The 56,737-nt window shown below is 63.5% G+C and carries 54 protein-coding genes (2 of these 54 cut by a window edge); 16 read left to right on the plus strand and 38 right to left on the minus strand.

The genetic code is table 11. The annotated features are described in order from the left end of the window. Positions 1-545, minus strand: partial view of a D-alanyl-D-alanine carboxypeptidase/D-alanyl-D-alanine-endopeptidase gene (gene dacB / locus NOX35_RS25570; RefSeq protein ID WP_182284964.1) — the 5' end (the start) only. Its footprint begins 904 nt before the window's first position; only the first 545 of its 1,449 coding nucleotides appear in the window; the start codon lies at positions 543-545; its stop codon lies beyond the left edge, outside the window. Positions 546-718: 173 nt separating this feature from the next. Here dacB and tsaB point away from each other — a divergent pair, with 173 nt between their 5' ends. The 4 genes from tsaB (at position 719) to corA (ending at position 4,029) form a co-directional block, all read left to right on the plus strand. Next, positions 719-1,426, plus strand: a complete 708-nt coding sequence (gene tsaB / locus NOX35_RS25575) for a tRNA (adenosine(37)-N6)-threonylcarbamoyltransferase complex dimerization subunit type 1 TsaB (RefSeq protein ID WP_182284965.1) — start codon at positions 719-721, stop codon at positions 1,424-1,426. 7 nt (positions 1,427-1,433) lie between these two features. Beyond that, a complete protein-coding gene (gene rimI, locus NOX35_RS25580) occupies positions 1,434-1,946 on the plus strand; it encodes a ribosomal protein S18-alanine N-acetyltransferase (protein ID WP_003060455.1) in 513 nt (170 codons plus the stop codon). Further along, entirely contained in the window at positions 1,937-2,830 is an 894-nt protein-coding gene (locus NOX35_RS25585; protein WP_182284966.1) for a uracil-DNA glycosylase family protein, read from the plus strand. The genes rimI and NOX35_RS25585 overlap by 10 nt, the downstream gene beginning before the upstream one ends. Positions 2,831-3,042: 212 nt before the next feature. Beyond that, positions 3,043-4,029, plus strand: coding sequence for a magnesium/cobalt transporter CorA (corA, locus tag NOX35_RS25590; protein ID WP_034350790.1), 987 nt, complete (start codon positions 3,043-3,045; stop codon positions 4,027-4,029). A gap of 257 nt (positions 4,030-4,286) precedes the next feature. Here the strand turns inward: corA and NOX35_RS25595 are convergent, their stop codons facing one another. From NOX35_RS25595 to NOX35_RS25700, 22 genes are all read right to left on the minus strand, one after another. Further along, a complete protein-coding gene (locus NOX35_RS25595; protein ID WP_182284967.1) occupies positions 4,287-5,558 on the minus strand; it encodes an MFS transporter in 1,272 nt (423 codons plus the stop codon). A 151-nt stretch (positions 5,559-5,709) separates the two neighbouring features. Then, a complete protein-coding gene (locus tag NOX35_RS25600; protein ID WP_182284968.1) occupies positions 5,710-6,774 on the minus strand; it encodes a porin in 1,065 nt (354 codons plus the stop codon). A 195-nt stretch (positions 6,775-6,969) separates the two neighbouring features. Further along, entirely contained in the window at positions 6,970-7,929 is a 960-nt protein-coding gene (locus NOX35_RS25605; RefSeq protein ID WP_182284969.1) for a PDR/VanB family oxidoreductase, read from the minus strand. Further along, on the minus strand, positions 7,926-8,951 hold the full coding sequence (locus NOX35_RS25610) for an aromatic ring-hydroxylating dioxygenase subunit alpha (RefSeq protein WP_182284970.1): 1,026 nt from the start codon (positions 8,949-8,951) through the stop codon (positions 7,926-7,928). The genes NOX35_RS25605 and NOX35_RS25610 overlap by 4 nt, the downstream gene beginning before the upstream one ends. Positions 8,952-8,975: 24 nt before the next feature. Continuing rightward, positions 8,976-9,197 (minus strand): recombinase-like helix-turn-helix domain-containing protein, encoded by a 222-nt coding sequence (locus NOX35_RS25615; protein ID WP_003060438.1) that lies wholly within the window; start codon positions 9,195-9,197, stop codon positions 8,976-8,978. A 199-nt stretch (positions 9,198-9,396) separates the two neighbouring features. Then, on the minus strand, positions 9,397-10,374 hold the full coding sequence (locus NOX35_RS25620) for a tripartite tricarboxylate transporter substrate binding protein (RefSeq protein ID WP_019044147.1): 978 nt from the start codon (positions 10,372-10,374) through the stop codon (positions 9,397-9,399). 193 nt (positions 10,375-10,567) lie between these two features. Beyond that, a complete protein-coding gene (locus tag NOX35_RS25625; protein ID WP_182284971.1) occupies positions 10,568-11,539 on the minus strand; it encodes a VOC family protein in 972 nt (323 codons plus the stop codon). Between the two features lie 11 nt (positions 11,540-11,550). Beyond that, positions 11,551-13,026, minus strand: a complete 1,476-nt coding sequence (locus tag NOX35_RS25630; protein WP_182284972.1) for an aldehyde dehydrogenase — start codon at positions 13,024-13,026, stop codon at positions 11,551-11,553. 35 nt (positions 13,027-13,061) lie between these two features. Further along, positions 13,062-14,759 (minus strand): thiamine pyrophosphate-binding protein, encoded by a 1,698-nt coding sequence (locus NOX35_RS25635; RefSeq protein ID WP_182284973.1) that lies wholly within the window; start codon positions 14,757-14,759, stop codon positions 13,062-13,064. 171 nt (positions 14,760-14,930) lie between these two features. Continuing rightward, positions 14,931-15,731, minus strand: a complete 801-nt coding sequence (locus NOX35_RS25640; RefSeq protein WP_256495173.1) for an SDR family oxidoreductase — start codon at positions 15,729-15,731, stop codon at positions 14,931-14,933. After that, on the minus strand, positions 15,724-16,596 hold the full coding sequence (locus NOX35_RS25645) for an IclR family transcriptional regulator (protein WP_256495174.1): 873 nt from the start codon (positions 16,594-16,596) through the stop codon (positions 15,724-15,726). The genes NOX35_RS25640 and NOX35_RS25645 overlap by 8 nt, the downstream gene beginning before the upstream one ends. 161 nt (positions 16,597-16,757) lie before the next feature. After that, positions 16,758-17,534, minus strand: coding sequence for an SDR family oxidoreductase (locus tag NOX35_RS25650; RefSeq protein WP_256495176.1), 777 nt, complete (start codon positions 17,532-17,534; stop codon positions 16,758-16,760). Positions 17,535-17,850: 316 nt separating this feature from the next. Continuing rightward, positions 17,851-18,609 carry a 5'-methylthioadenosine/adenosylhomocysteine nucleosidase gene (locus tag NOX35_RS25655; protein WP_182284977.1) on the minus strand — a complete coding sequence of 253 codons (759 nt, stop codon included), beginning with the start codon at positions 18,607-18,609 and terminating at the stop codon, positions 17,851-17,853. Positions 18,610-18,740: 131 nt separating this feature from the next. Next, a complete protein-coding gene (locus tag NOX35_RS25660; RefSeq protein ID WP_256495179.1) occupies positions 18,741-19,727 on the minus strand; it encodes a tripartite tricarboxylate transporter substrate binding protein in 987 nt (328 codons plus the stop codon). 192 nt (positions 19,728-19,919) lie between these two features. After that, positions 19,920-20,720 (minus strand): aspartate dehydrogenase, encoded by an 801-nt coding sequence (locus NOX35_RS25665; RefSeq protein ID WP_003072481.1) that lies wholly within the window; start codon positions 20,718-20,720, stop codon positions 19,920-19,922. Positions 20,721-20,762: 42 nt separating this feature from the next. Further along, the gene (locus NOX35_RS25670) at positions 20,763-21,569 is read right to left on the minus strand and encodes an IclR family transcriptional regulator (RefSeq protein ID WP_256495180.1); all 807 of its coding nucleotides are present in this window, start codon (positions 21,567-21,569) and stop codon (positions 20,763-20,765) included. Positions 21,570-21,574: 5 nt separating this feature from the next. Next, the gene (locus NOX35_RS25675; protein ID WP_256495181.1) at positions 21,575-22,453 is read right to left on the minus strand and encodes an alpha/beta fold hydrolase; all 879 of its coding nucleotides are present in this window, start codon (positions 22,451-22,453) and stop codon (positions 21,575-21,577) included. 8 nt (positions 22,454-22,461) lie between these two features. After that, entirely contained in the window at positions 22,462-22,995 is a 534-nt protein-coding gene (locus tag NOX35_RS25680; RefSeq protein WP_003072476.1) for a cupin domain-containing protein, read from the minus strand. Positions 22,996-23,254: 259 nt separating this feature from the next. Continuing rightward, positions 23,255-24,931: a long-chain-fatty-acid--CoA ligase gene (locus NOX35_RS25685; protein WP_256495184.1), complete on the minus strand. Its 1,677-nt coding sequence runs from the start codon at positions 24,929-24,931 to the stop codon at positions 23,255-23,257. Between the two features lie 213 nt (positions 24,932-25,144). Continuing rightward, positions 25,145-26,209, minus strand: a complete 1,065-nt coding sequence (gene fba, locus NOX35_RS25690; protein ID WP_182284983.1) for a class II fructose-bisphosphate aldolase — start codon at positions 26,207-26,209, stop codon at positions 25,145-25,147. A gap of 130 nt (positions 26,210-26,339) precedes the next feature. Then, the gene (locus NOX35_RS25695; RefSeq protein ID WP_182284984.1) at positions 26,340-27,689 is read right to left on the minus strand and encodes a histidine kinase dimerization/phospho-acceptor domain-containing protein; all 1,350 of its coding nucleotides are present in this window, start codon (positions 27,687-27,689) and stop codon (positions 26,340-26,342) included. A gap of 5 nt (positions 27,690-27,694) precedes the next feature. Then, entirely contained in the window at positions 27,695-28,390 is a 696-nt protein-coding gene (locus NOX35_RS25700) for a response regulator transcription factor (RefSeq protein WP_182284985.1), read from the minus strand. Between the two features lie 155 nt (positions 28,391-28,545). Between NOX35_RS25700 and NOX35_RS25705 the strand changes: the two genes are divergently transcribed. The 3 genes from NOX35_RS25705 to NOX35_RS25715 are packed head-to-tail and all read left to right on the plus strand — an operon-like array spanning position 28,546 to position 30,541. Next, the gene (locus tag NOX35_RS25705) at positions 28,546-29,136 is read left to right on the plus strand and encodes a phosphatase PAP2 family protein (RefSeq protein WP_256495187.1); all 591 of its coding nucleotides are present in this window, start codon (positions 28,546-28,548) and stop codon (positions 29,134-29,136) included. A gap of 47 nt (positions 29,137-29,183) precedes the next feature. Next, complete coding sequence (locus NOX35_RS25710; protein WP_256495188.1) at positions 29,184-29,939, plus strand: phosphatase PAP2 family protein; 756 nt, start codon at positions 29,184-29,186, stop codon at positions 29,937-29,939. Positions 29,940-29,965: 26 nt separating this feature from the next. After that, positions 29,966-30,541, plus strand: coding sequence for a phosphatase PAP2 family protein (locus tag NOX35_RS25715; protein WP_182284988.1), 576 nt, complete (start codon positions 29,966-29,968; stop codon positions 30,539-30,541). Between the two features lie 157 nt (positions 30,542-30,698). Here the strand turns inward: NOX35_RS25715 and pyk are convergent, their stop codons facing one another. From pyk to NOX35_RS25745, 6 genes are all read right to left on the minus strand, one after another. Then, on the minus strand, positions 30,699-32,135 hold the full coding sequence (gene pyk / locus NOX35_RS25720) for a pyruvate kinase (protein WP_182284989.1): 1,437 nt from the start codon (positions 32,133-32,135) through the stop codon (positions 30,699-30,701). Between the two features lie 310 nt (positions 32,136-32,445). Further along, positions 32,446-33,225, minus strand: coding sequence for an abortive infection protein (locus NOX35_RS25725; RefSeq protein ID WP_182284990.1), 780 nt, complete (start codon positions 33,223-33,225; stop codon positions 32,446-32,448). 22 nt (positions 33,226-33,247) lie between these two features. Further along, positions 33,248-34,657: an aminopeptidase P N-terminal domain-containing protein gene (locus NOX35_RS25730; protein ID WP_256495189.1), complete on the minus strand. Its 1,410-nt coding sequence runs from the start codon at positions 34,655-34,657 to the stop codon at positions 33,248-33,250. Between the two features lie 27 nt (positions 34,658-34,684). Beyond that, positions 34,685-35,515, minus strand: a complete 831-nt coding sequence (locus NOX35_RS25735) for a sulfite exporter TauE/SafE family protein (RefSeq protein WP_182284992.1) — start codon at positions 35,513-35,515, stop codon at positions 34,685-34,687. Between the two features lie 172 nt (positions 35,516-35,687). Next, a complete protein-coding gene (locus tag NOX35_RS25740) occupies positions 35,688-36,716 on the minus strand; it encodes a hypothetical protein (RefSeq protein ID WP_256495190.1) in 1,029 nt (342 codons plus the stop codon). Between the two features lie 3 nt (positions 36,717-36,719). Continuing rightward, positions 36,720-37,487 (minus strand): nucleotidyltransferase family protein, encoded by a 768-nt coding sequence (locus NOX35_RS25745; RefSeq protein WP_256495191.1) that lies wholly within the window; start codon positions 37,485-37,487, stop codon positions 36,720-36,722. Between the two features lie 153 nt (positions 37,488-37,640). Between NOX35_RS25745 and tkt the strand changes: the two genes are divergently transcribed. The 3 genes from tkt to NOX35_RS25760 all read left to right on the plus strand — a co-directional run bounded on the left by tkt (position 37,641) and on the right by NOX35_RS25760 (position 42,544). Next, on the plus strand, positions 37,641-39,689 hold the full coding sequence (gene tkt / locus NOX35_RS25750) for a transketolase (protein WP_182284995.1): 2,049 nt from the start codon (positions 37,641-37,643) through the stop codon (positions 39,687-39,689). Positions 39,690-39,831: 142 nt separating this feature from the next. After that, a complete protein-coding gene (gene gap / locus NOX35_RS25755; protein ID WP_003060372.1) occupies positions 39,832-40,830 on the plus strand; it encodes a type I glyceraldehyde-3-phosphate dehydrogenase in 999 nt (332 codons plus the stop codon). A 211-nt stretch (positions 40,831-41,041) separates the two neighbouring features. Beyond that, positions 41,042-42,544 (plus strand): rhomboid family intramembrane serine protease, encoded by a 1,503-nt coding sequence (locus NOX35_RS25760; RefSeq protein ID WP_182284996.1) that lies wholly within the window; start codon positions 41,042-41,044, stop codon positions 42,542-42,544. A gap of 17 nt (positions 42,545-42,561) precedes the next feature. Here the strand turns inward: NOX35_RS25760 and NOX35_RS25765 are convergent, their stop codons facing one another. Then, on the minus strand, positions 42,562-43,728 hold the full coding sequence (locus tag NOX35_RS25765; RefSeq protein WP_256495192.1) for a hypothetical protein: 1,167 nt from the start codon (positions 43,726-43,728) through the stop codon (positions 42,562-42,564). A gap of 469 nt (positions 43,729-44,197) precedes the next feature. Between NOX35_RS25765 and NOX35_RS25770 the strand changes: the two genes are divergently transcribed. Next, entirely contained in the window at positions 44,198-44,614 is a 417-nt protein-coding gene (locus NOX35_RS25770; protein WP_043004694.1) for an OsmC family protein, read from the plus strand. A gap of 88 nt (positions 44,615-44,702) precedes the next feature. Here NOX35_RS25770 and NOX35_RS25775 read toward each other — a convergent pair whose 3' ends face one another. Then, positions 44,703-45,923 carry an ISL3 family transposase gene (locus NOX35_RS25775; protein ID WP_182286442.1) on the minus strand — a complete coding sequence of 407 codons (1,221 nt, stop codon included), beginning with the start codon at positions 45,921-45,923 and terminating at the stop codon, positions 44,703-44,705. Positions 45,924-46,063: 140 nt separating this feature from the next. Then, complete coding sequence (locus NOX35_RS25780; RefSeq protein ID WP_003072434.1) at positions 46,064-46,345, minus strand: hypothetical protein; 282 nt, start codon at positions 46,343-46,345, stop codon at positions 46,064-46,066. 233 nt (positions 46,346-46,578) lie between these two features. Between NOX35_RS25780 and NOX35_RS25785 the strand changes: the two genes are divergently transcribed. Together NOX35_RS25785 and NOX35_RS25790 are read left to right on the plus strand one after the other, a co-directional pair. Next, on the plus strand, positions 46,579-47,511 hold the full coding sequence (locus NOX35_RS25785) for a pirin family protein (RefSeq protein ID WP_256495195.1): 933 nt from the start codon (positions 46,579-46,581) through the stop codon (positions 47,509-47,511). Positions 47,512-47,798: 287 nt separating this feature from the next. Continuing rightward, the gene (locus NOX35_RS25790) at positions 47,799-49,199 is read left to right on the plus strand and encodes an aspartate ammonia-lyase (protein WP_256495197.1); all 1,401 of its coding nucleotides are present in this window, start codon (positions 47,799-47,801) and stop codon (positions 49,197-49,199) included. A gap of 124 nt (positions 49,200-49,323) precedes the next feature. Here the strand turns inward: NOX35_RS25790 and NOX35_RS25795 are convergent, their stop codons facing one another. From NOX35_RS25795 to NOX35_RS25815, 5 genes are all read right to left on the minus strand, one after another. Further along, positions 49,324-49,701: an HPF/RaiA family ribosome-associated protein gene (locus tag NOX35_RS25795; protein ID WP_003060358.1), complete on the minus strand. Its 378-nt coding sequence runs from the start codon at positions 49,699-49,701 to the stop codon at positions 49,324-49,326. 279 nt (positions 49,702-49,980) lie between these two features. Next, the gene (locus tag NOX35_RS25800; protein WP_182285000.1) at positions 49,981-50,424 is read right to left on the minus strand and encodes a biopolymer transporter ExbD; all 444 of its coding nucleotides are present in this window, start codon (positions 50,422-50,424) and stop codon (positions 49,981-49,983) included. A gap of 11 nt (positions 50,425-50,435) precedes the next feature. After that, positions 50,436-51,095 (minus strand): MotA/TolQ/ExbB proton channel family protein, encoded by a 660-nt coding sequence (locus NOX35_RS25805; protein ID WP_182285001.1) that lies wholly within the window; start codon positions 51,093-51,095, stop codon positions 50,436-50,438. Between the two features lie 60 nt (positions 51,096-51,155). Further along, positions 51,156-51,989, minus strand: a complete 834-nt coding sequence (gene dapB / locus NOX35_RS25810; RefSeq protein WP_256495201.1) for a 4-hydroxy-tetrahydrodipicolinate reductase — start codon at positions 51,987-51,989, stop codon at positions 51,156-51,158. Positions 51,990-52,095: 106 nt separating this feature from the next. Continuing rightward, a complete protein-coding gene (locus NOX35_RS25815) occupies positions 52,096-52,641 on the minus strand; it encodes an outer membrane protein assembly factor BamE (RefSeq protein ID WP_182285003.1) in 546 nt (181 codons plus the stop codon). Positions 52,642-52,787: 146 nt separating this feature from the next. Here NOX35_RS25815 and fur point away from each other — a divergent pair, with 146 nt between their 5' ends. From fur to NOX35_RS25830, 3 genes are all read left to right on the plus strand, one after another. After that, positions 52,788-53,213 (plus strand): ferric iron uptake transcriptional regulator, encoded by a 426-nt coding sequence (gene fur / locus NOX35_RS25820; protein WP_003060349.1) that lies wholly within the window; start codon positions 52,788-52,790, stop codon positions 53,211-53,213. Positions 53,214-53,375: 162 nt separating this feature from the next. Then, entirely contained in the window at positions 53,376-54,971 is a 1,596-nt protein-coding gene (locus NOX35_RS25825) for a DUF1800 domain-containing protein (protein WP_256495202.1), read from the plus strand. A gap of 11 nt (positions 54,972-54,982) precedes the next feature. Beyond that, positions 54,983-56,203 (plus strand): DUF1501 domain-containing protein, encoded by a 1,221-nt coding sequence (locus NOX35_RS25830; RefSeq protein ID WP_256495204.1) that lies wholly within the window; start codon positions 54,983-54,985, stop codon positions 56,201-56,203. Here the strand turns inward: NOX35_RS25830 and hprK are convergent. Continuing rightward, on the minus strand, positions 56,200-56,737 hold the 3' portion of the coding sequence (gene hprK, locus NOX35_RS25835; RefSeq protein ID WP_003060345.1) for an HPr(Ser) kinase/phosphatase. The gene runs 422 nt beyond the window's last position; 538 of the gene's 960 nt are visible here — the last part of the coding sequence; its start codon lies beyond the right edge, outside the window; the stop codon is at positions 56,200-56,202. The genes NOX35_RS25830 and hprK overlap by 4 nt on opposite strands.

Here is a 56,737-nt window from a genome sequence, read left to right on the forward strand (position 1 = left end):
TTGTAGGGCCGCCAGGGCTCGTTGTCGAAGACCGCCGCATCATGCGCGGGCAGCTGAAAGGCACTGCGGTCCAGCACGATATCGCCCACGATGACCTTGATGCCCATGCCTTGCAGGCGGCGCAGCATCAGCCACAGGCGCTCCAGCACCAGCTTGGGGTCGCCCTGGCCCTGGATGTAGAGGTTGCCGCGCAGGGCGCCATCGACCACCGGGCCGCCCAGGTAGACGGGCGTGCGCCAGACATAGGCCGGACCCAGCTGGTCGAGCGCCGCATAGGTGGTGACCAGCTTCATGACCGAGGCCGGATTCATGGCCTGGTGCGTGCGCCAGGCCAGGCTCGGTGGCGATCTGCCATCCACATTCATCACCAGCAGCGATACGGCCTCGCGCGGAATCTTGGCGCGTTGCAGCGCCGCGTCCACGGCGGCGGGAATGCGGGTGTCGGCAGGCAGGGACTGCGCCAGCGCGGGCTGGGCCAGCAGCGCCAGCAACGATGCGCCCAGCGCACTCAGGGTCTTGCGAAGAAAGAAGGGGGTCTGCAGCATGGGGCCAGAGTCTACGCCGGGCTTCGCCCATGCCGGGCATTGGCAGCGCCCGCGGCAAGCTGGCGGCGGGCGTCCGATAATGCAGGGCTACGCTGCCCTCTTCTGCAGCCCAGTGCAGTCCAGTGCAGCCCTTATTGCGCTCCAGCCCGCCCGCGGCTGACGCCCCGCCGAACATGAATCTTCTCGCCATCGACACCAGTACCGATACCTTGTTTGTTGCCGTCCAGCGTGGCGATGCCATCTGGCAGCACAGCGGGCCGGGTGCGCAGCAGTCGTCGGCCCAGTTGCTGCCAGCCATCCGCCAGCTCATGAAGGAGGCAGGGCTGAGCTTTGCGCAGCTGGACGCCATTGCCTTCGGGCGCGGTCCCGGCTCCTTCACGGGCCTGCGCACGGCCTGCGCCATCACCCAGGGTCTGGCGTTTGCCGCCAAGGTTCCCGTGCTGCCCGTGGACTCGCTGCTCACCGTGGCCGAAGAGGCCCGTCATCTGCATGACTGCACCGAGGTCGAGGCCGTGCTCGATGCGCGCATGCACGAGGTCTATCACGCCGCGTTCCGCTATGTGGACGGCCAGTGGATCGAGCCCGAGGACTTCGGCCTGTGCGCCCCCGAGGCGCTGCAGGCCGCAGCCGGCCATGCCGTGGCGGGCAATGCCCAGCCCGTCTACCCCGAGCTGCTGGCACCCGCCGCCCGCCATGTGCACGCCATGCCCACGGCCACGGCCATGCTGCGCCTGGCACCGGCACTGTTGGCAAAAGGCTGCGCGGTGCCGGCCGAAGAGGCGCTGCCGCGCTATATCCGCGATAAAGTGGCAAAAACCACGGCCGAACGCGAAGCCGAGAAGGCCGCCGCTGCCACTGCCTCCGACGCCGCCTCCCGATAAGCACCTCATGACCTTGCCCAGCAGCTCCACACTCGCCACCGACGCCAGCACCCAGGATGCGGCATCCCTGGTGCATTTCGAGCCGCTGTCCGCGCTCTGGCTGGACACCCTGCTCCCAATCGAGGAGCAGGCCTATGTCCATCCATGGACGCGCGGCAACTTCCAGGATGCCATGGTGGCCGGCTACCAGATACAGCTGCTGGTCGATGCCGATCACCAGTTGCTGGGCTACTTTGTCGCCATGCAGGCGCTGGACGAGGTGCATCTGCTCAATATCACCGTCAACCCGGCATGCCAGCGCCAGGGCTGGGCGCGCGTGCTGCTCGATGCGCTGGCGCTGTGGTCGCGCCAGCAGAATGCCCAATGGATCTGGCTGGAAGTGCGCGAAAGCAATGCCCGCGCCCGCGAGGTCTATCTCAGGCACGGCTTTGCCGAAGTCGGCCTGCGCAAGAACTACTACCCCAACCCCAACGGCCCGCGCGAACATGCGGTGCTCATGAGTCTGAAACTATGGCCCTGAACCTGGACGCCCGCCAGCGGGCCATGCTGGAAGCCATGGGCATCACCGTCTGGTTGCCCGAGCCCGTGGAACCCGTGGCAGTGGCTGCTGTCACTGCAGTCGCCGCCGCACCGTCACCGGTCGTCGAGCCCCTGCCCGTCGCGGCACCGGCAATGCGCGTGGCGTCGCCCGCCCCCGTGAGCCCACCCGTGGTGCAGGCCGCCGCGCCCGCAGCCGAGGCAGCACCGGCCCAGCCGACCAGACCTGCCAGTCCGCCGCCCCAGAATCTGTCCGGCCACCGGGCGCACGAACCGCGTCAGTTTGTGCAGCAACCCGCCGCAGGCCCGGCAGGCGAGCCCGGCCTGGGCTGGACCATTAGTCCCGCCCAGCTGGTCTACCCCCATGCGCCTCAGCATGTGCACAGCGCCGGGCAAGGCGGCTGGCTGATCCTGCTGGAGCCTGCCGCCAACCCGCCCCTGCTGAGCCCGGCGCAAAGGCCTGCGGCCGACTGCGCCCAGACGGCTCTGCAGGGCGATGCCGCCAGGCTGCTGGACAATATGCTGCGCGCCCTCGGACTGCAGGAAAAACCGCGCGTCTTCAGCGCTGCGCTGCACCGCGCGCCGCCCGATGCCGATCTCAGCCATGCCCAGGCACTGCAACCCGCGCTGGAAACGCTGCTGCGCGAGCTGCGCCCCGACTGCGTGCTGGTCCTGGGCCTGGCCAGTGCACGCGCCGTGCTGGGCCGTCATGATGCGCTGGGACGGCTGCGGGCCGAACCGCACCACATAGCGGGCGTGCCCACGGTGGTGACCTACGACCCCAACTATCTGCTGCGTGCGCCGCAGGCCAAGGCCGGAGCCTGGGCCGACCTGGTGCAGGCCGACGCGTTTACCAAGGGGCTGTGACAGGCGGGCGACAAGCCCCGCTTACCCACTCTCCCAACTATGACGCACGCGACATGCTGCAGTGCAACGTAGCATAATCACTCGCTTCGAATTATTGAAAGACATCCGTGGAAACCTACCCTAGTTGGTAGCTTTCAGCTCCCGGTGAAGACTGTGGGGGTTGAAAGCGCCCTGATCCCTGCAGAACCTCAAGAACAACCGGGAGTGAGCTGATGCTCAACATCTTTACGCTAGCCAATGGTCGACTCGTTCAGGAAGAAATCGAGTCCCTGGCAGACCTTGAACGCTTTCGCCCCGTCTGGGTCGACCTGGAATCGCCAACCCTCGAAGAAAAGCGCTGGATCAAGCAGCACTACGAGCTGTCCATCCCCGAAGATGCGATGGACGACGATATCGAGGAGTCGGCGCGTTTTTACGAAGAAGACAATGGCGAGCTGCATATCCGCAGCGACTTTCTGATCGACGACGACGAAGACCCCCGCTCGGTGCGCGTGGCCTTCATCGTCAACCAGCACAACGCAGCGCTGCGCAGCCATGGCGTGCTGTTCTCCATCCATGACGAGGATGTGCCTGTCTTTCGCCTGCTGCGCATGCGGGCGCGCCGTGCGCCCGGCTTGATCGACGATGCCAAGGATGTGCTGCTCAAGCTGTTTGACGCCGACGCCGAATACTCGGCCGATACGCTGGAGCGCATTTACGACGACCTGGAAAAAGCCAGCAAGATGGTGCTGTCCGGCGATGTGACCGACGAGATGGCCAAGGAAGTGCTGGGCGCGATCGCCCGCCAGGAAGACTTGAACGGCCGCATCCGCCGCAACGTCATGGACACGCGCCGCGCCGTGAGCTTTCTGATGCGCTCCAAGATGCTCAATGCCGAGCAGTTCGAGGAGGCGCGCCAGATCCTGCGCGACATCGAGTCGCTGGACAGTCACACCGCCTTTCTGTTCGACAAGATCAACTTCCTGATGGACGCCACGGTCGGCTTCATCAACATCAATCAGAACAAGATCATCAAGATCTTCTCGGTGGCCAGCGTGGCCTTGCTGCCGCCCACGCTGATTGCCAGCGTCTACGGCATGAACTTCAAGTTCATGCCCGAGCTGGAATGGGAATTCGGCTACGGCTACGTGGTCGCCCTGATGATTCTCAGCGCCGTCGGCCCCATGCTGTACTTCCGCAAACGCGGCTGGTTGAAATAGCCCCCTGTGGCGCTACGCGCCTTTCCGTTGCACGGCGCCCCACAAGGGGGACGACACATTTGCTGGGGCAGCCTTTGCTGGGGCAGCCCTTGCTGGGGCAGCCCTTGCTCGGTGTCTACTCAGATGCGCCGCACCAGGTTCAAGGCGTTTCCCGTCAAAAAAGGAGCTGTTTACGCCTGACTGACGGTCATCTCAGACTCCAAAGATGCTGAAACCCATAAAAAATGAGCGCCAGGCGCTCCTTTTTTGCAAGCGCATCACGATGACTGCGCTTCGGCGCTGCGCTCGCGCACCCAGAGCACGATGCCGCACAGCATCACGATCACCTGCGTGCCTATCAGCGCAGCAAAGCCCGCGAAGAATCCCGCACCCACGCCGCCGCGGGCCGACAGCGCGCCTATCACCGCACCCATGATGGCCGGCATGAAGCCCGCGACCAGGCTGCCCGCGCCGTTGACCACGCCATAGGCACTGGCCACATGCTCGGGCCGCGCGCAATGCTGCACGGTGCTCGGAATGGCCGGGCTCATCAGCCCCCAGCAGAAGTTGGCGGCAATCAGGCAATAGGCTGCCGCATAGCGGTCTTCCATATGGATGGCCAGCCACACGGCAATCGCCACGCCGAGGCTGCCGAAGACAAAGATCAGCGGCACCTGCCGGCGCGCGATGCGGTCGATGATCATGCCGCCGACGAAGACCGCCGCCACGCTCGCGTATTGCGGCAGCGAAGCCAGCCAGCCCATCTCGCGCATGGAAAAGCCGCGCGACTCCTTGAGATAGGCGGGCAGCCAGTTGCTGCTGCCCCAGAGATAGGACAGAAAAGCCGCCGTGAGAATGGTGATCAGCCACAGATAGCGCGTATGCATGGCACCGCGCACGATCTGGCCGACCTGGCCCACGGCCTCGCCCAGCGACTGGGGCTTGGGCATGCCGGTGTCCACCTTGGGCATGCGCACAAAGGCCCAGACCAGCGGAACGCCCAGCAGCACGTTGATCAGGCCCAGCACATGGAAGGAGGTTTCCCAGTTGTGGCCCACGACCAGGTAGCCGACGAAGGGATAGCCCACCGCCAGGCCCAGTCCGGTGCCCATATTGACCAGGGAGTTGGGTTTGCCGTTCTCGCGGCTCTCGAAATGCGCCTTGATGTAGCTGCCGGCCAGCGAGAACAGCGGCCCCTCGGACACACCCAGCAGAATGCGCGATGCCAGCAGCAGCCCGTAGCTGTTCATGGCCGGCGACAGAAAGGTCACCACACCCCATAGCAGCAAACCGGCAAACAGGCTGCGGCGCACGCCGAACAGCGCCGCACAGAACGGCGTGAGCACAAAGGACGAAACACCGTAGCCGACCATGAAGGCCGTGGCCAGCAGGCCCTGACGCGTTCGGTCGTCGGGCGTGAGGCCGATATGCGACAGAAAGTCGTGATCGGTGATGAGGACCGAGATATTGATCCGATCCACGTAGGAAATGGCGACGATCACGAACAGCGTGACCACGCCCCACCAGCGCAACGAGCGTGAGTCTTTCATGATAGGAGTCCGGCTAGCGTTGAGAGAGAAAAAAGCCGGGACCGGCACCCGCCGGCCCCGCCAGGGCGCACGTCCTGGCGGGCGCGCGGTACGGCAGCCCTGCTGCTGCCGAAACCCCGTGGCCGGCCCATGCCGGCCCTGCGGGGCAGGATCAGAAGAAGTGGCGGATGCCCAGTTCCAGGCCGTTCGCGTTGCCGCCCGGCGTGGTGCCTGGAGCGCTCAGCCCCTGCACGCCGATGGACTTCGCCGCCGAGCCCTTGTTCTTCAGGAAGGCATAAGTGCCGTAGACCTGGGTGCGCTTGGAGAGGTTGTAGCCATAGCCCACGCTGATCTTGTTCCAGTCCGCATTGCTGCCGGACAGGTTGTAGTGGCCGAAGGAGGCTCGGGCCTCGCCATTGCCCACGGGAGCGGTCACGCCCAATTGCACGGCCGTGATCTTGGTGCCGCCGCGCTTTTCCGAGGCCCACAACAGCATGGGCTTGGCGACCCCGAAGTCGTAGGACAGGCCTACATTGTTCGCCGTCAGATTGGTGTCGCTGGTGTTGCCATAGAGGCGGCCCGTGGCCAGCGCGCCGTTGAAAGCGCCCTGGCGATAACCCAGGCGCAGGCCACGGTAGTCACCCTCGCGCTTGTTGGGGGCGCCGCTGGGCTGCTCGCCGAATGCCAGCTGAGCCTGGCCGTAGAAGCCACCCAGGTTCTGGGGCAGGAAATAGCTCACTGCATTGCTGATCTGTATGGGCGCACCGCCGGTCGAGGGAACGCCCGGAATACCCAGCATGGTGAAGGCACCGGTGCCGCCCACGCCGTTGGTCAGGAAGGGATCGAAGATCAGCGTGTTCAGAAAGGTCGCCGAATCATCGCGCCCCAGGCGCACCTCGCCCCAGTCTCCCATCAGGCTGACTGTGGAGCGACGGTTGAAGCTCAGACCGCCGCCCGAGGCCTTGCCGGCGCCGCTGTCCACATCCAGGCCGGCCTCCAGCCAGAATCCCGCCTTCAGGCCCCCGCCCAGATCCTCTGTGCCTCGAAAGCCCAGGCGGCTGATGTTGGCACCGCCTGTGGAAAGGCCGGTCTTGGAGGCTCCAGAGCCGCCCAGATGGGCAACGCCGACGTCGACGACTCCGAAAAGCTCGACCTTGGACTGCGCAAAAGCCGCGCCGGGCAAAGACGCCAGGCAGGCTAGCGCCACGCCGAGGGCCGGCGTATGGATGGATTTCATGGTTTATCTCCTCTAGGGGTGGTGGTTTGTCTTCAGTTGCTAGCCCAGGGCCTTGCTCGTCAATCCAGCAAGGTCCAACTCAGGGACACCGATGAGGGCGCGGGCCTGCCGCGCAGCCCCGCGCCGAGGGTGCCGTCCCCCTCTCCCGCAAAGCGGATATAGAGAGGGAGAAAGCGCGAAGCGACTCAGGGGGCGTCATATGTCCAGGACCAGGCGCTCGCTCTTGCAGCCGGAGACGCAGACCATCATGACCTTGTTGGCGGCGCGCTCCTTGGGGCTGAGCACCGAGTCGCGGTGGTCGGGCACCCCTTCGAGCACGCGGGTCTCGCAGGAGCCGCAGACGCCTTCGCAGCAGCTGTGGTCCACATCGATACCAGCGTCCAGCAACGTGTCCAGCAAGGACTTGTCGGGCGTGATCTCGATGAAGCGGCCGCTGCGCTTGAGCTCCACCGTGTAGTTGCTGCGCGCATCGGACGATGCCTTGACCTCCACCGGCGTGAAGCGCTCGATGTGGGCGTTGGCGTGACCGAGCTCGGCGCAGAACTTCTCGAAGGCGTCGAGCATGGGCGTCGGACCGCAGGAGTAGTGGTGCAGGCCCGCATCGGGTGCGCGCTGCGCCAGCAATGCCCGCAGATCGGGCGGGCCGCCCGCTTCCGCATCGAAATGCAGCTGCAGCGGCATGCCCAATGCCTGCAGTTCCTCCAGAAAGGCCGCGCTCTTGCGCTCGCGCGCAAAGTACAGCATCTCGAACGAATGCCCCAGGCTCTTCAAGCGGCGTGCCATGCACAGCATGGGCGTGATGCCGATGCCGCCGGCCACCAGCACCGAATGCGTCGCCGTCTCGTCGAGCGCGAAGTGGTTGCGCGGCTCGGAGATGGTGATGGGCATGCCCACGCGCAGCGACTCGTGCACGCAGCGCGAGCCACCGCGGCTGGCGCGGTCACGCAGCACACCGACCACGTAGCGGTGGCGCTCGCTGCTGTCGTTGGACAGGGAATAGCTGCGCACCAGCCCGTTGGGCAGGTGCAGATCGATGTGCGAGCCGGCCGTGAAAGCCGGAAACTCGCCGCCATCGACCGGGCGCAGCTCCACGCTGATGGTGTCCTGGGCCTCGAAGCGCAGCGTGTGCACAAAGGCCTGCAAGCTGTTGCTCATGATGCGATGCCTTCGTCAATCTGTTCCTGGGCCTGGCGGCGCAGGTGACGACGCAGGCGCACCAGGCCGATGTCGTGCTGGTAGAGGTTCTCGCGCTCGTTGGCGTCGGCTTCCATCTGCTCCATCATGATGCGGTCCTGCTCCAGCACGGCCCAGTGGCGCGCCTCGAGGCGGTTGCGGTAGAGGAAGCGCCAGGTGTCGCGCATCCAGCCCTGCACCTTGCGCGCACGCCAGAAGAACACTGCGCACAGATCGGCGCTGATGGGCGTGACGCAGGCGACGATGGCGAAGTTGCCGCCGGGGCCGCCGGTCTTGGGATAGGGAATCTCCAGGCGCATCCACTGCACGCCGGTTTCGCCGTATTCGGTCCAGTCGAAGTTCACGCCGCGCTGGCCGACCTTCTCGAACACAAAGCCGTGATCGGTGTCACGCACCTGGAAGCTGGCCTTGCTGTCGCCCTCGGCCATGGAGTGCGACTGCTTGTGCAGGAAGGTTCCGTGCATGGGATCCATGACGTTGTCCAGTGCATAGCGGTAGTCGCTGCGCCACTCGGCATAGCACAGGAAGTTCGAGTACTCGGCAGAGCTCAGCTCCTCGGGCAGGCTGAACTCGGGAGCCTCGTCCACATGCTTGTCGCTGTTGTAGAGAAAGATTGCGCCATGCATCTCGCGCACATGGAAGGCCAGCGCGGCGCGCGAGCCTTCGAGCTTGCAGCCGGGGCTGCCGGGCACCTTGGTCACCGTGCCGTCGCAGCGCACTTCCACGCCGTGGTAGGGGCAGGCCAGGCGGTCGCCCAGGATCACGCCCTGGGACAGCGGCGCGCCGCGGTGCGGGCAGTGGTCTTCCAGTGCATGGACCTGGCCGGCGGCATCGCGCCACAGCGCGATCTTGCGGCCGAAGCGGCGCAAGGAGACGGGCTCGGTCTTGACGAAATCCGAAGGGCAGACTGCATACCAGAGGTTCTTCAGACCCGTGTTGAGCAGACGGTCCACCGGATCGATGGTGATGGTTTGTACGTTCATGGAGTACTCCTGTCCTGTTCTGTCTCAATAGCCCAGACGTGCCATCAGGGCCTGGAAGCTGTCTTCGGTCCAGGGCTCGCCGTTCTCGCCGGCGGGGCCGCTGCGGTTGATGTAGGCCACCAGTTCGGGCAGCGTCTGCACGCCCTCGCCAAAGGCACGCTCAATGGAGTCGCCCAGCAGGTCCTCAAACAGGGTGGAGGCGCGCTCGCGCGCCTGATGCGGCTCGAGATATCGATCAGCGGCCATGGTTCTCTCCTTCGAAAACTGTCTTGAATCGTGGTTCGGTTTCATTGCCCGGAGCGCAGCGCGTCAAACTGCCACAGCCCGACCCCAGGGACACCGAGGAAGGGTCCGGGTCAGCTGCACCGCGCCACACCGAGGGTGTCGTCCCCCTTGGGGGCGCCGTGCAACGGGAAGGCGCGAAGCGACTCAGGGGGTAGGTCATTCAATCAGCCCGGATATCCAGGTCCTTGATCAGCTTGCCGAAGCGGTTGTAGTCGGCAGCGTTGGTCTTTTCCAGACGTGCCGGCTCGCCGCCTGCAGGCAAAGCGCCGAAGGCCGCCATCTTGCTGACCACATCGGGCATCTTCAGAATTTCATTGAGATGGGTGTTCAGCAGCTTGACGGTCTCGGGCTTCATGCCCTTGGGACCGAACAGGCCTTGCCAGGCCGACACTTCCACGTCCTTGACGCCCTGCTCGGCCAGCGTGGGCACATTCGGTGCCAGCGGACTGCGCTGTGCATCGGCCACGGCCAGCACATTGACCTTGCCGCCTGCGTAGGGCGCGATGGGGCCCCAGGTCATGAAGGTCGTGGGCACATGGCCGCCGATCAGGTCGTTGACTGCGGGCGCCACGCCCTTGTAGGGAATGTGGGACAGCTTGGTGCCTGCGGCCTTGTTGAACATCTCGCCCAGGATGTGCATGGGCGAGCCGCTGCCGGGGCTGGCATAGGTCAGGCCGTCGCGCTTGCCCTGGCTCGCCAGGGTCTTGATGTCCTTGATGCCCGAGCCCTGGCTGGCGGCCACGAACATGGGCTGCACGCTGGTCTGCACGATGGGCGTGAAGCCGCCGAGCACGTCGTAGCTCGAACCCGCATTGGTCTTGAGCACGAACTGGGCGATGGCAAAGGTATTGGGTGCCAGCAGCAAGGTGTAGCCGTCGGGCGCGGCCTTGGCCACATGCACGGTGCCGATGGTGCCGCTGGCACCGGGCCGGTTGTCCACCACCACGGGCTGGCCCAGTCGCTGGCCCAGCTTCTCGGCATACAGGCGTGCCATGGCATCGGTATCGCCGCCGGCCGGATAGGCCACGACGATGGTGATGGGCTTGCTCGGATAGGCTTGCGCCAGCGCGGAACCGGACATCTGGGCTGCAGCCAGCAATGCAGCAGCGATAACTACCTGGCGACGAATGTTTTTCATGAAATTAGCCCGTGGGGTTGTGGTTAAGCCTCTAGCCAGCCAGAGGATCTGGAGAATTCGCTCACATCAGAGACACCGAGCAAGGGCCTGAGCCGGCCGCACCGCCCCGCAGCGAGGGTGTTGTCCCCCTCCCGCGAAGCGAGAGAGGGCGCCGTGCACACGGGGGAAGGCGCGAAGCGACTCAGAGGGTGTTTCATTTCTTGTCTGTCAGGAACTTGCCGTCGGCAGCGCCCACGCCCTTCTGCCGCCGGGTGTTGCCGTCCAGGCCGCCGTCGATGGCCCATTCGGCGAACACTGTCGGACCGGGTTCGAACTCGCGCGGCTGCCATTCGGCCGTGAGCTGGTCCTCGTCGGCGTAGTACTCGACCAGGGCACCGGCCGGATTCTTGAAGTACCAGAAATAGGCCGAGGACACGGGGTGGCGACCCGGGCCGAGCTGGGTGTCCCAGCCGCAGCGCGAGATGTGCATGCCGCCGCCGAAGACCTCGTGGATGTCTCGCACCGTGAAGGCCACGTGGTTCAGACCGGCATGCTTGTCCGGGCGCTGCAGCAGGAAGATGTCGTGGTGGCCGCCATCGGGCGCGGTGCGCAGAAAGGCGCCGCGCTCGGGGTAGCGGTCCGAGGCCGCGAAGCCGAAGTTCTCCACATAGAAGCGCTCGCAGGCCTGCACATCCTTGACGAAGAACACCACATGGCCGACCTCGATAGGCTGGGCGCGTTCATAGGCCGGGCTGGCCTGGTTGATTCGGCCCTTGCGGTCCCAGGTGTTGTACTCGGCGCTTTGCATCTGCACATCGCGCTTTTGCGTGAGCTGCAGGCGCACGGCCAGGCCGTTGGGGTCGGTGCAGCCGATACGTCCGCCGTTCGGGCCACCCTGCTTCACAAAGCCCGGCAGCTGCGCAATACGGGCTTCGTAAAGCGCCAGGTCGGCTTCGCTTTCCACTCCCCAGACCACTTCGCGCAGCGTGGGGCCGGGCTCGATGGCGGGCGGCAGATCGGGATGCTCGGTGGCGGCCACGATCACACGGCAGCCGTTCAGTGTCTCGAACACCAGCCGGTCGGCCTGCTCCTCGGCCAGGCTGAGGCCCCAGTCGAGAAAGAACTGGCGGCAGGCCGCCAGGTCGTCGGCGCCGTAGCTGATTTCGTCAATGCCCAGTACGCTCATGTCGTGCTCCTTCAATTCGCCCAAGCGATGGGGCTCTCGTTCAAACCCCAGTACATGCTTTTCTGCTCCATGTACTGCTGTATTCCCAACCGCCCCTTCTCGCGCCCCAGGCCGCTGTCGCGCCAGCCGCCGAAGGGCGTGGAGATGGAGAACTGCTTGTAGGTGTTGATCCACACGGTGCCGGCCTGCACCGCGCGGCCTATGCGCCATGCGGCCTTGTAGTCGCGCGTCCAGATGCCGGCGGCCAGCGCGTAGACGCTGTCGTTGGCCTGCTCGAGCAAGGCCTCTTCGTCATCGAAGGGCATGGCCACCAGCACAGGGCCGAAGATTTCCTGCTGGCAGATCTGGTCGGTGTTGCTTACGCCTTCAAGGATGGTCGGGCGGTAGTAGTAGCCGCGCTCGTACAGCGCGCCCTCGGGGCGGTGGCCGCCGGTGCGCAGCCTGCCGCCTTCGGACAGGCCCAGCTGCACATAGCTCTCGATGGATTCGCGGTGCTTGGCGGTGATCAGCGGCCCCATCTGGGTGCGCTCGTCGGCCGGATCGCCCACGCGTAGCGCGGCGGCCTTGGCCGTGAGGCGCTCCATGAAGTCGCCATAGAGCTTGCGTGCCACGAACAGGCGCGAACCGGCAATGCAGGATTCGCCCGAGGAGCTGAAGATGCCGTAGAGCACGCCGTTGACGGCATGGTCGAGGTCGGCGTCTTCCAGCACCATGGTGGCCGACTTGCCGCCCAGCTCCAGAGAGACGGGCATCATCTTGTCGGCAGCGATGCGGGCGATGTGCTTGCCCGTGGAGGTGCCGCCCGTGAAGGACACGCGCTTGACCAGCGGGTGCTTGGTGATGGCGTCGCCAATCACCGAACCGCGGCCGGGCAGCACGCTGACGATGCCCTTCGGAACACCCGCTTCCTCGCAGATCCGGGCCAGCTCCAGCGCCAGCAGCGGCGTGGCTTCGGCGGGCTTGACGACCACGGCATTGCCGGCCGCCAGCGCGGGAGCGAGCTTTTGCGCCTCGCTGGCGATGGGCGAGTTCCACGGCGTGATGGCCGCGACCACGCCCATGGGCTCATAGACGCTCATGGTCATGAAGTCGCCACGCGACGGCGTGATGGTCTCTTCCATGGTCTCGCAGGCTGCGGCGAAGAACTGGAAGGTGCCGGCAGCGCTGGCTACCAGCGCGCGCGTCTCGCTGATGGGCTTGCCGTTGTCCAGGCGCTGCAACTGGGCCAGCGGCTCGGCACGCTCGCGGATCAGCTGGGCCACGCGATGCAGCACGGCGGCGCGCTCATGGGGCTTCTTCTGGGCCCAGCCGCTGGTTCGGAAGGCATGGTCGGCCTTCTCGATGGCCTCTTGCACATCGGCCAGGCTGGGGGCGCGCAGGCGGCCCACCACCTCGCCGGTCGCGGGGTAGAGCGTGGCGGACTCGTCGCCGCCGCCAAGACGCCATTCGCCGCCGATATTGATGGGGAGCAGTTCTAGGTTCGACATCGTGAAGCTCTTTCGTTCTTGCTGGTCGTGCTGGCTCACTGAGCCTTGGTGGTGGCCGGGATCTGGTCCAGCTTGTTCACCGGAGGGCCCGAGAACGTGGTCTTGAAGCTGCCGATGGCGCGCATGTCGATCTCGAGCAGGAAGGGCCCCTTCTTGCCCCAGGCGTCTTCCAGCACCGCGGGCAGCTCGTCGAGATGGCTCACGCGGGCATGGGGCAGCTTGATGGACGCGCACAGCTGGGCGTAGTCGGGCGTATGCAGCTCCACATAGCAGCGGCGGCCGCCGTAAGAGGCGTCCTGGATGTTCTGGATCACGCCATAGCGCTGGTCGTTCATCAGCACGATCATGGTGTCGCACTCTTCCTGCACCAGGGTGGCAAGCTCGCCCAGGTTCAGGATGAAGCCGCCGTCGCCGGCCAGGCCCAGGGTCTTGCGACCCGAGCCGCTTTCGGCCGCGCCGATGGCCGCACCGATGGCCATGGGCATGCCCATGCCGATGCCGCCGCCCGTGGCGTGCACGCCGGCGTTGGGAGCGAAGAAACGCAGTTCGCGGTTGCCCCAGGTGCTGTTGGAGACGGTCACGTCGCGCACCCAGTTGAAGTTGCGGCCCACGGCCTGCTGCAGCTGCTGCACCAGGGCGCTGTAAGGGCCCAGGCCGTCGCGCATGGTGGCCACGACTTCGTCGTGCACCTGGCGCAGGTCGGCCAGCAGCTCGGGGTCGGCCTTGTAACCGCGCGCTTCCAGGCGGTCGGCCAGGCCGCTCAGGGCCAGCGCCGAGTCGCCGCAGACAAAGCCGTCATCCATATAGCAGCGGCCTTGCTGGGCGGCGTCCACATCGATGCGCAGCAGCGGGCGCGGCAGCTTGAGTTCGTACTTCAGCGTCTCGTTGCTGCGCAGGCGCGTGCCCACGGCCAGCATGGCGTCGCAGCGCTGGTAGAAGGCTTCGACGGGCTTCTGGATGTTGTAGGCGCCCAGGGATGCGGGGTCGTCTTCGGGCACGATGCCACGGCCCTGGCCGGTGCTCACGATGCCGAAGCCCAGGGCCTTCAGACGCTGCACGGCAGCGCCGGCATGGCGGGCGCCGCCGCCCAGCCACAGCAGCGGGCGCCTGGCCTTGGCCAGTTGGTCGGCCAGCGCGTCGAGCGCGGCCTCGCCGGGAGCCAGCACGGCCACCGGCAGGGGCGACAGATCGGCGGGCATGGCTATCAGCGCCTGCTGGATGTCGATAGGAATCTCCACACTGACCGGGCCCGTGGGAGCGGTCATCGCGGTCTGCACCGCGGCCTTGAGCGTGGACAGGCAGGTCTCGGCGCTCAGCACGCGGAAAGCGGCCTTGGAGACGGACTTCAGCATGGTCAGCTGGTCCGGCGCCTCGTGGATGTACGACAGCTTCTTGTCCAGGTACTGGGTCTCGATCTGGCCCGTGATGTGCAAGAGCGGCGTGCCGGCCGTATAGGCCTCCACCAGGCTGCCGGCGATATTGCCCGAAGCCGGCCCGGTGCTGGTGATGCACACGCCCAGACTGGAGGTGGAGCGCGCGCAGGCATCGGCCATATTGCCGGCGCCGGCCTCGCCGCGCGCCATCACGAAGCGCACCTTGCCGCGGGCAAACATCGCGTCGAGGATGGGCATGTTGTGGATGGAGATCACCCCGAAGGCGGCCTTCACGTCGCAGTGCTCGAGGAATTCGGCAACGACGGCGCCGACGGTGATTTGGTTTGCGGTGGATGTCATGTTCTGGTCTGAATTTCGTTAGTGGTCGAAGCCGGCGCGCCTCATGCACGGGAGGCCAAGCAAGGGCCTAGGCGGCCCCGCCGCCCCGCAGCGAGGGCGTCGCCGGCTGCCCGTACGCCCCCCTCCCGCGTAGCGAGAGAGGGGGAAGCGGCGCAAGCCGCACAGGGGGTGCTACGCATATCTCGAAAGGCCACCGGAGACATCGATATGGCTGCCGGTCGTGTATGACGACAAGGGCGTGGCGAGGTAGAAAATGGCGCGGGCGGCTTCAGCGGGTGAGCCCAGGCGACCCAGTGGAATGGACTTCTTGCGGGCCAGATCGGCGCTCCACTGCTCCCAGGTCTGGCTGCGGTCCTCGCGGGCATCGAAGCGGCGGCGCCACTGGCCGGACTCGATCAGGCCGACCAGGATGCCGTTGACGCGCACACCCTTGGGGGCGAACTCGGTGGCCATGGAGCGCACCAGGTTCTTGAGGCCGGCGCGCGCCGCCGAGGTCGCAACCATATGCGGCTCCGGCTGGGAGGCCAGCAGCGAGTTCACGCAGACAATCGCAGACTCCGTGCCGCGCTCAAGCTGGGGCAGAAAGGCGCGCGTGGGATGCAGCACCGAGAAGAACTTCAGGTGCAGCTCCTCGGTCCAGGCTTCATCACTGGTGTTCTCGAAGGTGGAAACGCGGCCCTGACCGGCGTTGTTGATGAGGATGGAAGCCGGGCCCAGAGCCGCTTCGCTGGCGCGGGCGAACTGCTGCACCTGCCCGGCATCGAGCACGTCGCAGGCCTGGGCGAACAGGCGCTCGCAAGCCTCGGGGTGGCGCTCCAGCAGCTGCTTGACGGCCTGCTCCAGACGCTCGGGGTTGCGGCCGCACAGGGCCACGCGGGCTCCCTGGGCCAGCAACAGCTCCACGGTGGCCAGGCCTATGCCCGAAGAACCGCCGGTGACGACGGCCGTGGCGTCGAGTTTGAAATCATGCATGGCCGCCTCCTGCGCGCCTTGAAGTGATGGACAGAACCTGCGCGCTGGACTGCGGCCGGTAGTTGAGCAGCTCCGACAGTTCGTCGGCCGCCGCGCAGACGCGCGGCACCAGCTCCGTCTGGCGCCCGGGGTCGATCTGGGCCGAGGCCAGAGTCACACCCAGGGCCGCGATGACGCGGCCGCTGTGGTCGCGCACGGGCGCGGCGATGGTGGAGATCGAGCTTTCGTAGAAGCCCGCACCGGCCACATGGCCACGCCCGCGATCGGACTGAACCAGGTCGAAGAGCTCGATCACGGTCTTGGGCGTATTGGGCGAATGGCCTTCCAGCTGCTCTTCGGGATAGAGGGCTCGCAGCTCTGGCAGCGACAGATCGGCCAGCAGAATGCGACCCAGCAGCGTGGCATGGGCGGGCAACCGCGTGCCCACGCGCACCGAGCTGGTCAGCGGTGTCGGCGGTGTGACCTTGGCCACATAGACAATGGAGCGGCCGTCGCGCACCACGATGTTGCAGGGGAAGCGGATTTCCTCGCACAAGCGCGCGATCACGGGCTGGCCCAGCTCGGTCAGGTCCATGGAGGACAGGAACTCGAAGCCCAGGCGCAACACTGACAGGCCCAGCCGGTAGTCGTTGCCGCCCTCGGCGCGCTGCAAAAAGCCCATGCTCTCCAGCGTGTTGAGCATGCGGAACACCGTGGCGCGCGGCAGCTGCAGGCGACGCGCCAGCTCGGGCGCGCCCAGCGTGGCGTTGTCGCGGCCGAACTCCTGCAGCAGGCGCAGACCGCGCTCCAGCGCCGGCACCATGTACTTGTCGGAGCCGCCGTCCGGCGCGCCACCCGCATCTTCAGGAATAGTGGAAGCAGACATATCCAACTTTCGGTTCATTCCAGCTTGTTGCACCCAAGCTTGAAGCGCCCCCGCTGCATGCACCGTTTCCGTCGCCAGAGACAGCAAGCAAGGGCCGCCCCGCAGCGAGGCTGTCGTCCCCCTTGGGGGAAGGCGCGCAGCGACTCAGGGGGCAATTCATATCAATTCAAGACGAAGCCGCCGTTGACGGGCAGGACCTGCCCCGTCACAAAGCGCGCACCGTCCGACAACAGATAGGAAACGGCACCCGACACATCCTCGGGGCCCTGCTCGCGCTGCAGCGCGCGCTGGTCGATGTAGAGGCGATGGCGATGCTCGGGCACGTACTCGGTGGCCTCGACCAGCACCAGGCCCGGCGCCACGGCATTGATGGTGATGGCATCCGCGCCCAGCTCGCGAGCCATGGAACGCGTCATGGCCATCACGGCGCCCTTGCTGGCCACATAGGCCATCAGGTTGGGAGCGCCCCACATGGCGGTGTCGGAAGCCAGATTGACGATGGCTCCGCGCCCGCTGTCCTTGAGCGCCGCACGGCAGGCACGGGTCATCAGCCAGACGCCGCGCACATTGACGTTCATCACCTGATCCCACTTTTCCAGGGCGATGTCGTCCATGCCCTTGCCGCCGGAGTCCGTCACGGCCGCGTTGTTGACCAGGCCATCCAGACCGCCGAGGGTCTGCACGGCCTGCTGTGCGCACTGCTCGATGGAATCCGGGTTGCTTGCATCAAAGGCGACGCCGTGAGCCTCGAAGCCCATGGCGCGCAGCTTGGCAACGGCTTCGCTCAGCAACTCGGCGCGCAGATCGGCCATCACAAGCTGCGCCCCCTGCTGGCACAGCGTCTGCGCAAAAGCAAAACCCAGGCCGCGCGCAGCGCCGGTCACAAGAATCCGGCGCCCAGCGAGCTGACCGGTGGAAGGCATGGTGTTGAGGGTCATCTTAAACCTTGTTTGTTTCAAATATGAAATGACACTTTTTTCTTGAAACAAGCCTGCAGTTTAGTGAGCCTTGTTTTGAGTCAATACCCGGAGAAACCCGTAGTCCCCACCCCACAGCGACACATGGGCGTAAAAAAACCGCGACAAGCGCGGTTGAAAGGAAAACGAGGCAACAAAAGGTATCCAGTCTGCAACTGTGTGCAGGCCAGATCGAAGTTCATCAACATTGATAGCTTCTAGCGCATGTCAATAACAGAACTTAGATTTGAAACATCATGAAAGCCATGCTTAACAAGCGGTAAAAGCTATCAATAAGCTAGCAAACAACTCTTTCCTTCGCAGGCGTCAGGCGCAGAAAGTCCAGCACCACGCACTGCGCGTAGCGGCTTGCCACCGTGCGCACAAAATCCGAAAAATCCACATGCGCACTGTCGTCCGCCCGGTCCGAGATGGTGCGCATCGCGGCAAAAGGCGTGCCGTAATCCAGGCAGGTCTGGGCCACGGCAGCGCCCTCCATCTCCACGGCCAGCACGGCGTGGCCGGCGGCCTCCAGATCGGTTCTCAGCTGCGCGCTGGCCTGGCGCGAACTGACAAACTGATCGCCGCTGGCAATCAGTCCCTGATGCACGCGGGCCGAAGCATACGAAGCCGCGATGCCGGAACGAACCGCCGAGTCGGCGGCCTGCGCCAGCCGGTCCGTCGCCGCCTCGTCGCAGGCCAGGGTGCTGCGGCCATAGCCGGGCAATTGCCAGCGCGGAAAGATCGGCGAGGCATCCATGTCATGCTGCACAAAGCTCCGGGCGATCACCACATCGCCCACGTTCACATCCGCGCCGATGCCGCCCGCCACGCCGGTGAACAGAATGCCGCGCACGCCGAAGCGCTCGATCAGCGCGGCGGTGGTGGTGGCAGCGGCCACCTTGCCGATGCCCGACAGCGCGCACACCACCTCGTGACCATGCAGTCGGCCCAGCCAGAAGTCGCGCCCGGCATGGCGCAGGCATTGCATGTCCTGCATGGCGTCGACCAGGCCGTGTTGTTCTTCGGCAAGAGCGCTGAGAATGGCAAGCGTCATGGATGGGGATACTCCGGAACATGGGCCGGGCGGCCCTGGTGAAAGCACAAAAGAAAGTACAAGGAAAGCACAAAAGCGGCACCAAGCCGCTTTTGGGGGATGCGCAAGAGGCGCGATTAGAGCACGAGGGCTTACTGCGCCTCGATCTCATGACTTTTGATGATGGGCGCCCAGAGTCCGGTTTCCTTGCGGATCAACTCGCCGAAGGCCTCGCCCTTGACCACCCAGGGCGTCATCCCCTGTGCCTTGAGCTGGTTCAGTGCTGCCGGGGTCTTCAGAATCTTGTCGATATCCTCGCCCAGTTGCTTGACCACCTCTGCAGGCGTGTTCTTCGGAGCCAGCACGCCATACCAGGAGGAAATGGCAATCCCCGGCACGCCAGCTTCGGCCAGGGTCGGCACATTGGGCAAAAAGCCCGAGCGCGAACCATCGGTCACGGCCAGAGCGCGCAGCTTGCCCGACTGCAAATGTGGCAGCACGGTGGGCAGATTGGCCACGATCATGGGAATGGTGCCGCCCAGCACATCGGTCACGCCCTGGGCCGAGCCTTTGTAGGCCACATGCATGATGTCCGCGCCCGACTTGTCCTTGAACAGCTCGCCGGCCAGATGCAGGCTGGAGCCCACGCCGGGCGAAGCGTAGCTGATGGAGTTGGGCTTGGCCTTGGACAGCGCCACCAGCTCCTGAACCGACTTGGCCGGCACCTGCGGATTGACCGCAATGACATTGGCCGTGCGCCCCATGGAAGCCACGGGCACGAAGTCGCCGAACACGCTGTAGGGCAGCTTGGGCATCAGCGTCGGGTTGATGGTCAGATTGCCCTGAGGCACGACCAGCAGCGTATGGCCGTCGGGCTTGGCGCGCTTGACCATGTCGATGCCGATATTGCCGCTGGCGCCGGGACGGTTATCGACGATGGCGGCCTGCTTGTAATGCTCGGTCAGGCCGGTCGCCACAATGCGCGCCAGGATGTCCACAGGACCGCCGGCGGGGAAAGGCGCGATGACGGTGAACTGCGCGGCGGAAAGCTGCTCGGTGGCAGTCGCCGCATGGGCGACGGGCAGAGCCAGGACGCTGGCCAGCGCCAGGCAGGATTTGAGAAAGTCGGAGCGTTGCATGAGGGTTCCAGAGGATGGAGATGTCAAGCCGGCCGAGGTTCGATGCGCGCCCTGTTTGATGATGCGCAAGGAAAGATTCGCACAGGCGTGACACCATGCTGATGTGGGAGAGGTCTGCGTGCAGGTTTCAGCAACAAGCAAGAGAGGTGCCAGGGCCGGTGGCGCGCATGGCACCCCTGGCCTGGCGCCTGATCAGATGGCCAGCGGCGCCACGTTGTTGAGTACCGAGCGCACGACGCTGTACACCGTCAGCGCCGATGTCTTGGGGTTGGCCGCCAGCGGCTTGCCGCGCATGGTCAACTCCATGGCGCCGAAGGCGCCTCGGGCCTCGACCTGGTGCACGTTCTCGTGAACGCCAGGATCGGCAAACAGACGCACCATGGTCTTGTCCAGCCCCAGTCCGGCCAGCGACAAGGTGGCCGCCACATTCGCATTCTTGGGATAGAGCTGCGCGGCCTCGCGCGCCGATCCCTCGAAGATGCAGAAGGCCTCGGTCAGGCTGTCCAGGTCGCAGACCTGCTCGGCCGGGGTACCGCTCCAGGCCTTGGGCGGCTTGCGGCCCGTGTAGACCACCGTCTCCAGGCCGCCGACACGCGCCGCAGCCAGGGCATCAATGCCGCCGATGGCGCCCGACAACAGCTGGGCCTGCGTGTTGCCGGCCTCGGCCGCAGCCTGTACACGCTCGGCCATGCCCGGTGCGCTCAAGGCGCCTATGGATGCGATGACCGCAGGAATGCCACGCGCCAGCGCCGGCAGCACATGCTCCTCAATGGCGGCATGGCCTGCGCATTCCACCAGCAGATCCGGCACCGCATCGCTGGGCAAGGCCTGCAGCAGCTGCGCCTGTGGCGCCAGGCGGGCAGCCGTCTCGCGCACGGCTGGCGTGATCTCGGGAACCAGTACCCAGCCCACCTGCAACCGGGTATCTCCGCTCAAAAGCTCCAGAACACTGGAGCCAATCGCGCCGCAGCCAATCAAAGCAATATTTTTCATCTCTAGACTCCTGAAAAATGCGCTGGCCCGGCGTGATCTGGGTCAGCGCAAATGGTCCGGGTGCTGCTGGCGCAAATGAGCCGACAGAGTCTCTGCCGCCTCCAGCACCTTCTGCACCCAGAGCTGGGTTTTTTCGGGCCCCAGCTCGGTAAACGGAATGGCCATACCCAGCCCCGCAACCACCTGCCCGTCTGCGGCGCGCACCGGCGCTGCAATACTGGAAACGCCAGGCTCGTAAAAGCCCTCTCCCATGGCATAGCCGCGCTCGCGATCCTCGGCCAGCAGGCGCAGCAGCTCGTCGACGTTGCGCGGCGTGCTCTCGGAGAACTGGGGCAGTTCCTCGCCGCCAAACACCGAGCGCAGCTGCACGCCATCCATGTCATGCAGCAGGGCTCGCCCAAGCACCGTCGCATGCGCCGGCAGACGCGAACCCACGCGCACCGCACCCTGGAATGCTCCGGACGGAGTGACGCGTGCCACATAGACCACGGAAGTGCCGTCGCGCAATGCAAGATTGCTGGTCATGCCCAGCTCATCACACAAGGCCTGCAACACAGGCTCGGCCAGTTGCGCCAGCGGCTGGGTGGACAGATAGTCATAACCTAGGCGCAGCACGGCCAGACCGAGCCGGTATTCGGTTCCGCTGCGCTGCAGATACCCCGAGCTTTCAAGCGTGGTCAACATGCGAAACACCGTGGAGCGCGGCAGCTCGAGGCTGCGCGCCAGCTCGGGCGCACTCCAGACCGGCTGCTCCGGACCAAAGCAGGCCAGCAGGCGCAGTCCTCGATCCAGGGCTGGCACGGTGTAACGATCTTGTTCGTTGGTTGAAATCTCAGGGGTTTCGCTCATAGCAATCAGCTGGTATTGGGGCAATAGCTTTGGTTCAACAAAGATGCCAGCCTATGCGCGACCTCCATTGGTTGTTCCACGGGTGAAGCATGACCGGCAGCCGCAAGCGTACCGTAGTGCGCGCCCAGCAGTTCGGACCAGGACTTGCAGGCTGCAGGTGTGGTCACCACATCGTGCTCGCCGACCCAAACCTCGACCGGCATGCCCAGCCTGCCCTGTGCCTGTGCCAGATCGCTGCCGCATAGCAGCTCGACCGCCTGCGCATAGCCCTGCGGCTGCATGCGTGCCGTATTCCAGCGCACCCATGCACGCACGGCTTCAGGAGCCTCGGAGGACACCAGGCGCTGATCGATGACGGCCGCCAGACCCGCGACCCCCTTCTCGGCCAGCGAAGCCAGACGACCCTCGCGCACCTTGGCCTGCTGCTCGGCCTTGGCCGTCGCGCCGTAGCCGCCCGCCGGGCTGATGAGCACCAGTTGCTCGACCAGTCCCGGCGCGGCCATCAGCGCCAGCCTGGCTGCCATCAGGGCGCCCAGCGAGTGCCCGACCAGGATGCAGCGCCGCACGCCCAGCACCAGCAGCGACTGGGCCAGCGCATGCGCATAGTCGGCATCGGCAGGCGCCGATTGGACCAGCGGCGTCGACACGCCATAACCGGGGGCATCCCAGGCCAGGACACGCACTTTGTCAGCCAGCTGCAGCGCCACATCCAGCCAGGATGCGGCCCCGGAGCTGATGCCATGCAGCAGCACCACCGCGAAGTCGGAGCTGGCGTCGCCTGCCTCGCGCCAGGCGACCTGGACGCCCTGGGGAAGCTTCACCAGTCGCTCGGGAAAACCGGTCTGCAGCAGCTGCAGTTTCAGCGACAGCAAATCCTCGTGCATGACAAAGCTCAGCGCTTGATCTTGGCCAGAGGATGCTCGGGCGGATAGGTCGGGGTGACGGGCTTTTTGGCACCCAGCATCACGCACATCAGCGCATCTTCATCACCGACATTGATCTCTTCGCGGTACACGCCGGGCGGCACCGAAACCACATCGCGATCGGTCAGGATGGTCTCGAAACGCTCGCCGTCCTTTTCCAGCACCAGCTTGAGCTTGCCGCGCATCACGAAGAACACTTCTTCCACATCGGTGTGCAGATGCGAAGGGCCTTCATGGCCGGCAGGAATCACCATGGTGGAGAAGGTGAAGTTTTCCGACGGAATGGTGTTGCTGTCGGAGGCCACGCCCGTGCCGCCCGTGCCGATGTAACGCATCTGGCCGCGGCGGTATTTAGGATCAAAGTCGGCCTGGAACTTCAGGGCATCGAAGTCGTACTTGCGCGTGGCAAAGCGTGCAATGCGTGTGCTCATCCAGTCTTCAAAGCTGGAGCCCTCGGGGCGATCCCAAGTACGGGCGCTGTTGTCTTGTGCGATCTCGCTCATATGTCTCTCCTGAAACCGTTGGTGAACACAAAAAGCGATCTGCCTTTTGTTTTACTAATAAAACCAGGTTCATTTGGCGAAACAATTATAAGAAGACTTGCCCGATATCAACAAGCACATTTCCTTGTCGGTGCGGTGGAGACCGGTTTGGGCATGACGTTTCGCCCCGGCCAGCACAGGCAGCGAGCTGAAAAAAGGCGCAAAAAAAGGAGCGCCAAGCGCTCCTGTGAACTCGCCTTGAAGGACAAGATGAAAACTCTCAGGCGTCGCGCAGCTCCCTGCGCAGGATCTTGCCCACGGGCGTCTTGGGTAGATCGGTGCGAAAGACGATGTGGCGCGGACGCTTGTAGCCGGTCAGATTGGCTTGGCAGTAATCGCGAATGGCCTGCTCGGTCAGTGCCGGATCTTTCTTGACGACGACGAGCTTGATGGCCTCACCGGATTTCTCGTCGGGCACGCCGACCACCGCGCATTCCAGCACGCCGGGGCAGTTGGAGACCACGTCCTCGACCTCGTTGGGGTAGACATTGAAGCCGCTGACGATGACCATGTCCTTTTTGCGGTCCACGATCTTCACAAAGCCTCGCTCGTCCATGGTGCCGATGTCGCCGGTGAGGAAGTAGCCATCGGCCGTCATGACCTTGGCAGTCTCGTCGGGGCGCTGCCAATAGCCGGCCATGACCTGGGGGCCCAGCACGGCGACTTCGCCGGGCTGGCCGGGCTCGTTCACGTCCTGGCCGTCACTGCCGACCAGCTTCACATAGGTGCTGGGCAGGGGCACGCCGATGGTGCCCGAGTAAGCCGTGGCCGTGACCGGGTTGCAGGTCACCGAAGGACTGGTTTCCGAGAGGCCGTAGCCCTCGCAGATGGGGCAGCCGGTCTTCTTGAGCCACAGCTCGGCCACAGCACTCTGCACGGCCATGCCGCCGCCCACCGAGACCTTGAGATGGCTCCAGTCCACGGTGCCGAAGTCGGGGTGGTTGGCCAGTCCGTTGAACAAGGTGTTCACGGCCGGAAAGCTGTGGAAACGGTGCCTGGACAGCTCCTTGAGCGTGGCCTTGAGATCGCGCGGATTGGGGATCAGCACGGTCTTGCCGCCGGTACGCATGGCCAGCATCATGTTCACCGTGAACGCGAAGATGTGATAGAGCGGCAGCGCACAGATGCTGGTGGGCTGTTCACCGGCCGGCACCTTCTTCATGGCGGGCTCGTTCCAGGCTTCGGACTGCAGCACGTTGGCGATGATGTTCCTGTGCAGCAGCACGGCACCCTTGCTCACGCCCGTGGTGCCGCCCGTGTATTGCAGCAGCGCCATGTCGTCGGCCTTGAGCACCGGCGCGTTCAAGGTCGCACCGCGACCCTTGGCCAGTGCGTCCTTGAAGCGCACGGCACCGGGCAGGCTGAAGGGCGGCACCAGCTTCTTGACGGAGCGCACCACGTAATTGACCAGCATGCCCTTCAGAAGCCCCAGCTCGTCGCCCATGGCGCAGAGCACGATGTGCTGCACGGCGCTGCCATGCATGCCGTCCTGCAGCGTCTTGGCGAAGTTCTCGATGATGACGATGGCCTTGGCGCCCGAATCCTTGAGCTGATGCTCGAGCTCGCGCGCCGTGTAGAGCGGGTTGACGTTGACCAGCACATAGCCGGCACGCAGCACCCCGGCCACGGCCACCGGATACTGGGGAATATTGGGCATCATCAGCGCAACACGGTCGCCGCGCTGCAGCCCCAGGCTTTGCAGATAGGCGGCAAAGAGCTTGCTCTGCGCATCGACCTGGGCGAAGGTCAACTCCTTGCCCATGAAGGAATAGGCCACCTTGTCGGCATGCTTGGCAAATGCCTCCTCCATCAAGGCCACCAGCGATGGATACTGGGACGCATCGATGTCCGCAGGAACTCCCTCTGGATATGCTTTCAGCCAAGGACGGTCACTCATTCTTCTGTCTCCGTGTCTTATCGTCTGATCCGGCCATTGTGATAAAAAGCACGGTCGTTCGATACTGTAGTAACCCTAGGAAACAAGCCGGGTCACCTTGGTAACAGAAGTCATAAGCCATGAAAAAAGCCCGCAGGCAACAGGCTGCGGGCTTTGAATGTTTTCTGCCTCAAGCGCTTACTGGTAAAGCGCTGACAGCTATCAAACTTGAGTTTACTTGACCAGCTGGGCCAGATCGCCGGCGGCGTATTTCTTGGCCATTTGCTCCAGGCTGTAGCCCTTGATCTTGGCGCCCTGGCCTTCGCAGCCGAACTCGATGTAGCGGGCCTTGCAGACTTGCTTGGCCGCTTCGCGGGCAGGCTTGAGCCATTCGCGGGCGTCGAACTTGTCGGGGTTCTCGGCCAGGAACTTGCGCACCGCGCCGGTCATCGCCAGACGGATATCTGTGTCGATATTGATCTTGCGCACGCCGTACTTGATGGCTTCCTGGATCTCTTCCACGGGCACGCCGTAGGTTTCCTTCATCTTGCCACCGTACTGGTTGATGATGGCCAGCAGCTCCTGGGGCACGGAGGAGGAGCCATGCATCACCAGGTGGGTGTTGGGGATGCGGGCATGGATTTCCTTGACGCGGGAAATCGCCAGGATGTCGCCTGTGGGCTTGCGGCTGAACTTGTAGGCGCCATGGCTGGTACCGATGGCGATCGCCAGCGCGTCCAGCTGGGTGGCCTTGACGAACACGGCAGCTTCTTCGGGGTCGGTCAGCATCTGGCTGTGGTCCAGCTTGCCCTCGGCACCGATGCCGTCTTCTTCGCCGGCTTCGCCGGTTTCCAGGTTGCCCAGGCAGCCCAGCTCGCCTTCCACGGTGGCGCCGATCTGGTGGGCCATGGCCACCACCTTCTGGGTCACGTCCACGTTGTAGTCGAAGGACGAAGGCGTCTTGCCGTCGGCCATCAGCGAGCCGTCCATCATCACAGAACCGAAGCCCAGGTTCAGCGCGCCCTGGCAGACTTCAGGCGTGGTGCCATGGTCCTGGTGCATCACCAGGGGGATGTGGGGATACATCTCGGCAGCAGCCTGGATCAGGTGCTTGATGAAGGGCTCGCCGGCGTATTTGCGGGCGCCAGCGCTGGCCTGCAGGATCACGGGCGCACCGACTTCGTCAGCCGCCGACATCACGGCCTGGACCTGTTCCAGATTGTTCACGTTGAAGGCGGGGATGCCATAGCCGTTTTCAGCAGCATGGTCCAGCATTTCGCGCATCGAGATCAAAGGCATGGTGGGTTCCGTTCAAAGTTTTGAGAGGCAACGCCCCCGGCGATGAATCACTGCAGTGCGCCGCACGACAGCTGTGGTCCGGGGAAAGACCAGCGGCCACGCTTCGGTAACCGCTTAGTAACCGGGTATTTTAACCGGCTAGCGGTATTTCCATGCGATAGCAGGTGGTGAAGCCTTGCGGTGCCTCGGCCACCATGAAGCGCCCGCCATGGGCCTGCATGACGCGGCTGACGATTTCATGGCCCAGATGCAGACTGTCCACGGGCGGCACATGGACCGGCGCGGCATCGCGCCTGCCGTCATCGCAGACCTGCACCCAGGCCAGCGCACGGGTCGAATCAAGACCGGCCTGCACCTCGATCTGTGTGCCCGTCGGCGTGTGGCGCACGGCGTTTTCCACCAGGTTGCGCAGGGCTGAGTCGAGCAGCAGCGCATTGCCGCGCACAGGCAGCTCCTGCGGGGCGTCCACGGAGATCATGTCTTCACGCTGCCAGGCATGCTGAGCTTGTGCCGCCGCCACATCGCGCACCACATCGGCCCAGTTCACGGGCTGCAAAGGCGCATCCAGCATGCCGCGTCCAGCCCGGGCCAGGGTCAGCAACTGATCGAGCACATGGCCGGCATGCAGGGCGTCCTGGCCAATGCGCTGCAGCGCGGCCTGCATGACAGCAGTATCGGTCTGCCCCCCCGACTTCAGTGCCTGGGCCTGCAAAGCGATGGAGGCCAGCGGCGTGCGCAGCTCATGGGCCACTTCATTGGCCAGATTGCGCTCGCGCTCCAGTGCCTCCTGCTGGCGGTCGAGCAAGGTGTTGATGGAGCTGACCATGGGCGAGAGCTCGCGCGGCACATGGGCGTCGGACAGGCGCTGGTCGCGGCCCAGATCCAGCGCCTCCACGCGTTGCGTGAGCTGATTGAGAGGACGCATGCCGCGGCGCATGGCCACACCCAGCGCAATCACGATCACGGGCAGCAGCCAGAAGCCCGGCTCTATCATCTGCATGGCGATGTCGTCGGCCAGACTGTCGCGCTCGGCCAGGTCGATCATCACCGTGACCTTGGCTGTTTTGTCGTGGCTCCACTGGGTATAGCTGCGCCAGGCCTTGCGTTCATCCGCGCCAATCGTGGCAAAGCCCTGCTCGATGTCGAAATCCGGCAAAGGCGCCTGTCCGGTGCGCGAGATCAGCAGTCCTTGCGCATTCCAGAGCACCACGCTCAGCGACTCCTGATAATCGTGGGCACGCAGCCCAGGCGGACGCTGCACCGGTGTCGAATCTCGCACAGGAACATCGTCCTGCACATGCCAGTTCAAGGTCAGCGCAGCCACTCCTGCCAGGTGTCCGTCGGTCAGCTCATCGGCCTCGTGCACCCCGGTCTGGTAGCCCCAGATGACAAAGCTGCCCCAGACCAGCGCCAGCGCGCCCAACATCCAGGCCAGCAGATTCAGCTGCAGCGAGCTGCGGCGCATGCCGGTCTGCGGCATGGCCTTCACTCCTGCTCCTGCGGCATGAAGTAGCCCACGCCGCGCATGGTCACAATGATCTTCTGGCCCAGCTTCTTGCGAAGATGATGGACATAGACCTCCACGGCATTGCTATCCACCGTATCGCCCCAGCTGTAGAGATGCTCCTCGATTTGTGGGCGCGACAGCACCCGCCCGCGCGCAAGCAACAAGGCCCAGAGCACGGCAAATTCGCGCGGTGAAACCTCCACCTTCTGCCCCGCCTGCCTGATGGTGCGGGCAGCCGGGTCCACCTCCAGATCCGCATGGCGGATCACCGGCGATGCCTGACCGGCCGCGCGGCGCATCATGGCACGCAAGCGGGCCTCCAGCTCGTCCATGTCAAAAGGTTTGACCAGGTAGTCATCGGCGCCCAGATTGAGCCCCGCGACCCGGTCCTGCACCTGATCGCGTGCCGTGAGGATCAGCACCGGCGTGGCCGGATCCGGCAGTTGCGGCACGCCGGGCCGGCCGGTCTGCTGGCGCAGGCGGCGCACCACCTCGCTGCCATCGCCGTCGGGCAGCCCCAGGTCCAGCAACACGGCATCGAAGCGCTCGGCACTCAGGGCATGCCAGGCCTCGGCCACGCTGGCGCACACGTCCACCGCATAGCCGCGCTGCATGAGATTGGTTCGCAGCCCCGCTGCAATGCCTTCGTTGTCTTCGACCACCAGAATTCGCATGCACGCATTGTGCGCGGCAATCCCCAATCCACTCAACTGGCCGGTCAACGCCGATGCACACCTCCCCTGATCGCGCATGGGCTTGACATCCGCAAGCCAGCATTTCGCCTTAACATCGGCCACCCTCCATTGCCGCAGCCTGCCGCAGCGCCTTCATGTTCTTCTTCGATCCGTTTCTGTTTGCGCTGTTCAATGCCGATGCCCAGACGCACTGGTTCAGCATCCAGCTGGCACGTTCGCTCTCGGCCTGGTTGCCCAATCTCAGCGGCGCTCTGGTCCTGCTGGCCCTGGTGTTCGGCTCACCGGCAACACGTCGCACCATGCTGATGCTGCTGCTGTCCATGGCCACGGCCTGGCTGATCGCCAGACTCATACGCTGGGGCTTCCCGGCTCCGCGCCCATTCCAGCTCAATCTGGGTACGCTATGGATTCAGCATGGCGGACGTGCCGGCTTTCCCAGCCTGCATGCCAGCGGAGCCTTTGCCCTGGCCATGGCCCTCAGCCTGGGCGCAACCCGCCACCGCAAGCCGCTGGTCTGGCTGGCCTGGATAGCCGCCATCGGCATCGCCTGGAGCCGCGTCCATCTGGGGGTGCACTTTGCCTCCGATCTGATGGCCGGCGCGCTGGTAGGCATCAGCGGTGCCCTCATCGTCTGGCATATCGCCTTCCAGCTGCGCCGCCGCCGTCATCTGCGCGTCATGCCGCATCTCAGACGCCTGCGCAGCGCCTGGACGGCCCAGGGCTGAGCATGCTCTTAAGCGCTTGTTAAGAAGCGCTTTCTATCGTGGCGGGCATGAAGTCGTCCGCCCCCTCGATCCCTTACCCTCCTCTTCGCCCAGCCTCCTCTCCAGCCCTTCTGGGCTGGACTGTCATCGCCCTGGCCTGCGTACTGGCCTGGGACATGAGCGCCCTGGACATGCCCATGGCGCACTGGTTTGGCAACCGCCAGGGCTTTGCTCTGCAGAACGACTGGTTCATGGTCAATATTGCCCATGAAGGCGCGCGCAAGCTGGCCTGGATCATCGTGATGGGGCTAAGCCTGGCGATCTGGTGGCCCGTCGGCTGGCTGCGCAACGTGCCTTATCCGCGCCGGATACAGTTGGTGGTGGGTTCATTGATCGCACTCGTCGTCATGACCCTGATAAAACGCATCAGTGTCACCAGTTGCCCTTGGGATCTCAGCGATTTTGGCGGCGTGGGCCACTATGTCTCTCACTGGGCCTGGGGAGTGACAGACGGTGGCGGCGGCCACTGCTTTCCAGCCGGCCACGCCTCGGCGGGTTTTGCCTTCATCAGCGGCTACTTTGCGCTGCGCCACGACCTGCCGCGCGCCGCGCGCCTGTGGCTTGCTGCGGCCCTGGTGGCCGGTTTTGCCCTGGGCCTGGCGCAGCAGATGCGCGGCGCCCACTTCATGAGCCACACCCTGTGGACCGCCTGGCTTTGCTGGACGGCCAGCTGGTTTTGCGATCTGCTGACCACCCGCCGCCTGGCGCGCCAGGCACCGGCGGATACAGCCATGTCTCCCGACGAGCTGCTTGCCCAGGACTGAGCGCAGCACACATGCAAAGGTCATTCATGCTGCTCTTCGATGCCCCCGTATTTCACTTTCTGAATGCCAACACCCAGAGCCCGCTGTGGTGGATTCAAGCCTCGCGCTTTGCCTCCAACTGGTTGCCCGGCCTGTGCGCCCTGCCCGTGATTGCTGCCATGCTGGCGCTTGCCAAGGGCTGGCAGCGCAGCCTGCAACTGGCCTTGCTGTCCATGGCATGTGCCTGGCTGGCCTGCCGTCTGATTCGCTGGGGCCTGCCCATGCCCAGGCCGGCGCAACTGGGCATGGGCATGCAGTGGATAGCACATGGTGTCAGCGCCAGCTTTCCCAGCATGCACGCCGCCGGCGCCTTTGCCCTGGCTCAGGGCATCAACCTGGGAGTGGGCAGACACCAGCGCTGGCTGGTTGTTGTCGCATGGCTTCTCGCCACCAGCGTGGCACTCAGCCGCGTGGTGCTGGGCGTGCATTTCCCGTCGGACGTTCTGGCCGGCATGCTGGTCGGTGCCGCCAGCGCCGTGCTGGTCTGGCGCAGCGCCCTGCAGATTAAACAAGCCCGGCGCCGCCAACGGCTCAAGCGCCGGCTGCAAACCCAGATCGGCTGAGGCACGCTATCAAAACAAAAGCTGCCAGCGCTTTATCCATGAGCACTGGCAGCTTTTTTGATGAGGCATGCGTCAAGTCAGAGGCATCGAGCAAGAGCCGCCTCGCAGCGAAGATGCCGTCCCCCTCGGGGGGAAGCGGCATAGCCGCTCAGGGGGCTTATTCCACCCGGCAGATCTTGAGCATATTGGTACCACCGGGCTGGCCCATGGGTTCGCCGCAGGTGATGGCGTAGACATCGCCGGACTGCACGATGCCGCGGGCCAGCAAGTGGCCCTTGGCCTGGTCCAGCGCCATGTCACGCTCTGCGCTGGTATCCATCAGCAAAGGACGCACGTTGCGATACAGCGCCATCTTGCGCTGCGTGGCCAGCTTGGGCGTCAGGGCGTAGATGGGGATATGGATGCGATGACGGCTCATCCACAGCGCGGTCGAACCGGAGTCCGTCAGCGCCACAATGGCCTTGGCACCCAGGTGATGCGCGGTGAACAGCGCGCCGATGGCGATGGCCTGGTCGGTACGCTTGAACTGGCTGTTGCTGAAATCGGCATCCTTGACGCGGTCTTCGGCCGCTTCCGCAGCGGCGCAGATGGCGGCCATTTCACGCACAGTCTCCAGCGGGTATTTGCCGGCAGCGGTTTCGGCGCTCAGCATCACGGCATCGGTACCGTCCAGCACGGCATTGGCCACGTCGCTCACTTCGGCACGGGTGGGCACGGGGTTGGTGATCATGGACTCCATCATCTGGGTTGCGGTGATCACCACCTTGTCCATGTCGCGCGCCATGCGGATCATCTTCTTTTGCAGCGCGGGCACGGCGGCATTGCCCACTTCCACAGCCAGATCGCCACGGGCAACCATGATGCCGTCGGAGACCTTGAGAATCTCTTCCAGACGCGGAATGGCCTCGGCACGCTCGATCTTGGCGATCAGGCCGGGCCTGTGGCCGTACTGGGCAGCGGCCACATTGCACAGCTGGCGTGCCATTTCCATGTCGGTGGCGTTCTTGGGGAAGCTCACGGCCACGTAGTCGGCCTGGAAGGACATCGCGGTCTTGATGTCTTCCATGTCCTTGGCGGTCAGTGCGGGAGCCGTCAGGCCGCCACCTTGCTTGTTGATGCCCTTGTTGTTGGACAGCTCGCCACCCAGCTTGACGACGGTGTGCACCTCTTCACCACGTACTGCGTCCACGGTCAGCACGATCAGACCGTCGTTGAGCAGCAGCACATCGCCAGCCTTCACGTCACGGGGCAGCTCCTTGTAATCAAGGCCCACGCCGTTGATGTCGCCGAGTTCGGTGCGCGATGCGTCGAGCACAAAGCGCTCGCCTGGCTCGAGCATGACCTTGCCCTCGGCAAACTTGCCGACGCGGATCTTGGGACCCTGCAGGTCGGCCATGATGGCCACTTCGCGGCCCGCACGCTGTGCGGCTTCGCGCACCATGGTGGCACGGTCGATATGGTCCTGCGCCTTGCCATGGCTGAAGTTCAGGCGCACGACGTTCACGCCTTCGCGCACCATTTGTTCAAGCAGTTGCGGATCGCTGGAAGCGGGGCCCAGTGTGGCGACGATCTTGGTAGCACGACTCACTTGCATGAAATGTCTCTCTCGCGATGGAATGTAATCGGGTTTCAATTCTGGCACGAATGCGGTTACATGACTGCATCTTGCACAGCACTGCAGCACCAGGCAAGCGCGTCGCAGAACAGAAAAAACAGTAGCTTCTTGCGCCTACCCATCATTGATATCAGGGTAAATAAAGCTTGAAATGTTTATATTTCAAGCGCTTGCAGCTACTGATTCGGAAGCATAAGAGGGAAACTTGCAGCCGAATCGACAAGCGTTGTGCAGCGCATCAATGGCAGCGTCGAAACAGTTTTGCCCGGCAGGTTCAAATGTGCAGGCCTCAGATCAGCCCGTGGGAGAGCAGATAGGTCACCACATGCGTGAGCATGGCGGCCTCGAGTCCGTAGCGCCAGAGCATGATGCCCGCCAGCAGTCCATAGACGCTTTCACACACCAGCAGCTGCAGTACGACCGGCGCCGGCAGCTCGCCGACCATGGTCCAGCCCAGAAACACCGGAATGCAGCCGGACAGCAGGGCAGCCAGCGCGATGGCCGACCAGCCCAGCCGCCAGTCCGGGCGCTGCCGGGGGCTGCCGAAGGCCTTCCACAACATCCACATCACGCCCGTCAGCATGCCAAGACGCAACAGCAACTCTTCGGTAATCGCGCCGTATAGCAGCTTGGGCCATAGCGGCAGACCGTAGACCGGGTCCACAAAAGACATGCTTTCGGGCCAGAGCACGGCCAACGTCACCAGCCAGGCGGCACCGATCACGCCACCGGCCACGCCGGGCAGGCTCAGCACGCGTACGCCACGCCAGGGCATGCGCCCCTCGGCCAGGGCATGAATCAATGGTGCACTCAAGCCCAGCCTCGGGCCCAGACTGACCCCCAGGCCCACGCTCAGCGCCAGCAGGATGCTCAATCCCGCCGTCGCGGCCCAGCCAACCACAATGTCGGAGCCGCCACTCGCCAGAACGGCCAGCCAGGCCGGCGGCGTCGTCCAGGCCAGCGCCACCACACCCGGCAGACCCAGCAACCAAAGCAGCAAACCCATGCGCGCGACAGACTGTGGCCTGGCAGCTGTGCGATGAGACAGGTGGGCAAAGGTCTGCGGCATGCTGAGCTCCGGTTCAAGCCTCTCAGTCACGCATCAACGCTTCGATCTCGTCGACCTTGACCGGCACGCCGCGAGTGATGAGCTCGCAGCCGGTTTCGGTGACGATGGCATCGTCCTCGATGCGGATACCGATGTTGTGGAACTGTTCGGGCACACCAGGTGCCGGACGCACATAGATGCCCGGCTCTATCGTCGTGACCATGCCGGGGCGCAGGATGCGGCTGGGGCGATTGGCAATGGTTTCACCAGAGATCGGGTCCTTGCGCTCGCTGACCACGCCCAGCTCGCTGGGCTCCACATAGCTGCCGCAGTCATGCACATCCATGCCCAGCCAGTGGCCGGTGCGATGCATGTAGAACTGGAAGTAGGCACGCGACTCGATCACATCCTCGGCCGTGCCGTACTTGGTACGGTCCAGCAGTCCCAGGTCCAGCATGCCCTGGGCCAGCACGGCAACAGTGGCGTCATGCGGGTCGTTGAAGCGCTTGCCGGCCTTGGTGACGGCAATCGCCGCTTCCTGGCTGGCCAGCACCAGCTCATAGAGCGCACGCTGCGCTCCGCTGAACTTGCCGTCGGCCGGGAAGGTGCGCGTGATGTCGCTGGCATAACCATCCAGTTCACAGCCCGCGTCGATGAGCACCAGCTCGCCCGCGCGCACCGGCGCCTTGTCTGCCTGATAGTGCAGCACGCAGGCATTGGCACCGGCGGCCACGATGGAGCCGTAGGCCACGTACTGCGAGCCATGCTGGCGGAACTCGTGCAGCAGCTCGGCGTCCAGATGATATTCACGCACCTCCTCGCCATTGCGGATCATGCGGGCCGAGCGCTGCATGGCACGTACATGGGCCTGGGCACTGATCTGCGCGGCGCGGCGCATGATGTCCTGCTCATGCTCGTCCTTGAGCAGACGCATTTCATCGAGCAGCGCACAGGCGTCGCCCTGCTGTGTGGGACAGAGCACGCCAAAGCGCGAGCGGGCGCGCACCTGGCTGAGCCAGCCTTCGACCTGTTCGGCCAGGCCCTTGTGGGTGGCGAAGGGGAACCAGACACGCTCGCGGTTTTCCAGCAGGCGCGGCAGGCGGGAATTGATTTCATCGCTGGAGCAGGCCTGATCCATGCCCAGCCTGGCCTTGGCCGCCTCGGGGCCCAGGCGGTAGCCGGTCCAGACCTCGCGCTCCAGATCCTTGGGCTGGCAGAACAGCACGCTCTTGCCGTCGCTGGTCAGCACCAGGCAGGCATTGGGCTCACTAAAGCCCGTGAGGTAGTAGAAGTAGCTGTCGTGGCGATACAGATACTCGGTATCGCGGTTGCGATGCAACTCGGGAGCCGTGGGGATGATGGCGACACCGCCGTCGCCCAACTGGGCGGCCAAGCGTGCGCGGCGTTGGGCATATACAGAAGTCATGGGCATATCGTAATGCTGGCCGGGCATCTGTACATCAGCTTACATCTGCGGATGTCAGCTATTGCGCTCCTGCCCCTGTGTCGATCTGAATCCGGTGGTCAGCAGCGCCATCGCATCATCGGGCACCAGGACCTCGGGCTGGCTCGCGCGCCAGCCCGACCAGAGCAGACTTGCGCCCGACAGGATCAGCAGGCCGCAGACCAGCCACTCCACCAGCCTTTTGGGCCAGGCGGGCGGATGTCTGGCACTCCACCAGGTCACGCCCGTGACGACAGGAAAGGCCAGCGCCGTCCAGCCCATGACCGCCCAGTTCAGCTGTCCCTCCACAGCCACCATGGCAGCGCGCAGCAACGAGCAGGAGACAAACATGGCAAACAGGCAGTGGCGCACCAGCATGCGATCCAGCGGCTGACGATAGAGGTGATAGACCATGGGCGGGCCAGGCGTGGCAAACAAGCCACCGAGCAGTCCCGACGACACGCCGGCCACCCACATGGAAACGGGGCCCGAGGGCTGGTCCAACGCCTTCTTCTGCATCAGCAGCAGCATGGCGCACAGCACGATCACCAGGCCCAGCAGCATGCGCAGGCCGTTGAGCGTATTGCCGCTGAGCCAGTGCAGCAGCAGCACACCGCCGACCACGCCCAGCACGCTGCTGATGAGCATGGGCTTGAGCATGGCCCAGTCCGGCTCGAAGCGGTAGGCGCGCATATAGCTGACGCCGTTGATGATGGACAGCAGACAGGCCACATTGGCCGCATCGGCAATATTCATCAGGCCAGTGGCGCCTGCCACGCCGACAAAGATCAGCCCGAACGCGAAGCCCGTGAGGTTCTGGCAGAACGCGGCCAGCCCCACCAGAGCCATGAAGAAAACGATTTGCATGCACTCACCCGATGACGGCCACAAGAGGAACTGTGGATTTGCATCCGGTTGCGCCAGTCAGAAAAGTAAAAAGCATAGCAGATGCTTGCCATGGCAAGCATTCGTGCAATCCACAGGGATACGCCTCAACTCATAGCTTCATGCGCATTGCTGGCATGAGTTCCAAGGCAGTTTATGGAGCAAGTATTTTGATCTGCTGCGCCGACCATTCGACCAGCTCGCCACGCTGCGCATGCCAACCTTGGGGCGCGAAATCCGGCCAGTGGCAAAGCAGCTCGCGGGTTGGCACATCCCAGAGCCAGCACTGCCCTTCGCCCACCACCAGCAAGCGACCGTTCACGCAGTGCAGGTGCCGGGCGCGCGGCAAGCCGGGCATGGGCCAGAGCTGGCCCGCATGGCCTTCCTCGGGCACAGGCGCATGGATATCGAAGATCACTACGCCCGGCGCATGCAGGCAGTCGCCAAACCCATCGTCATCCCAGTTGCCCACGTTCCAGATCGCGACGCGCGAGTCATCCAGCCACACGCAGGGCTGGTCCCAGCCCTCGCCCTGCGCCAGCCGCTTGCGCGAGGGGCCGTCTTCGGACTCCCAGCGGTTGCCATCCAGCCAGGCAGACAGCGACCACACGACGGGAATGCCCACGGGCGCCCAGACCCAGCCGTCGTCCAGCAACCATTGCTGCGCAGGGCTAGGCAGAAGACGACCATGGAAATAGTCCAGATAGTGCGGCTGCTCGAACGCCAGCCCGTCGCGCTCGGTCAGGTTCTCGCCCGTCGCGCAATCCATGGCATCGAGCCGGTTCCACTGCGTGCGGTGAATCAGCACATCGCGACCCTGATGCCGAATAAAGGCGATGGAAAAAGGCACGGTTTTGGGGTGGTAGTCGCCCCCGAAAAGCTGCGCGATGCGCTCACCGGTACGCAAGTTCACCAGCACGCCCCATGTACCGCCATCATTGGCAATCACCGCGTAGTCGCCACTGAGCGCGCAATGTACTTTGAAGCCATGCGGCCAGTGCGGCGTAGGCGGTGTGGGTTCCGGCAAGTCCAGCAGCGCCAGTTGCTGGCTCCGCCCGTTTGGCAGCTTCAGCGCATGCAAGCCACCGTCCCGGGTCAGCAGCAGCAACTGCCCCCAGCCAGCCTGCGCAGTGCAGGCATGGACGATGTGCGGGCCTGGCCAGTCGATGCTGCGTGCGCTCAAGTCTCAGCCCTGGTTGAGCTGGGCCAGTCGCTCGGGCGTGCCCACATCGACCCAGCGACCGCGGTAGAGCGAGGCACCCACCCGGCCTGCCTGCATGGCGCGGCGCAGCAGCGGGGCCAGCGGCTCGCGCAGGCCCTCGGGGTTTCCCGGCTCCACATCGAACCACGGTGCTGCAAACAGCTCGGCTTTCAGCAGCGCAATCGTGCTGTAGGTATAGCGTGGGCGCTCGTCGTCGGCAGGCAGGTCCAGCGCCTTGCCGTCCTCGCTCAGGCCAAAGTCGCCACGCGGATTGTGTGCAGGATTGGGTACCAGCCACAGGTGGGCCAGTTCATCGCTGTGCGCAAACGCCTGGGCAGCCTTCGCCGCAAAGCTGAAATCCGGCGCATAGACATCGCCTGCAGCCAGCCAGAAAACCCGGTCCAGCTGCGGCAGGGCGCGGCTGATGCCTCCAGCGGTTTCAAAGGCTTTCTCGGGCTCCGCCGAATAGGAAAGCAATAATTTCGCACTCGCGCCCCCATCGGGCTGCGGCACAAATTCATCGCCGAAATACCCAGGAATCTGCGCCCCCAGCCAGCCGGTATTGATGACGACTCGCGGCACGCCGGCAGCCAGCAGCGCCTGCATGTGCAGCTGCAACAGCGGCACACCCTGCACCTTGAGCAGCGGCTTGGGCGTGACATCGGTCAGCGGCCGCATGCGCTCGCCCCGGCCTGCGGCCAGCAGCATTGCAGGGGGTTGCACCAGGAGGGAAGCAGCGTTTTCTACAGTCATTGCAATCAGCTTGTCAACATGGTTTGAGGTGCGCAAGACACCTGTTTCTGGGGTTGCACTGTAGAGCATTGACCCGCATCCCGCCTGCGAAAATTGGGCCTCCATTAAAATAATGGGCTTAGCAGAATTACCCCTCCTTTTCGGAGCGCCCTGATGGCCAACACTCAAAATATGGCGAATGCAATCCGTGCACTCGCAATGGATGCCGTTCAACAAGCCAATTCCGGCCACCCCGGTGCCCCCATGGGCATGGCCGACATGGCCGTAGCGCTGTGGAGCCGCCACCTCCAGCACAACCCCGTGAACCCTCACTGGGCCAACCGCGACCGCTTCATTCTGTCGAACGGCCATGGCTCCATGCTGATCTATGCGCTGCTGCACCTGAGCGGCTACGACCTGCCCATCGAAGAGCTGAAGAACTTCCGTCAGCTGCACAGCAAGACTGCAGGCCACCCCGAAGTGGGCATCACCCCCGGCGTGGAAACCACCACCGGCCCTCTGGGCCAGGGCATCACCAATGCCGTGGGTTTTGCACTGGCTGAAAAGCTGCTGGCTGCCGAGTTCAACAAGGACAAGCACGAGATCGTCGACCACCACACTTATGTGTTCCTGGGCGATGGCTGCCTGATGGAAGGCATCTCGCATGAAGCCGCCGCCCTGGCTGGTGCCTGGAAGCTGAACAAGCTGATCGCCCTGTACGACGACAACGGCATTTCCATCGACGGCAAGGTCGCCCCCTGGTTCATCGACAACACGCCCGAGCGTTTTGAAGCCTATGGCTGGAACGTGATCCGCGCCGTGGACGGCCACAACGTGGACGCCCTGGACAAGGCCATCGCCGCTGCCAAGAAGAGCGCCGACAAGCCCACGCTGATCTGCTGCAAGACCCATATCGGCAAGGGCTCGCCCAACCGTCAGGACACGGCCAAGGCCCACGGCGAACCTCTGGGCGCCGAAGAAATCGCACTGACCCGCGCGGCTCTGGGCTGGACTCATGGCCCCTTCGAGATCCCTGCCGAGGTCTACACCGACTGGAACGCCAAGGATCTGGGCACCAAGGCCGAAGCTGCCTGGAACGAAAAGTTCGCAGCCTACACCGCTGCCTTCCCCGAGCAAGCCGCCGAGTTCACCCGCCGCATGGCTGGCGATCTGCCCGCCAACTTCGGTGAAATCGCCGCCAAGATCGCCTCCGACGCCCATGACGCCGGTGCCACCGTGGCCAGCCGCAAGGCCAGCCAGCTGGCCCTGGAAGGCCTGACAGCTGCCCTGCCCGAGCTGCTGGGCGGCTCTGCCGACCTGACCGGCTCCAACCTGACCAACACCAAGTCCACTCCCTCTTTCCGCGTGGATGACAAGGGTGCCGTGGTCAAGACCGAAGAAGGCCAGATCGGCCGCCACATCAACTACGGTGTGCGCGAGTTCGGCATGGCCGCCATCATGAACGGTGTGGCGCTGCACGGCGGCTTCATCCCCTACGGCGGCACCTTCCTGACCTTCTCCGACTACAGCCGCAACGCCATCCGCATGGCCGCCCTGATGAAGCAGCGCGTGATCCATGTGTTCACGCACGACTCCATCGGCCTGGGCGAAGACGGCCCCACCCACCAGTCCATCGAGCACGCAGCCTCCCTGCGCCTGATCCCCGGTCTGGACGTGTGGCGCCCCGCCGACACCACCGAGACCGCCGTGGCATGGACCGTGGCCCTGAGCCAGAAGAACAAGCCCACAGCCATGCTGCTGAGCCGCCAGAACCTGGCTTACTCGCCCAAGAGCGAAGACGCGCTGGACGACATCGCCTGCGGCGCCTACGTGCTCTCCGAGCCCAAGGATGTGGGCCTGAAGGGCAAGAAGGCCCAGGCCGTGATCATCGCCACCGGCTCCGAAGTGCAGCTGGCTCTGGCTGCCCAGAAGCAGCTGGCCGAACGCAAGATCGCCGTGCGCGTGGTCTCCATGCCCAGCACCACGACCTTCGACAAGCAGGATGTGAAGTACAAGAAGGCCGTGCTGCCTGCCGGCCTGCCCCGCATCGCCGTGGAAATGGGCGTGACCGACTTCTGGTGGAAGTACGGCTGCGCCGCCGTGGTCGGCATCGACACCTACGGCGAGTCCGCTCCCGCAGGCGTGCTGTTCAAGCACTTCGGCTTCACCGCCGAGAATGTGGCCGATACCGTGCAGGTCGCCCTGCAGAACGCTGCCAAGTAAGCGAAAAAGGGGCCTCGTGCCCCTTTTTTCCGGCTGAAGTTTGCTTACCCGCAGTTCTCAGCCATCCGGACCAGGCCTCAGGGAGCCGAGTCCGGGCACAATCCGCTCCGGTTTTTCATTACTCACTATCTACGAGGCAACTATGACGATCAAGGTTGGTATCAACGGCTTCGGCCGCATTGGCCGCAACGTGCTGCGTTCCGCAGTGCAAAACTTCTCCGACATCGAAATCGTCGGCATCAACGACCTGCTGGAGCCTGACTACCTGGCTTACATGTTGAAGTACGACAGCGTGCACGGTCGTTTCGACGGTGAAGTTTCTGTCGAAGGCAACACCCTGGTCGTCAACGGCAAGAAGATCCGCCTGACGCAAGAGCGCGACCCCGCCAACCTGAAGTGGAACGAAGTCGGCGCCGACATCGTGATCGAGTCCACCGGCCTGTTCCTGACCAAGGAAACCGCCCAGAAGCACATCGACGCTGGCGCCAAGAAGGTCATCCTGTCCGCTCCTTCCAAGGACGACACCCCCATGTTCGTGTTCGGCGTGAACCACGGCACCTACAAGGGCGAGGCCATCATCTCCAACGCTTCCTGCACCACCAACTGCCTGGCTCCCGTGGCCAAGGTGCTGAACGACAAGTGGGGCATCAAGCGCGGCCTGATGACCACCGTGCACGCAGCGACCGCCACGCAAAAGACCGTGGACGGCCCTTCCAACAAGGACTGGCGCGGCGGCCGCGGCATTCTGGAAAACATCATCCCCTCCAGCACTGGCGCTGCCAAGGCCGTGGGCGTGGTGATCCCCGAGCTGAACAAGAAGCTGACTGGCATGTCCTTCCGCGTGCCAACGTCTGACGTGTCCGTGGTTGACCTGACCGTTGAGCTGAACAGCGAAGCCACCTACGAAGAAATCTGCGCCGAAATGAAGGCCCAGTCCCAAGGCGCTCTGAAGGGCGTGCTGGGTTACACCGAAGACAAGGTCGTCGCCACCGACTTCCGCGGCGAGACCTGCACCTCCGTGTTCGACGCCGAAGCCGGCATCGCCCTGGACAAGACCTTTGTGAAGGTCGTGTCCTGGTACGACAACGAGTGGGGCTACTCCAACAAGTGCCTGGAAATGGTGCGAGTGGTTGCCAAGTAATCTTCGCAGATTACAAGCAAAATCAGGCTCTAGTGCTTATCTGATAAGCACTGGCAGCTATCAAAAAAGCCAGCATGGGACGCCATGCTGGCTTTTTTTCGTCCCACAAGACCGGAGCCAGCCGGAGCATGTCTCGGATACATTTGTAACACGCAGCCACCACCAACGCCCAAGAGCGTGAAGCGCTGCCACTTCCTCAGACAAGGCCGCCATGTTTATTGCAATTCCTCTTGAGAACAAGCCTTCATGGCGCAGCCCGCCCTGGATGACGGTGCTGCTCATCGTCATCAACTGCGTGATCTTCTGGGGCTGGCAGGCGCCCGAGGAACATGCCGTGGAAAAAGCGGCCCAGCAATATGCCCAGACCGCTTTGCCAACGTTGGAACTGCCACCATTCCTGGCCTATCTTGAGGAGCAATCCGCCCAAGGCAGCAAGCGCTTCGACCAGCAAACGCTGCAGGCCGTGCGCAAGCTCTATCAACACAAGGCCTATGCCCAGCTCTATGCGCTGCTGTGGCAGGAAAAGAAATTCCGCCAGCACCTGCTGGACGGCCAGGTCATCACCGCCAGCCACCCACGCCATGCGCAGTGGCAAGCTGCACGGGCCGCCTTCGCGCCCCATGAGCCGAGCGGCAGCTTTACCGAGCGCTGGTCCATGAGCTATGAGCCGAGCGCGGGCTGGCAGCCTCTGCAGGCCTTCACCTCCATCTTTCTGCACGGCAGCACCAGCCATCTGCTGGGCAATATGGTGTTTCTTTTCCTGTTCGGCTTCACGCTGGAGCTCGCCCTGGGCTCCTTCACCTATCTGGCTTTTTACGTGGTCGGCGGTGTGGGGGCATCACTGTTTGCGCTGATGTTCTATGCCGGCATGGGCGGCTACGGCCTGGGGGCCTCGGGCGCGATTTCAGCGCTGATGGCCATGTATGCGGTGATGTACCGCATGCGGCGCATACGCTTTTTCTACATGCTGCTGTTCTACTTCAACTACGCCACCTGGCCGGCCCTGGTCATGCTGCCGGTCTGGATGGGGGTGGAGTTGCTGCAGCACCTGTGGGGCAGCAAGCAGGTGGCCTATATGGCCCACTTTGGCGGCCTGCTGACAGGGGCGGTGCTGATGTGGGTCTATATGCGTTTGCAGACGGTGGAGGCTCCCGTCAACGAAGAGGAACTGGCCAGGGCCGCCGCAAAGCCGCTGGCCGATGCCGTGGCCCGTGCGCAGCACCTTACCGACACCCTGGAGTTCGGCCGTGCTGCGCCAGCCTGGCGGGAGGCCGCGCGGCTGGCCCCCAAGGACCCCGCCATTCTGAAGGCCTGGTTCGAAAGCTCGCGCCATCAACCCGCCAGCGAGGACTTTCATGCTGCGGCACGACGCATCTTCAAGCTGCCGGCCACCACGGACGCCGAACGCCAGCTGCAGCTGGCCAGCTATCGCAGCTATCAGCAGCGCGCACAGCCCGGCATGCGCATGAGCGCCGACACCATGCATGGACTGGTGCGCAGCTTCGTGCGCCTGGGCGCCCTGCCCGAGGCCGAAAAGCTATGCCGCTCCCTGCACAAGCTGGCAGACCATCCCCAATGGCCGGCAAGCCTGCTGCTGCTGGTCAACGGACTGGCCCAGGCCGGACGCGTTCAGGAAGCCAAAGCCTGGCTGCCTGTGCTGCAGCAATCGGCTCCAGAGGAAGCTCTCACGCGCTGGCTGGCACAGCAGCGCTAGCCAACGCCTCGCCGCGCTCAGGTCTTGGCTTCCAGCTCCTGCAGCTCATCACGCAGCACCCACTGCGCCTCCTTGGTGCTCTCGTGCTCGGGAAAGAGCTGCTTCATGCGCATGTAAACGGCCACCCCCTGCATGGGCTGCTCCATGCCCTGCTTGTAGGCGCGCACCACCAACTCCAGCATGAACGGAATCAGGGGGCTGCCGGCAAAGCGCTTCTCAAAATCCTTGGCCAGGATCAACACATACCTGGGCTTGCCGGCCTTCCAGGCCTGCTGTGCCAGCTCGTAGCTGAGCTGGGCCGAGTCAGGCTTGAAGTCCGGCTTGCGCTTGACGCAGCTCACCCAGGCCTCAAGGGCCTCGCTGGCGCGCTGCTGAGCAAGCAGCATGGGAATGAAACGCTGGCCCAGCTCCGCCAGGGCATCCGCGCGTTCGGTCAGCTTGAGCACCCGGAAGTAACGGCGGCAATCGGGCAGGCTCTCATAGTCCTCCCGCTGCCATTCGCGCGCCTGGTTCACAGCCTCGTCCATCTTGTTGTCCTGCACCAGTCTGGCCACCAGCGCATCGCGACGCTTGGCCTCCAGGGCCGCAGGGTCGATCTGCACGGTCGCAGGCCCCTCAGGCGCTTGTACGGGATCGATATCCAGAGCCGCATGGTGCTGGTACATGACATAGCCGATCATGGCCGCCATCACCCAGCTGAAATAAATCATCACAAAGCTCACCAGGGGCAGTACCAATCCGGGTGCCGCAACCTTGAGCAGCATCGCCAGGACCATGGGCGAGCCCTGCTGCAGCAGAAACAGGAAAAAGCACAGCAGCAGATAGGACTTGCCGATACCGAAAATCGTCGCCAGCAGCTCGAACGGATTAACGGCCGAGCTCAGGCTGTTGGTATTGATCAGCACCATCCAGGTAGCAGGAATCAGGAAGGCCACCAACAGATTGGCAACCACGCCCAAGGTCAGGCTGCGGGTCGCCATAAAGCCCACAAATATCCCGAAAACGACGAGCACCCCGAAAAATTTCCAGGGCAGCCATTTCCAGTCTTCATCGACCTGACTGGACCGGAAATCGGAACTATGGGTAATTCCACGAGATGCGAGTGCCGAAACCTTGAATGCATAACGGCTGACTGCCAGCATCAAGCCCAACCCCACAAACAAGATTCCAATCCACCCGAACATCAAGCCATAACTGCATGCCGACAGCAGCAATGCATAGAGCAAAGGCTCGGTCTGCAGAGGAAACAAGAAGAAGCTATTGAGCTTTTGCCAGAACGGAGGGATTTTCCACTCGGAAGAATCACCTTTTTGGTGAACACCATGTATCGAATTCAATGCCTGCTCTCCCACTCTCGGTTTGATGAATCATCTGCAAGCCCGCTTGCAATGACCGAATCCGCTCTGGTATTGCCCGATTTTTCTTTGAAATCGGGTCATTGCGGAATTCTGCGGTAGAAATTCGCCCTGTATCCAAATACCGATAAACAGCTGGCATATTGCTTTTTTCGCTTGCCAGAAACCCCGTAAATGCTTTTGCAGCCAAGCCGGCCTGCGCAACCGCCTTGAACCGTGGACTCAACCGATAACGGATAGGACTGCAAGGATTGCAGGCAGCGCTTAAAGTGGCCCAGGTTTTATGGAGAAGCAGCGAATGATTCACAGCGCACACGCACAAAGCAGCCCCACCCCGTACCGCATCACCCTGACCGATGCCCAAGGCCATGTCTGGCATGCCGATGAACCCGTGAATGATGGCGGCGCCGACTCCGCCCCCAACCCCATGCAGCTGATGCTCTCGGCCCTGGGAGCCTGCACGGCCATCACCCTGCATATGTACGCGGGTCGCAAGCAGTGGCCGCTAAGCCATGTCGATGTGGATCTGCAGCTCAACCCCGATGGCAAGCCCGCGGATGCCAACCAGATCACGCGCAGCATCACCCTGCATGGCGAGCTGGACGACGAGCAGCGCCAGCGCCTGCTGCAGATTGCCAATGCCTGCCCCGTGCACAAGCTGCTGGAAGGCAAGGTTTCCATTCCCACCGCTCTGACCGAAGCCGCGCAGGCATGAAAAAAGCACCTCACGCACTCGCTGTGTAGGCTCGCCTCCTGCCGGAAAGCCAGCTTCATCCTTGGGACTGCCCGGCGATAAAAAAGGTTCATCGCGCATTACCGGGGAAGGCTGCGCGAATCTTCAGAAAGAAATAGTCCTGATCGCGGTAGCCATAAGCCCGGCGCTTGATGACCTTGATGGTGTTGTTGATGCCCTCGACAACACTTGTGTTCAACGGATGCCGGCATCGGGCGATGATCCCGTGCAGGTAGCTTTGCAAGCGCTGAGCAAAGGTGCTCAGTGCTGTAATACCGCTTTGGCGCGCTTGCTCACACCAGTGCTGCCAGGCGCGATGCGCCCAAGCCGGACGACGGTAAAACCACAGCTGTTTTAGCTCATCGCGCAAGACGTATACCGCCATTAATGGCTCATTGGCCGCCAGCAGCTCCTTGAGCTGCACTGCTTGTTGAGCCTGCAGCTTGTTGCGATTGCGCAGTAGCAACCAGCGGCTGGACTTGAGCACCTTGCGCGCCAAGGGCTGTTGGCGCAGCAAGTTGGCCTGATCGACACGCACTCGGTCGATAACCTCCCGGCCATACTTGGCCACGACATGGAACAGGTCATAGACGATCTCGGCGTTGGGGCAGTTGGCCTGGATCTCCAGCTCGTAGGCAGTAGTCATGTCGATAGCAACCGCGCGAATGCGCTGGGCAACGCCAACGGGCAACTGCTCGAAGAACTGGCGGGCCGTCTCGCGTGAGCGCCCTTGCCCCACCCACAGCACCTGCCGGCTGATGGGGTCGACGACGACTGTGGCGTAGCGATGGCCCTTGTGCAACGCAAACTCGTCCATTGCCAAGTACTCGATCCGCTCCCATTGCGGCTGCGCGGTAGTGGCCAGCAATAAGGCCTTGTCGATGGACTTGACCGTGTGCCACCCAAGATCGAAGAAGGCCGCGACTGCCTTGATGCTGCTGCTGCGAAGCAACTGGCTGCACGCCTGTGCCAGACGGTCTGTGACGCGCTGGTAGCGACCGAGCCAGCTGAGTTTCTCCAGGCGCGGGCCACCACAGCTATCGCACCACAGACGCCGACGCGGCACATGCAGCACCACCTTGTACTCGAACAGTGCCAGATCGCGCACGCGCCGTGTCGTGGTCTCATGGACTTGGCTGCACTGCGCACCGCAGCGTTCGCAATGCATGATGCTGGCCTGCGGCTTCAGATAGATCGACACGGTGCGGCTATCGCCCTGGGGCCACTGCACACGTTCAACCTCGTAGCCCTCCCAGCCGCCAAGAGCCTGCAATAACTTCGAGTCCAGCATTTGATTTGTTCTCCGATGTCAGCTTCGCAGCCGTCAGATTACAAAACGAACGGGCTCATCTCCACGGAATTCCTCGATGAACCATAAAAAAAGCCCTGCAGTCACCGGCAGGGCTTTGGTCGCTGTTGTGTGTAACTTGATTACACCGTCACCTCCAGCGCACCCACTTCCACATAGTGTTCGAACTCACGTTTGGCCAGTGATGCGGTTTCGGGCTGCTGGTCCTCGGGGTCGACCCAGGACAGCACATAGCTGGCGATGGCGGTATCGACCTTCATCTCTATGCCCATGGGAATCTGCTCGGACGGACCATCTCCGACACGATGCTCCACCTTGCCTGTGACACGAGCGGCAAAGTGCTCGGGGTACAGCTGGATCTCGACTGCCGAGATCTGGTTGCCTTGAGTGCTGTGTTCGTTCATGTTTATTCCTCCTGCAGTTGTTAGGTCGCTGCGCACGAATTGCGCCACGTGAAAGCCACTGCTAGCGGCCTACGCCTTTAACTTAGCCGACTCCTGGCGGAGTCCTTGTCAGCCTATTGGCTGAATCCTCACAGTGATGTAACTGCGTGCAAGGCGTTGCTGCATTCTGCCGTCTGATTGCGCGAATACCGCATATCCCTGACACTCGAATCTCTTCGCCGTCAGGATTTGTCATGAGTGAATCAAAGAACTTACAACGTCTGCCCACCCGTATAGCCGATGTCGGCGGCATCCCCATCCACCGTGCCATTCCTCAGGCCGCGCTGCGCAAAGTAGGGGCCTGGTGCTTCCTCGACCACGCCGGCCCGGCCGTCCCCCCTCCACCCGGCATGCAGGTCGGGCCCCATCCCCATATCGGCCTGCAGACTTTCACCTGGATGATCGAGGGCGAGGTGCTTCACCGCGACAGCCTGGGCAGCGAGCAGATCATCCGCCCCGGCCAGGTCAATCTGATGACGGCTGGCCGCGGCATTGCCCATTCCGAAGAAGCCCAGACACTGGGCGTGCATGCAGCCCAGTTGTGGATTGCCTTGCCCGACAGCCATCGCAATACTGCGCCCCGCTTCCAGCATTATCCCGACCTGCCCAGGACCGAGATCGGCGACTTTGCCGTAACCGTGCTGGCCGGTGAAGCCCTCGGTCTGGCGGCCCCCGCAGAAGTCCACTCCCCGCTGATGGGCGTGGACCTTCTGGCCTGCGGCACAGCCGGCCAGGCGTGCGCCACCATGCCGCTGCGCGCCGACTTCGAGCATGCGGTGATGAGCCTGTCAGGCGAGGTGAAGGTTGAAGGCCAGGTGTTGCCCTCGCAGGAGCTGATCTATCTGCCTGTGGGCACGCGGGAAGTGCAGCTGGAATGCACGCCCGGCAGCCGCCTCATCATCATCGGGGGCGAGCCCATGGATGAAGCCATCTTGCTGTGGTGGAACTTTGTGGCCCGCACCACCGAAGAGATGCAACAGGCCCAGCAGCAATGGGAGGCGGAGGCGGCCACCGATGCGGAACTCGTCAACGGACAGCCACGCCGTTTTGGCAAGCCCGTGGCCTCGCCTCTGAAGTCGCTGCACTCTCCCTCACTGGCTGGCGTCAGCCTGCGCGCCTCCAGATAAGCCTGCCGGCGCTTATTCAATTCGCACCAATTTGGTGCGAATTGAATTTCTCAAAAAGAAGAATAAAAGCATCTTTGCAAGATTTTGGTGGATTTTGGAAGCTTTTAGAGACAACGCACTCTCTTCAAGCGAAGACAAGCCAGACGTTATGCATGAAACGTTTGGACTCATGCACGCCAAGCTTTCATAATCGAGCCAACGCCCTGGCCACGAGAATGCGACCGCCGCTTCTCGTCCGGGGCGTTGCCACGTCCTGCCCAACTCAACTTTGCAAAGAAAGCCGATCAATGCGTCAAGAACATGACTTCATTGGCATCAAAACCATCCCTCCCGACGCGTACTGGGGCGTTCATTCCGCACGCGCAGTGGAGAACTTCCCCATTACCGGTCACTCGGTCGCGCACATGCCCGAGCTGATCCGCGCGTTTGCCTTTGTCAAAAAGGCAGCGGCCCAGGCCAATCTGCAGTTTGGTGCCATCAATCTCAAGCAAGCCACCGCCATCTCCCAAGCCTGTGATGATCTGATTTCCGGCCAGCTGCACGAGCAGTTTGTGGTCGATGTGATCCAGGGCGGCGCCGGCACCTCCACGAATATGAACGCCAATGAGGTGATCGCCAACCGTGCACTCGAGCACCTGGGATTGCCCAAAGGCACTTACGACATGATCCACCCCAACGATCACGTCAATGCTTCGCAGTCCACCAACGACTCCTACCCCACAGCCGTCAAGCTTGCCACCTACGCTGGCATCCAGAAGCTGCTGATCGCCCTGACCGAGTTGCGCTCTGCTTTCGAAGCCAAAGCCGGCGAATTCGCCCATATCCTGAAAATCGGCCGCACACAATTACAAGATGCCGTGCCCATGACTTTGGGCCAGGAGTTTTCCGCTTTTGCAGCCATGATCGCCGACGATGAAAAGCGTCTGCGCGAGTCCGCCTATCTGATGACCGAAGTGAACATGGGTGGCACTGCCATCGGTACCGGCATCAACGCTCCCGTAGGCTACGCAAGCGCCGTGACCAAGGCCTTGGCTGAAATTTCGGGCGTTCCCGTCGTCAAAGCCGGCGATCTGATCGCCGCCACGGGAGATACCGGCGCCTTTGCCGACATTTCCGGTATCTTGAAGCGTGTTGCAGTCAAGCTATCCAAGATCAGCAACGACCTGCGCCTGCTTTCCTCGGGCCCTCAAGCAGGTGTGGCAGACATCAAGCTGCCGGCGCGCCAGGCCGGCTCGTCCATCATGCCCGGCAAGGTGAATCCCGTGATTCCCGAGGTAATGAACCAGGTCTGCTTTGAAGTGATAGGCAACGATGCCGCCATCACCATGGCCGTGGAGGCCGGCCAATTGCAGCTCAACGCCTTCGAGCCGCTGATGGCCTGGGCTCTGCACAAAAGCCTGAGCCACCTGAGCAGCGCCTGCAAGACGCTGCAAGTCAACTGCGTGGAAGGCATTGTGGCCAACGAAGCGCTGCTGGATTCCCGCATTGCCGAGTCGGTGACGCTGGTGACGGCGCTGAACCCTTTGATCGGCTACGAAAAGGCCGCCAAGATTGCCAAGACCGCCATTGCCAACGGCAAGCAGATTGCCGTGGTGGCGGAAGAACTGGGCATCATGAGCCGGATCGAAATGAACAAGCTGCTGGTCGCCGACAAGCTGACCCAGGCCGGCGCATTGACCGCCGCATAAGCACGCTCTTTATCGACAATGCAAAAGGGCATGTTCGCCATGAACATGCCCTTTTTGATTGATATCGTTTTAATAGCTTTCCACGCCTGGTTTCAGAGGGCAGAAAGCCAAAAACGCTTCATATTCAAGCCACTGCGGCATTCTCGTCACTGGGGTCATCCACGCCGCGTACGCTTTCACGCAGATTTTTGTCCTTGAGCTTGCCAAGATCAGTCTCCACCGCGCGTTTGAGCTTTTCAATCGCGGCGCTGAAGGCCTCCTTGACCTTTTCGGCTTCCGCATTCACTGCGATGGGGGGGCGACCTGTAGCCCGGGTCTCGAGCACACAGCGTTTGCCTGGGCCACCCGTGGTCTTGAGGGCATCAACGCCCGTGAGGAAGACCTCCACACGCACCACATACTCCTTCAGGCGGGCCAGCTTGGCATTGATCTCCTCCTGCGCCCATTGAGCCAGAGACTCTCCACCCTGGATGGAATCGTCGGCATGAACCTGTACTTGCATGCAAATCCTCCTAGTCACCAAATGCCGCAACCGCTGCGGCGAAATCTGTAGGGGTGCCATAAAGGCAGGCGAAAACATCGTAACGCCAGAACCTTGTTCTGCCCATCGGGGCTTGTTACGCCAGTAAAGGACAGGGGCTTTGACCATTGTGGAGGCAGCTTCGCCCTGATTTGAAAGAGATAGCAACAAGGGTAGGCTCTACGAGCTTTGCCCTTGAGCCAAAGCAAAAAGTGCTGGCCGGTGATTTGCAAAAAGTAAGCGTTTTTACGCCTAGGGCCGTCAGTTAATGCCAGCCTTCGATTCAGGCTCGGCCACAAAGCCGATGCGCGTCAGGCCTGCTGCGTGGGCCCAGCCCATGACCTGTACCACGCGACCATAGGGAACGCTGGTGTCGGCGCGCAGTTGCACTTCGGCCTGAGGATTGCGCCGCCCCAGCTCTTCCAGTTGCTGCTGCACTGCCGCATCGTCCGCCACGGCCCCCTGAATCCAGATTTCGCCGGCAGGGCTGACCTCCACCATCAAGGCATCGCTCTTGCTCACGGCAGCCTGCTGCACTGCTGCCTGCGCCTTGGGCAGCTGCACGCGCAAGGTGGCTGCCAGCATGGGAGCAGCCAGAATGAAGATCACCACCAGCACCAGCATCACATCGACCAGCGGTGTGACATTGATGGTGTTGATCGGAGTTTCCGCCCCTTGACGGCGGCTCATGCGACCGAATGCCATGATGCCGTCCTTTAAGAAGCATCCACGCCGAACTGGGCATGCAGATCATGTGCAAACCCTTCCAGCACAGCCTCCAGCTGGCTGGCCGAACGCCCCAGCAGGTTATAGGCCAGCACAGCAGGCAAAGCGACGGCCAGACCGGCGGCCGTCATGACCAGGGCTTCACCCACAGGCCCGGCAAGCTGAGCGATATCGACCTGACCACTGCCCGCCAGCGTTCCCAGCGCATGGTGAATGCCCCAGACCGTACCCAACAGACCCACAAACGGTGCCGTTGCACCAATGGTGGCAAGCAAGGTCTGACCCCACTGCAGCTGGACGGATGCCTGGCCCAGAGCCTCACGCAGGCTGCGCAGCAGGCGCTGGCCCTGCGTCGCGCTTTGTGCCAGAGAGCCTTGCGCAGCCATTGCGCCCTGCGCCACGGCATCGGCCATGGCCTGCACCAGCCCCTGTCTATCCAGAGCCTTGACCTGCGCCATGGCCTGGACCAGATCGGGCATCTGCCAGAACGCAGCCACGGCCTGCGGCACGCTGCGACGCGCCACGGCCATAAACCAGAGCTTGTAGAGGATGACCACCCAGCTGAGCACGGACATCAGCAGCATCAGGGCCGCCGTCGCCCACGTGACCGCATCGCCCTCTGCCAGCCATTGCCACATTCCTGCAGACATCGCTCACCTCGCTCCCAGAAACAGCAAGGGGCCGTCACGGCCCCTTTGCAAATTGCGCGGTCAGCGCAGATTCAGCACATCGTACATATCGTACTGGCCAGTCTTCTTGTCGGCCAGATAGGCCACGGCGCGCAGGCTGCCGTTGGCATAGCCTGCACGGCTGCTGGACTTGTGCGAGATCTCGATGCGCTCGCCGGTACCGGCAAACAGCACGGTGTGATCGCCCACGATATCGCCGCCGCGCACGGTGGCAAAGCCAATGGTGTCGGCCTTGCGCTCGCCGGTGTGGCCGAAGCGCTCATACACGGCGCGATCGGCCAGCTTGGTGCCCTGGGCTTCGGCAATCACTTCGCCCATCTTCAGGGCCGTTCCAGAAGGTGCGTCGACCTTGTGCTTGTGATGGGCTTCGACGATCTCGATGTCGTAGCCACCTTGCTGCAAGGCCTTGGCCGCCATCTCCAGCAACTTGAAGGTCACGTTCACGCCTACGCTCATATTGGGGGCGAAAACGATGGAAGTCTTCTGGGCAAACTCGGCGATCTGCGTCTTTTGCTCATCCGAGAAGCCCGTGGTGCCGATGACCACGCCAACGCCCAGATCGGCCGCAACGGCCAGGTGCTCCATCGTGCCTTCGGGGCGCGTGAAGTCGATCAGGCAGTCGGCCTTCGACAGGGCTGCGCGCACATCGCTTTCGATCTTCAGCCCGCTGGGCTTACCCAGGAATGCAGAAGGATCGGTGCCGATGGCAGGGCTGTCGGCGCGGTCCAGTGCTGCAGCCAGCACGCAGTCGCTGCTGTTCAGAATCGCTTCGATCAGCATATGGCCCATGCGGCCGGAGGCACCCGCCACAGCAACGCGCTGAGGGGTGGGGGAATGGGTGGTGGATGCGGTCATGGCGCTATCACTCGATCAAATGGAAGACGGCAGGATCGCATCCACACCGTCATAAAAAGAGAGCATCCACCGCTTTCTGCAAGCGGGGAACAACCTGTTCTGATGCTTAACGCGATTCCAGCGGTGGATAGCTGGTGGCGGCAGGCGGCAGATTGGCCGCAGCCTGCTCGGCTTCGGTGTTATTGCGTGCGGGGTATTTGGCCAGTTGAGCTTCGCTGGCTTCCAGCTGCGGAACCTTGGGCGTGCCCTTCATGCCTTTGAGGCTGGCCACGAAATCGGCCTCGGAGGGCATCTCGTCACCTTCGGCGCGCGCAAAGGCGTCGCCATTGAAGAAGACGGTGAGCTTGCGGATCTGCGACTCCACACCAGGGCGATTGATGGTGAACACGTATTCCCAGCGATCGCCGTGGAACACGCTGGTCACGAGAGGTGTGCCCAGGATGTCGCGAATCTGCTGACGGCTCATGCCGGGCTGCAAGGCCTCGACCTGCTCCTTGGACACGAAATTGCCCTGCACGACATCGACCTTGTAAGGAGTGACGGCATTGGCGACACGGTGCGCGGCGCCATCGATACTGTTGCAGCCGGCCAGTGCCGCTGCGATTGCCAACGTCAGGGCCAGACCTGCGCGGCTACGGGCTTGAACATGCATGGGTAATGGCATAGGGATATGATCGGGTTCATTGTAGCGGCAGGCCCCGGAGACACTTGGAGATTCCCTTTATCTGCGTGTAAAGCTTCTCCTTAAACAAGTGGGTCCAGCCTTCCATGTGCCCGTAGTCCACCAAGAGAGCCGACATGAAAAATATTGATGAACTCAAAAGCACGGGCCTCAAAGCCACTTTGCCGCGTCTGAAAATCCTGGAAATCTTCCAGAAGGGCGCCCAGCGCCACATGACGGCCGAAGACGTGTTCCGCGTGCTTCTGGACGAGCGCTCGGATATTGGCCTGGCCACGGTTTACCGCGTGCTGACCCAGTTCGAGCAGGCCGGCATCCTGATCCGCAGCAACTTCGAAAGCGGCAAAGCCGTCTATGAGCTCAACGAAGGCCAGCACCACGACCACTTCGTCTGCACCAGCTGCGGCAAGGTCGAGGAGTTCTATGACGCCGAGATCGAGAAACGCCAGAACCTGATCGCCAAGGAAAAGGGCTGGGTGATTCAGGATCACTCCATGGCGCTCTACGGCCAGTGCGCCGAATGCGCCACACGCGCCGCCAAGTAAAAACGCAAAACGCGACGGTGAATCCAGGGGCAGGACATGCAGATGTCTTGCCCTTTTTACATTTGGTGAGAACTTCTTCACATAGCTCCATCAAGCCTCAAACCAAACGCGAGCCGGACTGCGTATGCTGCAGTCATTCCCGCGCTTGAGGAGACCCGGTTCATGCGACTGCTACCGTTTTCACCTGTCCAGGGGCTGCTCTGTCTGGCCGCCCTCGCCTTGACCGCCTGCGCACCGCTGGCTCCCTCATCGGGCCGCCCCAGCCCCGAGGTGCTGCAGACGCTGAGCAGCAGCGCCCTGCCCGACAAGCCCAGCGCGCTGCAAAGCCAGCAATGGCTGGACAGGGTCACCTGGGGCGCCACCGACCATGATGCGGCCCGGCTGCAGCAGCAAGGCCTCAAGCGCTGGCTGGCCGCTCAGCTCAGCCCGTCCTCCGCGCCCATGCCGGCCGAGGTGCAGCAGCACATCGATGCCCTGGGCATCAGCCAGAAGCCCATGGCGCAGATCCAGCGCGAAATTGCCGACCAGCGCCTGGCCATTCGCAACAGCCAGGATCCGGAGGAGGCCGCCAAGCTGCGCAGCGAGCTGCAGCGCCAGCTCAATCAGCTCGGTGCCGAAGCCCAGAAACGCCAGATCTGGCGCGCGCTCTACTCGCCCCACCAGTTGCAGGAGCAAATGACCTGGTTCTGGATGAATCACTTCAACGTCAGCACCCGCAAGGGCGATGTGCGCATGTGGGTGGGCGACTACGAGGAGCAGGCCATTCGCCCCCATGCGCTGGGCAAATTCCGCGAGCTGCTGACGGCCAGCATGCGCCATCCGGCCATGCTGCTGTATCTGGACAATGCCAGCAATGCCGCCGGGCGCATCAATGAAAACTACGCGCGCGAACTGCTGGAGCTGCACACCATGGGCGTGGGCAGCGGCTACACCCAGGCCGACGTGCAGGCCATGGCCCATGTGCTGACCGGTGTGGGCTTCTCCACCCGGGAGGCCGATGCCCCGCCACCCAGGCTGCGCCCCGAACGCCAGGGCGACTATCTGCGCCATGGCTTCTTCGAATTCAACCCCAATCGCCACGATTACACACCCCAGGTCTTGCTCGGCAGGCCGCTGGAAAAAAGCGGACTGGCCCAGGTCAACGAGGCGGTAGACCGCATCGTGGCCTCGCCCGTCACTGCGCGCTTCATTGCACGCAAGCTCTGCGTCTATTTTCTCGGCGACAAGCCGCCCCAGGCCGTGGTCGAGCGCACGGCCCAGGCCTTTGAGCGCAGCCATGGCGATATCGCCGTCACTCTGGCCACGCTGCTGAGCGACCCTCAGGCTCAGCAGTTCGGCCAGGGCTTCAAGGACCCGGTCCACTATGTGCTGGGCGCCACACGCCTGGCCTACGACCAGCGCGTGGCCAGCGACGTGTCCCCGGTACAGAACTGGCTCAACCAGCTGGGTCAGCCGCTGTATGGCCACGAAACGCCCGACGGCTACCCCGTGACGCAATCGGACTGGTCCAGCTCCGGCCAGATGAATGCCCGCTTCGAGGTGGCAAGGCAGATTGGCAGCCGCGGCGCGCTGCTGTTCCGCAACAGCCCGCAGCAGCCGCTGGAGAAGCCGCCCTATCCCGACCTGGACAAGCGCGGCAGCGTACAGGCTCGCGTGCCGGCATTGGGTGTCGCCACACGCGCCGCACTGGCCCAGGCCAGGAACCCGGCGGACTGGAACAGCTTTTTCCTCTCCGCCCCCGAAATGATGTACCGCTAAGGAGGGCAGCCATGCAAAGACGTCAATTTCTCAGCCTCGGCGCTGCCCTGCCGCTGTTCTGCCAGCTGGGCCAAGGTCTGGCCGCTCCCTTGCAAAGCGGCTCGCCCCGTTTTCTGCTGGTCTTTCTGCGCGGCGCCTACGACAGCAACAGCCTGCTGGTGCCTACTCACAGCGACTTCTACTATCAGGCCAGGCCCAGCATCGCCATAGCGCGCCCGGGATCGGCCGATGGTGCCCTGGCCCTGAACCCTCAATGGGGACTGCACCCTGCATTGCAAAGCAGCCTGCTGCCGCTGTACGAACAGGGCCAGGCCTGTTTTGTGCCGTTCGCAGGCAGCAACGACCTCTCGCGCAGCCATTTCGAAACCCAGGATTCGATCGAGCTGGGCCAACCCCAGGAAGGCGGAAAAAGCTATCAGAGCGGCTTTCTGAACCGGCTGACCCGGGTGCTGCAGGCCGACAGCCAGAGCCGCACCGGCCTCAGCCCCATGGCCTTCACCGCCCAGTTGCCGCTATGCCTGCGCGGCAGCGCCCAGGTGGCGAACATGGCGCTGGCCTCGGTGCGCAAGACGGCCGTGGACGAGCAGCGCAGCCAGATCATTGCCTCCATGTACCAGGGCTCGGCACTGGAGACGCCGGTGCGCGAAGGCTTTTCGGTACAGCGCGCCGTGCAGCGCAGCATGCAGGAGGAAATGGACCAGGCCGGGCGCAATGCCATCAGCGCCAAGGGCTTCAGCCTGGTAGCCCAGCGCATGGCCCACCTGATGCGCGAGCAGTTCGACCTGGGCTTTGTCGATATCGGAGGCTGGGACACCCATGTCAATCAGGGCGCCGCCAGCGGCAACCTGGCCAACCGGCTCAGCGATCTGAGCCAGGGCCTGGCGACTTTCGCCGACTCCATGGGAGCCGAGGCCTGGCGCCATACCGTGGTGGCCGTGATCAGCGAGTTCGGCCGCACTTTCCGCGAAAACGGCAACAAGGGCACGGATCACGGCCATGGCACGGCTTACTGGTTTCTCGGCGGCGGCCTGTCGGCCCAGGCCGGCGGCAAGGTGCTGGGCGAGCAGATCGAGGTCACCGAAAAAGCGCTTTTCCAGAACCGCGACTACCCCGTGCTCAACGAATACCGCTCCCTGCTCGGCGGCCTGTTTGCCCGCATGTACGGCCTGAACGCAGCGCAGCTTCAGCAGATCTTTCCGGCCTCGCAGCCCGGCAGGCTGCAGCTGGTCTAGAACGACTCGCCGCTTTCCATGGCGCGGCGGTGGCGCATCACGAATTCCTGGTAGGTGTCGATGCCGCGCAGCTGCAAAATGGCATTGCGCACTGCGGCTTCCACCAGCACGGCGATGTTTCGGCCCGCCACCACCTGAATCACCACCTTGCGCACGGGCACGCCCAGCACGTCCTGGGTCAGCGGCTCGGCGGGCAGGCGCTCGTATTCGCGCTCCATGGTTTCCTTGCGCACCAGATGCACGATGAGCTTGAGCCGCATCTTGCGGCGCACCGCCGTCTCGCCAAAGATGGCGCGAATATCGAGCAGGCCGATGCCGCGCACCTCGAGCAGGTTCTGCAGCAGCTCGGGGCATTTGCCTTCGACCGTGGTCTGGTTGATGCGGTACAGGTCCACCGCATCGTCGGCCACCAGACCATTGCCGCGCGTGACCAGCTCCAGCCCCAGCTCGCTCTTGCCAAGGCCCGATTCGCCCGTGATCAGCACGCCCATGCCCAAAATATCCATGAACACGCCGTGCATGGTGATGCGATCG

It is taken from the genome of Comamonas sp. C11, assembly GCF_024496285.1.
Lineage (GTDB): Bacteria > Pseudomonadota > Gammaproteobacteria > Burkholderiales > Burkholderiaceae_C > Comamonas > Comamonas testosteroni_F.

Coding starts and splice junctions, on each gene's coding strand:
- tsaB (WP_182284965.1), top strand. CDS start 719: ATGAATCTTCTCGCCATCGACACCAGTACCGATACCTTGTTTGTTGCC.
- rimI (WP_003060455.1), top strand. CDS start 1,434: ATGACCTTGCCCAGCAGCTCCACACTCGCCACCGACGCCAGCACCCAG.
- NOX35_RS25585 (WP_182284966.1), top strand. CDS start 1,937: ATGGCCCTGAACCTGGACGCCCGCCAGCGGGCCATGCTGGAAGCCATG.
- corA (WP_034350790.1), top strand. CDS start 3,043: ATGCTCAACATCTTTACGCTAGCCAATGGTCGACTCGTTCAGGAAGAA.
- NOX35_RS25595 (WP_182284967.1), bottom strand. CDS start 5,558: ATGAAAGACTCACGCTCGTTGCGCTGGTGGGGCGTGGTCACGCTGTTC.
- NOX35_RS25600 (WP_182284968.1), bottom strand. CDS start 6,774: ATGAAATCCATCCATACGCCGGCCCTCGGCGTGGCGCTAGCCTGCCTG.
- NOX35_RS25605 (WP_182284969.1), bottom strand. CDS start 7,929: ATGAGCAACAGCTTGCAGGCCTTTGTGCACACGCTGCGCTTCGAGGCC.
- NOX35_RS25610 (WP_182284970.1), bottom strand. CDS start 8,951: ATGAACGTACAAACCATCACCATCGATCCGGTGGACCGTCTGCTCAAC.
- NOX35_RS25615 (WP_003060438.1), bottom strand. CDS start 9,197: ATGGCCGCTGATCGATATCTCGAGCCGCATCAGGCGCGCGAGCGCGCC.
- NOX35_RS25620 (WP_019044147.1), bottom strand. CDS start 10,374: ATGAAAAACATTCGTCGCCAGGTAGTTATCGCTGCTGCATTGCTGGCT.
- NOX35_RS25625 (WP_182284971.1), bottom strand. CDS start 11,539: ATGAGCGTACTGGGCATTGACGAAATCAGCTACGGCGCCGACGACCTG.
- NOX35_RS25630 (WP_182284972.1), bottom strand. CDS start 13,026: ATGTCGAACCTAGAACTGCTCCCCATCAATATCGGCGGCGAATGGCGT.
- NOX35_RS25635 (WP_182284973.1), bottom strand. CDS start 14,759: ATGACATCCACCGCAAACCAAATCACCGTCGGCGCCGTCGTTGCCGAA.
- NOX35_RS25640 (WP_256495173.1), bottom strand. CDS start 15,731: ATGCATGATTTCAAACTCGACGCCACGGCCGTCGTCACCGGCGGTTCT.
- NOX35_RS25645 (WP_256495174.1), bottom strand. CDS start 16,596: ATGTCTGCTTCCACTATTCCTGAAGATGCGGGTGGCGCGCCGGACGGC.
- NOX35_RS25650 (WP_256495176.1), bottom strand. CDS start 17,534: ATGACCCTCAACACCATGCCTTCCACCGGTCAGCTCGCTGGGCGCCGG.
- NOX35_RS25655 (WP_182284977.1), bottom strand. CDS start 18,609: ATGACGCTTGCCATTCTCAGCGCTCTTGCCGAAGAACAACACGGCCTG.
- NOX35_RS25660 (WP_256495179.1), bottom strand. CDS start 19,727: ATGCAACGCTCCGACTTTCTCAAATCCTGCCTGGCGCTGGCCAGCGTC.
- NOX35_RS25665 (WP_003072481.1), bottom strand. CDS start 20,720: ATGAAAAATATTGCTTTGATTGGCTGCGGCGCGATTGGCTCCAGTGTT.
- NOX35_RS25670 (WP_256495180.1), bottom strand. CDS start 21,569: ATGAGCGAAACCCCTGAGATTTCAACCAACGAACAAGATCGTTACACC.
- NOX35_RS25675 (WP_256495181.1), bottom strand. CDS start 22,453: ATGCACGAGGATTTGCTGTCGCTGAAACTGCAGCTGCTGCAGACCGGT.
- NOX35_RS25680 (WP_003072476.1), bottom strand. CDS start 22,995: ATGAGCGAGATCGCACAAGACAACAGCGCCCGTACTTGGGATCGCCCC.
- NOX35_RS25685 (WP_256495184.1), bottom strand. CDS start 24,931: ATGAGTGACCGTCCTTGGCTGAAAGCATATCCAGAGGGAGTTCCTGCG.
- fba (WP_182284983.1), bottom strand. CDS start 26,209: ATGCCTTTGATCTCGATGCGCGAAATGCTGGACCATGCTGCTGAAAAC.
- NOX35_RS25695 (WP_182284984.1), bottom strand. CDS start 27,689: ATGCCGCAGACCGGCATGCGCCGCAGCTCGCTGCAGCTGAATCTGCTG.
- NOX35_RS25700 (WP_182284985.1), bottom strand. CDS start 28,390: ATGCGAATTCTGGTGGTCGAAGACAACGAAGGCATTGCAGCGGGGCTG.
- NOX35_RS25705 (WP_256495187.1), top strand. CDS start 28,546: ATGTTCTTCTTCGATCCGTTTCTGTTTGCGCTGTTCAATGCCGATGCC.
- NOX35_RS25710 (WP_256495188.1), top strand. CDS start 29,184: ATGAAGTCGTCCGCCCCCTCGATCCCTTACCCTCCTCTTCGCCCAGCC.
- NOX35_RS25715 (WP_182284988.1), top strand. CDS start 29,966: ATGCTGCTCTTCGATGCCCCCGTATTTCACTTTCTGAATGCCAACACC.
- pyk (WP_182284989.1), bottom strand. CDS start 32,135: ATGCAAGTGAGTCGTGCTACCAAGATCGTCGCCACACTGGGCCCCGCT.
- NOX35_RS25725 (WP_182284990.1), bottom strand. CDS start 33,225: ATGCCGCAGACCTTTGCCCACCTGTCTCATCGCACAGCTGCCAGGCCA.
- NOX35_RS25730 (WP_256495189.1), bottom strand. CDS start 34,657: ATGCCCGGCCAGCATTACGATATGCCCATGACTTCTGTATATGCCCAA.
- NOX35_RS25735 (WP_182284992.1), bottom strand. CDS start 35,515: ATGCAAATCGTTTTCTTCATGGCTCTGGTGGGGCTGGCCGCGTTCTGC.
- NOX35_RS25745 (WP_256495191.1), bottom strand. CDS start 37,487: ATGACTGTAGAAAACGCTGCTTCCCTCCTGGTGCAACCCCCTGCAATG.
- tkt (WP_182284995.1), top strand. CDS start 37,641: ATGGCCAACACTCAAAATATGGCGAATGCAATCCGTGCACTCGCAATG.
- gap (WP_003060372.1), top strand. CDS start 39,832: ATGACGATCAAGGTTGGTATCAACGGCTTCGGCCGCATTGGCCGCAAC.
- NOX35_RS25760 (WP_182284996.1), top strand. CDS start 41,042: ATGTTTATTGCAATTCCTCTTGAGAACAAGCCTTCATGGCGCAGCCCG.
- NOX35_RS25765 (WP_256495192.1), bottom strand. CDS start 43,728: ATGTTCGGGTGGATTGGAATCTTGTTTGTGGGGTTGGGCTTGATGCTG.
- NOX35_RS25770 (WP_043004694.1), top strand. CDS start 44,198: ATGATTCACAGCGCACACGCACAAAGCAGCCCCACCCCGTACCGCATC.
- NOX35_RS25775 (WP_182286442.1), bottom strand. CDS start 45,923: ATGCTGGACTCGAAGTTATTGCAGGCTCTTGGCGGCTGGGAGGGCTAC.
- NOX35_RS25780 (WP_003072434.1), bottom strand. CDS start 46,345: ATGAACGAACACAGCACTCAAGGCAACCAGATCTCGGCAGTCGAGATC.
- NOX35_RS25785 (WP_256495195.1), top strand. CDS start 46,579: ATGAGTGAATCAAAGAACTTACAACGTCTGCCCACCCGTATAGCCGAT.
- NOX35_RS25790 (WP_256495197.1), top strand. CDS start 47,799: ATGCGTCAAGAACATGACTTCATTGGCATCAAAACCATCCCTCCCGAC.
- NOX35_RS25795 (WP_003060358.1), bottom strand. CDS start 49,701: ATGCAAGTACAGGTTCATGCCGACGATTCCATCCAGGGTGGAGAGTCT.
- NOX35_RS25800 (WP_182285000.1), bottom strand. CDS start 50,424: ATGGCATTCGGTCGCATGAGCCGCCGTCAAGGGGCGGAAACTCCGATC.
- NOX35_RS25805 (WP_182285001.1), bottom strand. CDS start 51,095: ATGTCTGCAGGAATGTGGCAATGGCTGGCAGAGGGCGATGCGGTCACG.
- dapB (WP_256495201.1), bottom strand. CDS start 51,989: ATGACCGCATCCACCACCCATTCCCCCACCCCTCAGCGCGTTGCTGTG.
- NOX35_RS25815 (WP_182285003.1), bottom strand. CDS start 52,641: ATGCATGTTCAAGCCCGTAGCCGCGCAGGTCTGGCCCTGACGTTGGCA.
- fur (WP_003060349.1), top strand. CDS start 52,788: ATGAAAAATATTGATGAACTCAAAAGCACGGGCCTCAAAGCCACTTTG.
- NOX35_RS25825 (WP_256495202.1), top strand. CDS start 53,376: ATGCGACTGCTACCGTTTTCACCTGTCCAGGGGCTGCTCTGTCTGGCC.
- NOX35_RS25830 (WP_256495204.1), top strand. CDS start 54,983: ATGCAAAGACGTCAATTTCTCAGCCTCGGCGCTGCCCTGCCGCTGTTC.